The sequence below is a fragment of the Frankia sp. CcI49 genome (genome assembly GCF_001983215.1).
GTDB classification, from domain to species: domain Bacteria; phylum Actinomycetota; class Actinomycetes; order Frankiales; family Frankiaceae; genus Parafrankia; species Parafrankia irregularis.
The window spans coordinates 518,439-564,974 of sequence record NZ_MOWP01000004.1; the positions used below are offsets into that span (position 1 = coordinate 518,439).

Annotated in this window: 74 protein-coding genes (1 of these 74 cut by a window edge); 32 read left to right on the forward strand and 42 right to left on the reverse strand. The window is 71.8% G+C overall.

Annotated elements, in window-relative coordinates; all coding sequences use genetic code 11:
- The 3 genes from CcI49_RS03030 to CcI49_RS03045 all read left to right on the forward strand — a co-directional run.
- Positions 1 to 150 carry the 3' portion of a hypothetical protein gene (locus CcI49_RS03030; RefSeq protein ID WP_076824052.1) on the forward strand. It extends 204 nt beyond the left edge of the window, so 150 of the gene's 354 nt are visible here — the last part of the coding sequence; the start codon falls outside the window, past its left edge; its stop codon occupies positions 148 to 150.
- Entirely contained in the window at positions 147 to 419 is a 273-nt protein-coding gene (locus CcI49_RS03035; RefSeq protein WP_076824054.1) for a hypothetical protein, read from the forward strand. Before CcI49_RS03030 ends, CcI49_RS03035 begins: the two co-directional genes overlap by 4 nt.
- Positions 420 to 770: 351 nt before the next feature.
- Positions 771 to 2,060 (forward strand): hypothetical protein, encoded by a 1,290-nt coding sequence (locus tag CcI49_RS03045; protein ID WP_131830984.1) that lies wholly within the window; start codon positions 771 to 773, stop codon positions 2,058 to 2,060.
- A gap of 46 nt (positions 2,061 to 2,106) precedes the next feature.
- Here CcI49_RS03045 and CcI49_RS03050 read toward each other — a convergent pair whose 3' ends face one another.
- A complete protein-coding gene (locus CcI49_RS03050; RefSeq protein ID WP_241839865.1) occupies positions 2,107 to 4,155 on the reverse strand; it encodes an NACHT domain-containing protein in 2,049 nt (682 codons plus the stop codon).
- Positions 4,156 to 4,360: 205 nt separating this feature from the next.
- On the opposite strand from CcI49_RS03050, the gene CcI49_RS03055 reads away from it, so the two are divergent.
- The gene (locus tag CcI49_RS03055) at positions 4,361 to 4,813 is read left to right on the forward strand and encodes a hypothetical protein (RefSeq protein WP_076824061.1); all 453 of its coding nucleotides are present in this window, start codon (positions 4,361 to 4,363) and stop codon (positions 4,811 to 4,813) included.
- Here the strand turns inward: CcI49_RS03055 and CcI49_RS03060 are convergent.
- From CcI49_RS03060 to CcI49_RS41920, 8 genes are all read right to left on the reverse strand, one after another.
- Positions 4,778 to 5,362 carry a hypothetical protein gene (locus tag CcI49_RS03060; RefSeq protein WP_083749266.1) on the reverse strand — a complete coding sequence of 195 codons (585 nt, stop codon included), beginning with the start codon at positions 5,360 to 5,362 and terminating at the stop codon, positions 4,778 to 4,780. The genes CcI49_RS03055 and CcI49_RS03060 overlap by 36 nt on opposite strands.
- Positions 5,359 to 5,745 carry an RNase adapter RapZ gene (locus CcI49_RS03065; RefSeq protein ID WP_054565925.1) on the reverse strand — a complete coding sequence of 129 codons (387 nt, stop codon included), beginning with the start codon at positions 5,743 to 5,745 and terminating at the stop codon, positions 5,359 to 5,361. Before CcI49_RS03065 ends, CcI49_RS03060 begins: the two co-directional genes overlap by 4 nt.
- Before the next feature lie 27 nt (positions 5,746 to 5,772).
- Positions 5,773 to 5,970: a hypothetical protein gene (locus tag CcI49_RS03070; RefSeq protein ID WP_076824063.1), complete on the reverse strand. Its 198-nt coding sequence runs from the start codon at positions 5,968 to 5,970 to the stop codon at positions 5,773 to 5,775.
- 22 nt (positions 5,971 to 5,992) lie between these two features.
- Positions 5,993 to 6,460, reverse strand: a complete 468-nt coding sequence (locus CcI49_RS03075; RefSeq protein ID WP_076824065.1) for a hypothetical protein — start codon at positions 6,458 to 6,460, stop codon at positions 5,993 to 5,995.
- A 10-nt stretch (positions 6,461 to 6,470) separates the two neighbouring features.
- A complete protein-coding gene (locus CcI49_RS03080; RefSeq protein WP_076824066.1) occupies positions 6,471 to 7,136 on the reverse strand; it encodes an NUDIX domain-containing protein in 666 nt (221 codons plus the stop codon).
- 38 nt (positions 7,137 to 7,174) lie between these two features.
- On the reverse strand, positions 7,175 to 7,396 hold the full coding sequence (locus tag CcI49_RS03085; protein ID WP_076824068.1) for a hypothetical protein: 222 nt from the start codon (positions 7,394 to 7,396) through the stop codon (positions 7,175 to 7,177).
- A gap of 2 nt (positions 7,397 to 7,398) precedes the next feature.
- Entirely contained in the window at positions 7,399 to 7,560 is a 162-nt protein-coding gene (locus tag CcI49_RS41915) for a hypothetical protein (protein ID WP_158230697.1), read from the reverse strand.
- A 66-nt stretch (positions 7,561 to 7,626) separates the two neighbouring features.
- Entirely contained in the window at positions 7,627 to 8,265 is a 639-nt protein-coding gene (locus tag CcI49_RS41920; RefSeq protein WP_158230698.1) for a hypothetical protein, read from the reverse strand.
- Between the two features lie 136 nt (positions 8,266 to 8,401).
- Between CcI49_RS41920 and CcI49_RS03100 the strand changes: the two genes are divergently transcribed.
- Positions 8,402 to 8,665 carry a hypothetical protein gene (locus CcI49_RS03100; protein ID WP_076824074.1) on the forward strand — a complete coding sequence of 88 codons (264 nt, stop codon included), beginning with the start codon at positions 8,402 to 8,404 and terminating at the stop codon, positions 8,663 to 8,665.
- A 38-nt stretch (positions 8,666 to 8,703) separates the two neighbouring features.
- On the opposite strand, the gene CcI49_RS03105 is transcribed toward CcI49_RS03100, so the two are convergent.
- From CcI49_RS03105 to CcI49_RS03125, 7 genes are all read right to left on the reverse strand, one after another.
- On the reverse strand, positions 8,704 to 8,940 hold the full coding sequence (locus CcI49_RS03105) for a hypothetical protein (protein WP_076824076.1): 237 nt from the start codon (positions 8,938 to 8,940) through the stop codon (positions 8,704 to 8,706).
- A complete protein-coding gene (locus tag CcI49_RS03110) occupies positions 8,940 to 9,155 on the reverse strand; it encodes a hypothetical protein (RefSeq protein ID WP_076824077.1) in 216 nt (71 codons plus the stop codon). Before CcI49_RS03110 ends, CcI49_RS03105 begins: the two co-directional genes overlap by 1 nt.
- Positions 9,152 to 10,105 (reverse strand): ImmA/IrrE family metallo-endopeptidase, encoded by a 954-nt coding sequence (locus CcI49_RS03115; RefSeq protein ID WP_198955440.1) that lies wholly within the window; start codon positions 10,103 to 10,105, stop codon positions 9,152 to 9,154. The genes CcI49_RS03110 and CcI49_RS03115 overlap by 4 nt, the downstream gene beginning before the upstream one ends.
- 98 nt (positions 10,106 to 10,203) lie before the next feature.
- Positions 10,204 to 10,365 (reverse strand): hypothetical protein, encoded by a 162-nt coding sequence (locus tag CcI49_RS41925; RefSeq protein ID WP_158230699.1) that lies wholly within the window; start codon positions 10,363 to 10,365, stop codon positions 10,204 to 10,206.
- A gap of 46 nt (positions 10,366 to 10,411) precedes the next feature.
- The gene (locus tag CcI49_RS03120) at positions 10,412 to 10,603 is read right to left on the reverse strand and encodes a hypothetical protein (RefSeq protein WP_054565935.1); all 192 of its coding nucleotides are present in this window, start codon (positions 10,601 to 10,603) and stop codon (positions 10,412 to 10,414) included.
- Between the two features lie 2 nt (positions 10,604 to 10,605).
- Positions 10,606 to 10,743, reverse strand: a complete 138-nt coding sequence (locus tag CcI49_RS41930; RefSeq protein ID WP_158230700.1) for a hypothetical protein — start codon at positions 10,741 to 10,743, stop codon at positions 10,606 to 10,608.
- Positions 10,743 to 11,876, reverse strand: coding sequence for a hypothetical protein (locus CcI49_RS03125; protein ID WP_131830985.1), 1,134 nt, complete (start codon positions 11,874 to 11,876; stop codon positions 10,743 to 10,745). Before CcI49_RS03125 ends, CcI49_RS41930 begins: the two co-directional genes overlap by 1 nt.
- Before the next feature lie 141 nt (positions 11,877 to 12,017).
- Here CcI49_RS03125 and CcI49_RS03130 point away from each other — a divergent pair, with 141 nt between their 5' ends.
- From CcI49_RS03130 to CcI49_RS03220, 22 genes are all read left to right on the forward strand, one after another.
- Positions 12,018 to 14,291, forward strand: coding sequence for a hypothetical protein (locus CcI49_RS03130; protein WP_131830986.1), 2,274 nt, complete (start codon positions 12,018 to 12,020; stop codon positions 14,289 to 14,291).
- Positions 14,292 to 14,294: 3 nt separating this feature from the next.
- The gene (locus tag CcI49_RS03135; RefSeq protein ID WP_083749267.1) at positions 14,295 to 14,585 is read left to right on the forward strand and encodes a YggT family protein; all 291 of its coding nucleotides are present in this window, start codon (positions 14,295 to 14,297) and stop codon (positions 14,583 to 14,585) included.
- A 21-nt stretch (positions 14,586 to 14,606) separates the two neighbouring features.
- Positions 14,607 to 15,146, forward strand: coding sequence for a hypothetical protein (locus tag CcI49_RS03140; RefSeq protein ID WP_076824083.1), 540 nt, complete (start codon positions 14,607 to 14,609; stop codon positions 15,144 to 15,146).
- A gap of 40 nt (positions 15,147 to 15,186) precedes the next feature.
- Entirely contained in the window at positions 15,187 to 15,417 is a 231-nt protein-coding gene (locus CcI49_RS03145; RefSeq protein ID WP_076824085.1) for a hypothetical protein, read from the forward strand.
- On the forward strand, positions 15,414 to 15,743 hold the full coding sequence (locus CcI49_RS03150) for a hypothetical protein (RefSeq protein ID WP_076824087.1): 330 nt from the start codon (positions 15,414 to 15,416) through the stop codon (positions 15,741 to 15,743). The genes CcI49_RS03145 and CcI49_RS03150 overlap by 4 nt, the downstream gene beginning before the upstream one ends.
- Positions 15,740 to 15,994, forward strand: a complete 255-nt coding sequence (locus tag CcI49_RS03155) for a hypothetical protein (protein ID WP_054565942.1) — start codon at positions 15,740 to 15,742, stop codon at positions 15,992 to 15,994. The genes CcI49_RS03150 and CcI49_RS03155 overlap by 4 nt, the downstream gene beginning before the upstream one ends.
- Complete coding sequence (locus CcI49_RS41935; RefSeq protein WP_158230701.1) at positions 15,979 to 16,155, forward strand: hypothetical protein; 177 nt, start codon at positions 15,979 to 15,981, stop codon at positions 16,153 to 16,155. Before CcI49_RS03155 ends, CcI49_RS41935 begins: the two co-directional genes overlap by 16 nt.
- 1 nt (position 16,156) lies before the next feature.
- Entirely contained in the window at positions 16,157 to 16,360 is a 204-nt protein-coding gene (locus CcI49_RS03160) for a hypothetical protein (protein WP_076824089.1), read from the forward strand.
- A 75-nt stretch (positions 16,361 to 16,435) separates the two neighbouring features.
- Positions 16,436 to 16,987, forward strand: a complete 552-nt coding sequence (locus tag CcI49_RS03165; protein ID WP_131830987.1) for a hypothetical protein — start codon at positions 16,436 to 16,438, stop codon at positions 16,985 to 16,987.
- A 37-nt stretch (positions 16,988 to 17,024) separates the two neighbouring features.
- The gene (locus CcI49_RS03170) at positions 17,025 to 17,360 is read left to right on the forward strand and encodes a hypothetical protein (protein ID WP_076824093.1); all 336 of its coding nucleotides are present in this window, start codon (positions 17,025 to 17,027) and stop codon (positions 17,358 to 17,360) included.
- Between the two features lie 88 nt (positions 17,361 to 17,448).
- A complete protein-coding gene (locus tag CcI49_RS03175) occupies positions 17,449 to 17,766 on the forward strand; it encodes a hypothetical protein (protein ID WP_076824095.1) in 318 nt (105 codons plus the stop codon).
- A 160-nt stretch (positions 17,767 to 17,926) separates the two neighbouring features.
- Positions 17,927 to 18,184, forward strand: coding sequence for a hypothetical protein (locus CcI49_RS03180; protein WP_076824097.1), 258 nt, complete (start codon positions 17,927 to 17,929; stop codon positions 18,182 to 18,184).
- On the forward strand, positions 18,181 to 18,375 hold the full coding sequence (locus CcI49_RS03185; protein WP_131830988.1) for a hypothetical protein: 195 nt from the start codon (positions 18,181 to 18,183) through the stop codon (positions 18,373 to 18,375). Before CcI49_RS03180 ends, CcI49_RS03185 begins: the two co-directional genes overlap by 4 nt.
- The gene (locus tag CcI49_RS41395) at positions 18,372 to 18,668 is read left to right on the forward strand and encodes a hypothetical protein (protein ID WP_131830989.1); all 297 of its coding nucleotides are present in this window, start codon (positions 18,372 to 18,374) and stop codon (positions 18,666 to 18,668) included. Before CcI49_RS03185 ends, CcI49_RS41395 begins: the two co-directional genes overlap by 4 nt.
- Positions 18,665 to 18,982 carry a hypothetical protein gene (locus CcI49_RS03190; RefSeq protein WP_076824100.1) on the forward strand — a complete coding sequence of 106 codons (318 nt, stop codon included), beginning with the start codon at positions 18,665 to 18,667 and terminating at the stop codon, positions 18,980 to 18,982. The genes CcI49_RS41395 and CcI49_RS03190 overlap by 4 nt, the downstream gene beginning before the upstream one ends.
- 96 nt (positions 18,983 to 19,078) lie before the next feature.
- Positions 19,079 to 19,204, forward strand: a complete 126-nt coding sequence (locus tag CcI49_RS44060; protein ID WP_277872661.1) for a hypothetical protein — start codon at positions 19,079 to 19,081, stop codon at positions 19,202 to 19,204.
- Positions 19,201 to 19,518 carry a hypothetical protein gene (locus CcI49_RS03195; RefSeq protein WP_076824102.1) on the forward strand — a complete coding sequence of 106 codons (318 nt, stop codon included), beginning with the start codon at positions 19,201 to 19,203 and terminating at the stop codon, positions 19,516 to 19,518. The genes CcI49_RS44060 and CcI49_RS03195 overlap by 4 nt, the downstream gene beginning before the upstream one ends.
- A 65-nt stretch (positions 19,519 to 19,583) precedes the next feature.
- The gene (locus tag CcI49_RS03200) at positions 19,584 to 20,123 is read left to right on the forward strand and encodes a hypothetical protein (RefSeq protein WP_076824104.1); all 540 of its coding nucleotides are present in this window, start codon (positions 19,584 to 19,586) and stop codon (positions 20,121 to 20,123) included.
- Positions 20,123 to 20,620 carry a hypothetical protein gene (locus CcI49_RS03205; protein ID WP_131830990.1) on the forward strand — a complete coding sequence of 166 codons (498 nt, stop codon included), beginning with the start codon at positions 20,123 to 20,125 and terminating at the stop codon, positions 20,618 to 20,620. The genes CcI49_RS03200 and CcI49_RS03205 overlap by 1 nt, the downstream gene beginning before the upstream one ends.
- 66 nt (positions 20,621 to 20,686) lie before the next feature.
- Positions 20,687 to 21,664 (forward strand): glycosyltransferase, encoded by a 978-nt coding sequence (locus tag CcI49_RS03210; protein ID WP_131830991.1) that lies wholly within the window; start codon positions 20,687 to 20,689, stop codon positions 21,662 to 21,664.
- Positions 21,648 to 22,175, forward strand: coding sequence for a class I SAM-dependent methyltransferase (locus CcI49_RS03215; protein WP_076824109.1), 528 nt, complete (start codon positions 21,648 to 21,650; stop codon positions 22,173 to 22,175). Before CcI49_RS03210 ends, CcI49_RS03215 begins: the two co-directional genes overlap by 17 nt.
- Complete coding sequence (locus CcI49_RS03220; protein WP_076824111.1) at positions 22,166 to 22,447, forward strand: hypothetical protein; 282 nt, start codon at positions 22,166 to 22,168, stop codon at positions 22,445 to 22,447. The genes CcI49_RS03215 and CcI49_RS03220 overlap by 10 nt, the downstream gene beginning before the upstream one ends.
- Here the strand turns inward: CcI49_RS03220 and CcI49_RS03225 are convergent.
- The 3 genes from CcI49_RS03225 to CcI49_RS40335 form a co-directional block, all read right to left on the reverse strand.
- Positions 22,406 to 22,840 (reverse strand): hypothetical protein, encoded by a 435-nt coding sequence (locus CcI49_RS03225; protein ID WP_076824113.1) that lies wholly within the window; start codon positions 22,838 to 22,840, stop codon positions 22,406 to 22,408. The genes CcI49_RS03220 and CcI49_RS03225 overlap by 42 nt on opposite strands.
- A gap of 124 nt (positions 22,841 to 22,964) precedes the next feature.
- The gene (locus tag CcI49_RS40330; protein ID WP_076824114.1) at positions 22,965 to 23,681 is read right to left on the reverse strand and encodes a hypothetical protein; all 717 of its coding nucleotides are present in this window, start codon (positions 23,679 to 23,681) and stop codon (positions 22,965 to 22,967) included.
- A 27-nt stretch (positions 23,682 to 23,708) separates the two neighbouring features.
- Positions 23,709 to 24,080: a DUF6011 domain-containing protein gene (locus CcI49_RS40335; RefSeq protein ID WP_076824116.1), complete on the reverse strand. Its 372-nt coding sequence runs from the start codon at positions 24,078 to 24,080 to the stop codon at positions 23,709 to 23,711.
- Positions 24,081 to 24,193: 113 nt separating this feature from the next.
- Between CcI49_RS40335 and CcI49_RS03240 the strand changes: the two genes are divergently transcribed.
- From CcI49_RS03240 to CcI49_RS03250, 3 genes are read left to right on the forward strand one after another with little or no spacing between them, the layout of a single operon-like run.
- Positions 24,194 to 24,493: a hypothetical protein gene (locus CcI49_RS03240; RefSeq protein ID WP_076824118.1), complete on the forward strand. Its 300-nt coding sequence runs from the start codon at positions 24,194 to 24,196 to the stop codon at positions 24,491 to 24,493.
- Between the two features lie 31 nt (positions 24,494 to 24,524).
- A complete protein-coding gene (locus CcI49_RS03245; protein ID WP_076824120.1) occupies positions 24,525 to 24,893 on the forward strand; it encodes a hypothetical protein in 369 nt (122 codons plus the stop codon).
- A gap of 3 nt (positions 24,894 to 24,896) precedes the next feature.
- Positions 24,897 to 25,271 (forward strand): hypothetical protein, encoded by a 375-nt coding sequence (locus tag CcI49_RS03250; protein ID WP_131830992.1) that lies wholly within the window; start codon positions 24,897 to 24,899, stop codon positions 25,269 to 25,271.
- A 12-nt stretch (positions 25,272 to 25,283) separates the two neighbouring features.
- Here CcI49_RS03250 and CcI49_RS03255 read toward each other — a convergent pair whose 3' ends face one another.
- The 20 genes from CcI49_RS03255 to CcI49_RS03350 form a co-directional block, all read right to left on the reverse strand.
- Positions 25,284 to 25,865, reverse strand: coding sequence for a hypothetical protein (locus CcI49_RS03255; RefSeq protein WP_076824124.1), 582 nt, complete (start codon positions 25,863 to 25,865; stop codon positions 25,284 to 25,286).
- Positions 25,862 to 27,028 carry a hypothetical protein gene (locus CcI49_RS03260; RefSeq protein ID WP_131830993.1) on the reverse strand — a complete coding sequence of 389 codons (1,167 nt, stop codon included), beginning with the start codon at positions 27,026 to 27,028 and terminating at the stop codon, positions 25,862 to 25,864. Before CcI49_RS03260 ends, CcI49_RS03255 begins: the two co-directional genes overlap by 4 nt.
- The gene (locus tag CcI49_RS03265; RefSeq protein ID WP_076824128.1) at positions 27,010 to 28,044 is read right to left on the reverse strand and encodes a hypothetical protein; all 1,035 of its coding nucleotides are present in this window, start codon (positions 28,042 to 28,044) and stop codon (positions 27,010 to 27,012) included. Before CcI49_RS03265 ends, CcI49_RS03260 begins: the two co-directional genes overlap by 19 nt.
- A 10-nt stretch (positions 28,045 to 28,054) precedes the next feature.
- Positions 28,055 to 28,906, reverse strand: coding sequence for a phage tail domain-containing protein (locus CcI49_RS03270; protein ID WP_076824130.1), 852 nt, complete (start codon positions 28,904 to 28,906; stop codon positions 28,055 to 28,057).
- A gap of 1 nt (position 28,907) precedes the next feature.
- Positions 28,908 to 32,144 (reverse strand): phage tail tape measure protein, encoded by a 3,237-nt coding sequence (locus CcI49_RS03275; protein ID WP_076824132.1) that lies wholly within the window; start codon positions 32,142 to 32,144, stop codon positions 28,908 to 28,910.
- 3 nt (positions 32,145 to 32,147) lie between these two features.
- Positions 32,148 to 32,450, reverse strand: a complete 303-nt coding sequence (locus CcI49_RS03280) for a hypothetical protein (RefSeq protein ID WP_076824134.1) — start codon at positions 32,448 to 32,450, stop codon at positions 32,148 to 32,150.
- Positions 32,451 to 32,479: 29 nt separating this feature from the next.
- Positions 32,480 to 32,971 (reverse strand): hypothetical protein, encoded by a 492-nt coding sequence (locus tag CcI49_RS03285; protein WP_054565974.1) that lies wholly within the window; start codon positions 32,969 to 32,971, stop codon positions 32,480 to 32,482.
- Positions 32,968 to 33,531: a hypothetical protein gene (locus CcI49_RS03290; protein ID WP_076824135.1), complete on the reverse strand. Its 564-nt coding sequence runs from the start codon at positions 33,529 to 33,531 to the stop codon at positions 32,968 to 32,970. The genes CcI49_RS03285 and CcI49_RS03290 overlap by 4 nt, the downstream gene beginning before the upstream one ends.
- Positions 33,531 to 33,695: a hypothetical protein gene (locus CcI49_RS41940; protein ID WP_158230702.1), complete on the reverse strand. Its 165-nt coding sequence runs from the start codon at positions 33,693 to 33,695 to the stop codon at positions 33,531 to 33,533. Before CcI49_RS41940 ends, CcI49_RS03290 begins: the two co-directional genes overlap by 1 nt.
- Positions 33,692 to 33,913, reverse strand: coding sequence for a hypothetical protein (locus CcI49_RS03295; protein WP_076824137.1), 222 nt, complete (start codon positions 33,911 to 33,913; stop codon positions 33,692 to 33,694). The genes CcI49_RS41940 and CcI49_RS03295 overlap by 4 nt, the downstream gene beginning before the upstream one ends.
- A complete protein-coding gene (locus CcI49_RS03300; RefSeq protein ID WP_076824139.1) occupies positions 33,910 to 34,374 on the reverse strand; it encodes a hypothetical protein in 465 nt (154 codons plus the stop codon). The genes CcI49_RS03295 and CcI49_RS03300 overlap by 4 nt, the downstream gene beginning before the upstream one ends.
- A complete protein-coding gene (locus tag CcI49_RS03305; protein ID WP_131830994.1) occupies positions 34,371 to 34,667 on the reverse strand; it encodes a hypothetical protein in 297 nt (98 codons plus the stop codon). The genes CcI49_RS03300 and CcI49_RS03305 overlap by 4 nt, the downstream gene beginning before the upstream one ends.
- A gap of 385 nt (positions 34,668 to 35,052) precedes the next feature.
- Positions 35,053 to 35,505, reverse strand: a complete 453-nt coding sequence (locus tag CcI49_RS03315) for a hypothetical protein (protein WP_076824145.1) — start codon at positions 35,503 to 35,505, stop codon at positions 35,053 to 35,055.
- Between the two features lies 1 nt (position 35,506).
- Positions 35,507 to 35,854, reverse strand: a complete 348-nt coding sequence (locus CcI49_RS03320; RefSeq protein WP_131830995.1) for a hypothetical protein — start codon at positions 35,852 to 35,854, stop codon at positions 35,507 to 35,509.
- Positions 35,845 to 37,659: a hypothetical protein gene (locus CcI49_RS03325; RefSeq protein ID WP_076824149.1), complete on the reverse strand. Its 1,815-nt coding sequence runs from the start codon at positions 37,657 to 37,659 to the stop codon at positions 35,845 to 35,847. The genes CcI49_RS03320 and CcI49_RS03325 overlap by 10 nt, the downstream gene beginning before the upstream one ends.
- Positions 37,660 to 37,668: 9 nt before the next feature.
- A complete protein-coding gene (locus CcI49_RS03330) occupies positions 37,669 to 39,147 on the reverse strand; it encodes a ubiquitin-activating E1 FCCH domain-containing protein (protein ID WP_076824151.1) in 1,479 nt (492 codons plus the stop codon).
- Between the two features lies 1 nt (position 39,148).
- Entirely contained in the window at positions 39,149 to 39,589 is a 441-nt protein-coding gene (locus CcI49_RS03335; RefSeq protein WP_054565984.1) for a hypothetical protein, read from the reverse strand.
- Positions 39,590 to 39,599: 10 nt separating this feature from the next.
- The gene (locus CcI49_RS03340) at positions 39,600 to 40,250 is read right to left on the reverse strand and encodes a hypothetical protein (protein WP_076824152.1); all 651 of its coding nucleotides are present in this window, start codon (positions 40,248 to 40,250) and stop codon (positions 39,600 to 39,602) included.
- Complete coding sequence (locus tag CcI49_RS03345; RefSeq protein WP_054565986.1) at positions 40,247 to 40,591, reverse strand: hypothetical protein; 345 nt, start codon at positions 40,589 to 40,591, stop codon at positions 40,247 to 40,249. The genes CcI49_RS03340 and CcI49_RS03345 overlap by 4 nt, the downstream gene beginning before the upstream one ends.
- Complete coding sequence (locus tag CcI49_RS03350; protein ID WP_241839866.1) at positions 40,591 to 41,547, reverse strand: phage major capsid protein; 957 nt, start codon at positions 41,545 to 41,547, stop codon at positions 40,591 to 40,593. The genes CcI49_RS03345 and CcI49_RS03350 overlap by 1 nt, the downstream gene beginning before the upstream one ends.
- 214 nt (positions 41,548 to 41,761) lie before the next feature.
- On the opposite strand from CcI49_RS03350, the gene CcI49_RS41400 reads away from it, so the two are divergent.
- Together CcI49_RS41400 and CcI49_RS03355 are read left to right on the forward strand one after the other, a co-directional pair.
- A complete protein-coding gene (locus tag CcI49_RS41400) occupies positions 41,762 to 42,901 on the forward strand; it encodes an effector-associated domain EAD1-containing protein (RefSeq protein WP_131830996.1) in 1,140 nt (379 codons plus the stop codon).
- Positions 42,898 to 43,386, forward strand: coding sequence for a hypothetical protein (locus tag CcI49_RS03355; protein ID WP_054565987.1), 489 nt, complete (start codon positions 42,898 to 42,900; stop codon positions 43,384 to 43,386). The genes CcI49_RS41400 and CcI49_RS03355 overlap by 4 nt, the downstream gene beginning before the upstream one ends.
- 18 nt (positions 43,387 to 43,404) lie before the next feature.
- Here the strand turns inward: CcI49_RS03355 and CcI49_RS03360 are convergent, their stop codons facing one another.
- From CcI49_RS03360 to CcI49_RS03370, 3 genes are all read right to left on the reverse strand, one after another.
- Positions 43,405 to 44,112 carry a hypothetical protein gene (locus CcI49_RS03360; RefSeq protein ID WP_076824156.1) on the reverse strand — a complete coding sequence of 236 codons (708 nt, stop codon included), beginning with the start codon at positions 44,110 to 44,112 and terminating at the stop codon, positions 43,405 to 43,407.
- A gap of 42 nt (positions 44,113 to 44,154) precedes the next feature.
- Positions 44,155 to 45,159 (reverse strand): hypothetical protein, encoded by a 1,005-nt coding sequence (locus tag CcI49_RS03365; RefSeq protein WP_054565989.1) that lies wholly within the window; start codon positions 45,157 to 45,159, stop codon positions 44,155 to 44,157.
- Positions 45,152 to 46,536, reverse strand: a 1,385-nt coding sequence (locus CcI49_RS03370) for a phage portal protein (protein WP_158230703.1), incomplete at its 5' end; no start/stop codon positions are given. The genes CcI49_RS03365 and CcI49_RS03370, both read right to left, overlap by 8 nt.

Sequence of the window (46,536 nt, forward strand, 5' to 3'; positions counted from 1 at the left end):
CGGAAGGTCTGGACGTCCATCGAGCACGTCACCCGCTACGAGAAGGCCGCCCTGGCCGTCTTCGGCGAGGTGCTGCGCCGGCGCCGGCTGGCCGCGGCGGTCGAGCAGGTGCAGGCGGCCCTGGCCGAGGACGGAGGACAGGCGGCATGACGGCCCAGCTCGGTGACCGATCCCTGGCGAAGGGTGACCGGGTGCGCCTGGTCACGGAGACGGCCCCGCTCGCCGTCCGGTACGGCACGGCGACGGTGGAGGAGCGAGACCAGCTCGGTGGCCGGATGTGGTGGTGCAAGGTCGAGCTGGACACCGGTGGTGGGCCGGACGGAAGCGAGTCGCTGGGGAAGTGGATCCTCGAGCGTCAGCTCGCGCTCGTCCGGCGGGCGGGGGAGCGGGTGGTCGTGAGCCGGCGTGGTCAGGCGTGAGGGCGCCGTGTCCGCTTCTTCCTCCTTGCTGCCGCTTGTGAGGTTGGTCCGGGGTCGCGTGAGGCGCCCGCGGGTCCGAGGTGTCTCGGGCTTCGCGGGCGCTGTCGTGTGCGGGGGCGCGCGTGATCTCCCCGCGCGCCGCGTGACCGTGTGGGCCAGCGTGGGGGTCGCGAGCTGGGCGGGCGTGTGGACGTGCCGCGCGGGGCGTGTGCTCGAGGTGCGTGTGAGGCCGTCGGACGATGGCCGCGCGTGCGTGTGGCGTGTGGACCGTGGGGTTCCCGGGCGGGAGGTGCTGATGGGGTGGCGTGACGTCGACGCGCTGGCGCACCCGATGGCCGGCGGGGCGTGACCGTGGCGGTGTCGAAGGCGCTGGCCGCGTGGACCGAGCTGAACGACCGCCAGCAGGGAACGCTCGCGATCATCTTCGGTCTCGACCAGGCCGCCGAGGAGGCACACCGCGCGGCCGGCGCCAGCGGTGAGTTCGACAAGCGGCCCGCCTCGGTCTGGCGGGCGATCGACTTCGCGCAGGAGCCGTCGGGGCTGGGCCTGACGCGGATGCAGGAGCGRCTGGACTTCCGGGGCTGGCACAGCCAGGGCAACGGGGCGACGGTGGCCGCGCTGGTCGACCGGGGACTGATCACGCGCGGGCAGCGGGTGACGGCGTTCGGCTGGATGATCACGGTCACCCTCACCCGGGCGGGCCGGGCCGCCGCACGCGCCGGCACCTCGACGATGCCGACCCGGACACCGAAGCCAGCGCTGTCCGAGCGGTCGTGGGAGGCGCTGGCCCTGTTGTGGATGGCCAACCAGCGCGGCGGCCTGCTGCGCTGGGGGCGCTCCGCGACCATCGACCGGCGCCTGATCGAGGCGCACGTCCCGCCGCTGGCGGAGCGGAGCACCGGCGCGCTCGGCTACCGGATCACCGAGCGGGGCCGGGAGTTCTTCCGGGAGCACTACGCCGTGCACGTCGCCACCTACCCGGACGTCCGCGCCCCGCACCCGGACGGCGAGGCCGCGGAGCCCTGGCCGGCGGCGGCTGACGCGATCCTGCTGCGGCACCGGGCGTACTACCGGGCCCTGTGTGCGCAGTGGCAGGCGGCCCGTGACGCCCAGCAGGCTGCGGAGGCCGAGGCCACGGTGACCGCGCCCGATCTTCCGGAGGTCCTGCCCGCCTCGGTGCGGGCGCAGTCCGCCGAGCGTCACGAGCTGTGGTGCGAGACGGCCCGTCGCCGAGCCGAGCTCGCGGGGGCGCACGTCACCGATCTGGCCCGCCGGGCCGAGGTGGCGGCCCGGGCCTACGCCGTCGCGACGCTGGCCGCGTTCCGCGCGGCGACCGCGGGCACCAACCCGCTCGCCGTGCTCGAGCCGCCCGGTGAGACCGACAGCTGGGACGGGCGGCCCCTGGCGCCGCCGCCCGAGACCGGTATCCACGCGATCGACGCCGCGGCGAAGAAGCTGCATACGGCGGCCGTGGGCACCCCGCTGCGTCGCCGCGGTCCCGCTCCGAAGCGTCGCGCCCGTCACGCTTCAGCCGATGCCGGCCCGCCGCCCGGTGACGCGCTCGACACCCTGGCCGAGTTCCTGCGCGGGTACGTCGAGGGTGGGGCACTGACCCGCCGGATGTATCCCGCCGGCGGCTGACGCCGGACTTCCGCCCGCGGCCGTCAGGACCAGGGATGTGCCGATCTCACGGCGGCCCAGCGAGGTAGCGCTGGAGGCTGGCGTGGCGGAACTCCCAGACCGCGCCGGCCTGGCGCAGGACGCCGCGGGCGTGGGCGTCTTCGAGGAAGGCGATGAGCTGGAGGGGCTGCTGCCGGCTGGCGGCGAGCCAGGGGCGGGCCAGGACGAGGTGCCCCCACGCTGTGCGGAGTCCGAACGCGATTCCGACCGCGATCCCGAACACGGGTCCGGCCGTGAGCCCGAACACGAGTCCGTACCTGATCCCGTACGTGAGCCCGGACGCGAGCCCGACCGTGAGCCCGAGCGCGAGTGCGCCCGCGATCCCGTACGTGAGCGCGCTCGTGAGTGCGCTTGTTCGGTCTTGGGCCAATGTGGTGGTGGGCGCTGCCGCAAGCTGTGTATCTGTAGGGCTGTCTAACCCGAGCCCGAAGGTGATTCCGAGCGTGAACCCGACCGCAAGCCCGACCGCAAGCCCGTACCTGACCCCGGCCGCGATCCCGCCCGTGAGCCCAACCGCGAGCCCGAGCGCGAAGCCGAGCGCGAACCCGACTGCGAACCCGCCCGCGAGATTGGTGGGTCGGGGACGCCGCAGGGCCACTCGACGGGGGGAGAGGGATCTGAGCCCGAACGTGAGTCCGAGCGCGGTCCCAAGCGCGATCCCGGCCGCGAACCCGTACATGAACCCAACCGCGAGCCCGACCGCGAGCGCGATTGCGAGAACAGGCAATGCGCGTGGCGTGGCGAGGGGGATCTCCCACCAGGCGAGGCTGGTGGTGTTGAGCCGGTGTTCGAGGTGGTGGGCGAGAAATGCGAGGTAGCGGGTGGCCTGCTCTGCGTTCCGGCGGGCGGGCTGGTCGCGGTGGGGCCGGTAGGCAGCCGGGATGAATTGGGCGAGCAGGTGCTGTTCCACGGCTTCGGCGGTGGGCAGGGCAGTCAGGTCAGTGGAGCTGGGTAGGCCGATGCTGGATTCGCGGGGGCGTGGATTGTAGATCGTGTTGGCGAGGTTGGCGGTCAGCGGCGTGGTCAGGGCCTGGGCGACGGGCGCGGTCGGATCGTTCAATGCGGCGAGCACCTGAGCCCACCGGCCGGGACCGTCATTGCCGGCCCCTGCGAGTAGGTAGCCCCTGACCGCCTCCGGGCCGAGGTGCTTGAGCTGGATGCCGGCTGCGCCATCAAGGTGGATCGGTCGCAGGCCTGGGTCTGGGTGGACGGCCTCGCGAAACTCGTCGGCACGGCAACTCAGGACGAGCCCGACGTTGCCGCGTAGGCCCTCGTTGATGGCGGCCAGCGCCTGGTCCCTGCCTCCGGCGCGGATCTCGTCTAGTCCATCCAGTACGGGCAAGATTAGCCCGGCATCGAGGAGCGCTCCGGCGCGCTTGCGCCCGGTGGCGGCGTCGACGGCGGTCAGGTGGGGGTACTCGCGCAGGATCTGGCCTTCCAGCCAGGCGTAGAGGCTCTGACTGTCGGGGTTCCAGGAGGCGAGCGGGACCAAGAGCGGCACCGGCTGTCCGGGCTGACGGCGACCGAGCAGGTCCAGCACAAGCCGCAGCAGCAGCACCGTCTTGCCGGCCCCGGGCTCGCCGAGCACGACTAGCCTGCCGCACGGGCTGAGGTCGTAGGCCGCGAGGAGCGCGCCATGGCCCGCGAGGTCGTCCGGTCCGCCGCCCGGGGTGGCGGACGCTGGACCGCTTCGTCCGGTCGCCGCCTGCTGGAGCAGCTCAGGCCAGGTGTGAACGAGGTCTGCGTCGGCAGCCTGCCAGAAGACCTCCAGCGGCGGCCGGCCGACGCCACGGCGGGTGGCTTCGATGTCCCACTGGTCGCGGACCAGGTCGGCGAGACGGTCGGCGACCTTCTCGATGTCGAGGTCGCCGGCGCGGGTGGCCGCGCGGTCGAGGAGGATCGGGAGCACCGCGAGCAGGACCCCGGCCGAGACCAACACGGCCGCCCAGCCGCCCTGCCCGCCGAGCCAGGCCACCGCGCCAGCAAGCACGGCTGCGCCGCCGGCCATCGGCCAGATCGGGCGCGGCGTCCTGCGGCGCCCCCCGTTGACGCTCATAGCGAGCAATCATGCACATTGGGCGCATTGGCTATGAAGCGGGTCCGCAGGTAGGTGCTGGAGACACAGGGTTGATCGCCGACAGGCGACATCCTGCGGCGCGGGACCGCAGAAACTACACAGCTGTGACTTCCCGGTCGCGGTGACAGGGCGTAGTCCCTACGATCTAGGAGATACCGCCGCCTCCCCCGGAGGGTGACCTGCCATGCCGAAGACCGTCGCCCCGCCTCGGAGCACCCTTCGGCGCGTGGACCGGATGCGGGCCCAGCTTCGCCGCGCGCAGCTGGTTCGAGACGCCCTGGAGGACGCGCGGGACTGCGCCGCGTTCGACCGCTACGTGTACGCGCTGCTGTTCGCCCCGCTCGAGGATCTGTCGGCGCCGCAGCGGCGCCAGCGTGCCGAGATCGAGCGGGTGACGCTGTCCGAACCGGAGGCCGAGGCGGCGCTCGAGCGGCAGCGTGCTGCCGGAGGGACAGCGGCCCCGGCGTGGCCTTCGCGGGTGGTGCTCGCGCACCTGGCGGCCTGGCTGCGGGAGATGGCGCTGGAGGTGGCGGTTCCCGAGCCGGCGCCATCGCGCCGGCCGCCTACCTCCCGGAGGGTGGATCGAAGTGCTGGTCGGCGTTCACTCGCTGCGGCGCCGATCGCTCGCACGCCCTGAGAGGCTCCAGCGCACCACCTCGGCGGTGAAGGCGAGGGTGAAGCCGCTCTCGGCGACCGCGAGCACGGTGAGTGCGCCGATCGGAGCGAGGGTCCAGTAGGCCGCCAGGGCGGCGACACTGGCGGCCGAGAAGGCGATCAGGTCGACGGCAACGTGGCCAATCTTGCCGAGCCAGCGCTCGATGCCGGTCCGGCGCGTGGACTCCCACCCAAAGGCGGTGGCCCCGTCGGGCAGGCGCTGGCCGATGCGCGCGCCGAGGTCCCGGCGCAGGTACTCCCGAATCTGCACGATCTTCTTGTCGTTGGCGAGGTAGGTCCAGCCGAGGACGGCTGCCACGGCGGGCAGCGCCAGCATGATGTGTACGGGTCCGCCGCCGCCGAGCACGCCTGCGACGATGGCGGCGTAGGCGGCCAGCGTGGCGTAGAGCAGGTTGTCCCGGGTGCCGATGCGGGCGAGCTGCTCGGCCTTGAGGGCCTGGTACTCGGCGAGCATCAGCTCGACGTCGAGGTCGGCGGCCTCCCGGTGGCCTCTGCTGGCGACGCTCGTCACCGATCCACCTCGCGCACCGCCCGCTCGACGACGGCCTTGCCGAGGTCGCGGTGGAACAGGTCCACTTCGCCGCCAGCGGCGCGCAGTCCGTCGGCGATCATTTCGCCGGCAACCGGTCCACGGTGCCGGCCGCCGGCGCAGAAGCTGGTGATCGTCACCTCGTCCTCGTCCAGCGCGAGCGCGCGGGCGACGGTCTCGTCGACGAGGTCGGTCACGCCCGGTGTGCCGCGGACGGCGTCCTGCACCTCCTGGTCATGCGCGGTCAGGTACCGCAGGTTCGCGGCGGCGTGCGGGTCTCGGTAGGGGCGCAGGTCGACCTCGATATCGGTCTCGCCGGGGTCGCCGTGCAGGTAGCCGCCGGAGGTGATCTGGTAGCGGGTCATGGGGTGCTCCTTCGCGCGGTGGCGGGTTCAGGCCTCGTCGACGGAGGCGAACGCGGAGATGACGACGTTCGCCAGGTCGCAGCCCTGGGCGCGGGCGATGACGATGGGGTCGAACCCGGGGTGTTGGCGGGTGATCAACCACTCGACCTCGCGGACGAGGCCGCGCTCGGCCTGGACGCCGGCGTAGGTGGTGCCGTCCTTGCTGGTCTTCGGAGGGACGAGCATCGGGCTCTCCTTCTGGGGCGGACTACTGGTGGTCGAGCGGGAGGACGGACAGCTCTGCGTTCTCCCAGGCGTATTCGCTGGCCGGGTCGCGCCACGGGCGGATCACCGAGACCTCGCGACCGGGGGAGTCCTCGTAGGGCTGGCCCGGGTACTCGTGGGACTCGGGATCGGCGTCCCAGTCCTCGCGACTGAGCCAGGGGGACTCGCCGCGGCGGACGTACCAGCCGACGGCGCGTGCCGCATGGTCGGGATCGCGCAGGGAAAGGGGCTCGGTGCTGGTCTCCCAGACCAGGTCACCGACCCGCGGGGTACTCATCCGCTCCCGCAGGCGCTGGATGTATCCGGCCTCGGGGTTGCCGAAGGACGCGGTGGTGCGCACCAGCCTTCCCGCGGCGATGAGCCGCTGCGCTTCGGTCATCTCCGCGGCCGGGGTCGGCTCCTGGCCGACGTTCCAGTTGTTCGGCTCGGGCGTGGGTCGGTGCTCGATCATCGGTCCTCCGTCAGGTGTTGGCCGCGAGCGCCAGCAGCGGCTCGTGGGCGAGGTAGAGCTGCTCGCCGGCGGCGGTCAGCGCGGCGTGCAGGGCGTCCAGATCGACATACGGCCACCAGCGGGCGTCGGTTGCGTCGTCCTCGCCGGTCACCTCGGCGGGCTCGGCCAGCTCGAACCGGCCGAGCGTGGACGAGATCCAGGCCCAGTCGGTGTTGCGCGGGTCGTCGACTACGCCGGACCACAGCACCTCGACCGGCACGCCAGTGAGGTTGAGCCCGGTCTCCTCGGTCAGTTCACGCCGCATGGCCTGCTCGGCGTGCTCGCTGGCATCGGTCATCCCGCCTGGGATGGCCCACTGGCCGGCGTCGCCCCGGCGGATGAGCAGCACCTGGCGGTCCGCGCCAGCTCCGGCGGTGACCAGCGCGTCGGCGGCGGCGTTCTCGCCCCACGCGCCCAGGTCGCGGCCGATGCGCCTGGTGGGGCCGGCGGGGTTGTCCGGGCGGCCGTCCACGACCTCGAAGGGGACAACAGCGCGTGCCTGGCGGGCGGGCCAGTCAGTGATCTCGCGCGGGTCGAGCTGGGTGTCGCGCACCCAGCCCTCGCGGACGCTGGCCGCGATGCCTTCGGCGCGCAGCTCGGGCGGGGTGATGTCGGCGGTAATGCGGGTGTCGGCCACGGCGCCTCTTCTCGTGGAGTCCTGAACGGCGGTGCGTCTCAGAACGGCGGCTCGTCGGCGTAGCCATCAGCCGGCGGCGTGTACTTGATCAGAGACACCGGCGGGTCGGGGTACGGGTCGCAGGCCGGGGTGCCGCCGCAGACGCAGTCCCGGTCATGGCCCGGGTCAACCGGGCCGGTCGGCTGGAGCGCCGCCTCGTAGTCGGCGGCCGGATGTCCGATCAGGTAGTCGAACAGGAACTCGGCGCTGCTCCTGGTCACGATCAGGCCTCCTGCGGCACGTGGACGTAGGCGGCAGTCCCGCCGTCGTGGTGGGTGTCGTCGTGCGCTCCGGCCAGGTCGAGACCGGCGAACAGGTCGGTGGCCTCGACCTCAAGGTCGGGGCAGATCTGGCAGCGGACGGCGAGGACCTGGGTGGTGTCCATCGGACCTCCTGGGTGCGGAAGCGGGGTGCCCCGCCCGGCCACCACGGCCGGGCGGGGCGAGGTGGATCAGGCGGTCTTGCGGGCGGCGATCAGCTCGGCGACGTAGCCGCCCTTGTCGGCCTCGGCCTCCATCGCGGCGATGGCACGGTGGTCGCGGGCCGTCCAGGCGGCCTGGTAGGCGGCGATGATCTCGGCCCGCTCGTCGCGCTGGCCGTTGTCGACGATCTCGACGTCGGCGTTCCAGCCGCCGTCGGTACGGACCGGGATGGCTCGGATGGCCAGGATGTTGTTGCCGGCGAGTTCCGCCTTGGCCGCGGCGATCACGCGGCCGACGTAGTAGCCCTTCTTGGCGTTGTTGCGAACCCGGGCGGGCCGGTCCATCGCCTCCGAGGGGTTGAACCACCCGGCGGTGCGGCCGTTGGCGTCCAGCAGGCGCCACACCTTGCGGGTCCCGCCGAAGCGGGCCTCCTTGAACTCCAGCCGGGCCGGGACCAGGTTGCCGTCCAGGCCGAACAGGGCCGGGAAGTCCCAGACCCCGCCGCGCTCGATGATCGCGGCCTCCAGGCGCCGCTCGTCGGCGCTGAGGCCGGCCGCGCGCTGGGTGAGCATGCCGTCCGCGCCGCACCGCTGGCGGGACTCGGCGGCACGGGCCTGGAGCTTGTCGGCCTCGGCGCGGAGCTGGGCGGCGGTGGTGTTGGTGCGCATCTGGGTCTCCTCCCGTGCCCCCCGCGGGGGCATGACTCAATACTACAACGCTGCGTTGGCGTTTTAGGTCGGATCGCGAGATCTATGTGACCCAGATCACCAATCCAGCGTTGGGGATTTCTGAAACGATCGGGTGATGACCGAGAACTCCGACCCGCTGCTGACGGTGGCGGAGGTGGCCGCGCTGCTGGAGATCAGCCCGGCCACCTGGCGCAGCTACGTCTCCCGCGCGGCCTCCACCGGCGTCCCGCCCCCGGATGACCCGGACCTGGACCGCCCGCCGTCGCGGCGCTCCCCGCGGTGGCGGCGCTCCACGATCGAGACCTGGGCGGCCACCCGGCGCCCGCCGGGCCGTCCCCGCAAGGTTCCCGAGGCTGATCCGGCGGCCGAGGCCGACTGACCCGCGCCTCGTCCGCACGTCGGTGTGAGACACGAGCGTCAGGCGGCGGGGCTGTAGGGGAGGATCCCGTCGGCCGGGCCGAGCAGGACAGCGGCCAGGGCTCCGACGAGCGCGGTCAGCTCGTTCAGGCTCCCCTCGACCACCAGGGCGGTGGCGCCCGGGTCGCCGATCACCACGGCGTGGTCGGCGATGACGTTGTCACCGAGTTCCGCGCCGGGGCCGAGTAGCTCAACCTCCGCCCCGGCAGCCTCGATGTGTTCGTAGCGGTCGCTCATCAGCCCTCGACTTCCTGGGTGAGGTCGGCGTCGACCCAGCGGTGCCCGCGGCCGGACAGCGGTTCGATCAGGAGCTGGGTGCGTCCGTAGCTGACACGGGCGTCGCGCACGGTTACCCCGACGAGCACCTTGCCGGTGGTGATGGAGGTGGCCGGGGCGAGCCACAGCAGCTCAGCCCTGGTGCGGGCGAGCTCGCGGGCCTCGTCGAGCGTCACGCCGCTTCCTCCGCCCGTTCGGCGCCGCGCCGGGGCCGCTCGACCCCGAGCTCGGCGAGGATCCGCTCGGCGGTGTCGGCCACCCGCTGGGCGGAGGCCTTGACCGCCTCGGGCTGCTCCGCGGACCAGGCCGTGACGTACGGCACCGAGTAGGCCAGCGTGTCCAGCCCGCAGAGGTCCGCGACGATGCAGGCCACGGACTCGGCCTCGACCTCCCGGACGTGGCCGGGCATGTCCGCGGTGTGGCCGAGCAGGGCGTGCGCCAGCTCGTGGCACAGGGTCTTCGCGGCCTGCGCCGGGTCGACGCCCTCGCGGATCCGCACGACCCGTGTCTCGTGGTTGACGTGGCCGTAGGCCCGGCCGTCACCGCCTGCGGATCCCCGCTCGATCGCGTACCCGGCGGCGGCCACCTGCCTGGACAGGCCATCCCAGAGCCCAGCGGGGGCGTCCCCGCGCAGCTCGACCGGCAGCTCAGGATCRACTCGCGCGGGCGGCTCGACGAGCTGGGAGACGTCCACGACGGGTACGAGGATGAAGCCGCGCTGGACGAGCGTGGCCGTCTTCGGGTCCGCGCCGGGCTCGCTCGCGGTTCCTTCGGCCGGGGTGTCCTGCTGCTGGAGCTGGACCCGGCTGCTGGTGGGCTTCCAGATCCGGATCTGCGTCTCGCCCTTGCGCATGCGGCACCCGGCGTCGTTCCAGGCCTTCAGCGGACGGACGTCCGTGGCCTCCGGGCACTGCATCAGGATCATGATCTGGTTGCCCACGGAGTAGTTCAGCCACCGGCGGGAGACGAGGAACTGGCGCCAGCCGGCCTCGGTGGTCAGCCGCTCGACTCCGGCGGCGAGCTGGGCGCGGGCGGTCTCGATCCGCTCGGCGCGCTGCTCCGGGGTGAGGGCGTAGCGGCTCTTGCTGGACGAGCGGCTGGTGCGCTTGCGGGTGTCCGTTGACACGTGCGCTCCTTGGTGCGGCGAGAGGGTGAAACGAGAGAGGGAGAGAGGGCCCGGGGCATGGCTGTGCATGGGTGCCGGCTGGCACCGGGCCCCGGTGGCTAGCGGGCGGTCTTGTCGGGGGTGTCGTCTCCGGGTTGCGCGTCGTCGTTCTGGCACTCGATCACGAAGCGGGCCATGCTCCCGGCCTCGATGTACTGGGCACCGAAGCAGGCGCCCGCCCCGATCAGGGTGAACAGGACGGCGCTGAGGACGCTGGCCATGGTCAGAACTCCTTGCGGTTGCTGTGGTGGGTGGCGGTGAGCGAGGTCAGCGGGGGCCCAGCTTGCGCGGCGGGACGAACCCGCGGGGGTGGCGGTGCTGCGGCAGTCCCCGGCGGCGCGCTCCGGCCCGGCGCGGCGGGCGGGTGCACCACTCCGCGACGTCGGCTTGCGCGTCGGGGTCGACGGAGGCGCTCAGGGCGAGGCGGGCCAGGCGGCTCGGGTCAGCGGCGGTGGTCATGGTCAGCTCTCCGATCCGGAGTCGGGGTGGCGGCGCTTGCGAAGCAAGCGCATGAGGGCGTCGAGTGCGCCGATGCTGTCCAGCACCGGCAGGAAAAGCAGGGCGGCCACGAGCGGGCCGAGCGCGAGTAGCCAGGCCATCACGCACCCGCCCCGGCCAGCCGGTACCGGACGGCCTTGCCGCGCGAGCCCTTGCCGTCAGCGACCATGCGACCATCGGTCACAAGGCCGTCCAGCTCGCGGCGCACGCGCTCGATGTCAGCCGCGCTCGCGTCCTTGCCGATCCAGGCGGCGGCGACTTCGGGGGCGGTGAGGCCTTCGGGCTGGCCGCTCGCGACTACGTCCACCACGTCCCGCGGGTCAAGCGCGAGCTTGACGTCGGCCTCCTTGACCGTGATGCCGCGACCGAGCAGCCACAGCCGGGCGTCGAAGGCATCGCGGCTGCCGACCCGCTCGAAGGCCAGGCGCAGCGCGTCAACGCCGGTCATGGTGCGCAGCAGGGTGACCTCGCGGACCCGGGCAATGGCCTCGTCCACGTCGGTGATGCCCTCGCGCTGGGCCAGCTTCCAGGCGGCCCAGGTCTCGCGGGTGGCCACCGACGGCAGCCACCGCTTGCCGAAGTCTCCGATCTTGACGCCCTGGAACCGCAGGCCCTCGTCGATCCGCTTCCACCGGCGCGCGAACGCGAGCGTGATCTCCAGCAGTGCCGGGCCGGTCAGGCTCATGACCGGGAAGAACCACTCGTCCCACTCGGCGGTCGTGCTGGTGCCGAAGCCGTAGTTGATCCCGGCGCTGATCAGCGCGATGGACCAGGAGACCAGGTGGAAGGCCCCGCCGTGCTCGCCGCGCAGGGCGGCGATGGTGACCATGGTTATGCCGACGATGGCGGTGCCATCCAGGGCGAGCAGCGGCAGCCACACCAGCCAGGTGTCCAGGTCCAGGCCGTGGATCGGCTCGCCGGCCCACTTGATCAGGTGGGCGCCGGACAGGGCGGTCGGGGCGATGATCACGGCGGCAAGCGCGACGACCGCTACGCGCCACAGCTTCTCGGTGGCGGTCAGCTTCGCCTTCGGCTCGCCCTTCTTCTCGCTTGGGGCCTCGGCGCGCTCGGGCTTCGGCGCCTTCCTCGTCTTCCACTCGCCCCCCCGCGGTGGCACGGAGGCCACGTCCGGGTCCTGTAGGCCGTAGTCCATCGTGTCGCCCTCCGGATCTCCGGCGGGCGGTGTGTCGTACGTCTCAGTCGGGGGCGGAACGGTCCCGTTCCTGCTGCTCACAGCACTCTCCTTGGCGTGTGGGGCCGTCCCGCTCGGCTGGGTGACGGCGACTTTCACATCACCATCTTACAGGATCTGTAGTCAATGTGTAGGCTGTAGTCATGTTCGAAACCGGCACCGGCCACGAGGAGGGCGGCTTCCATGGCATCGGTTAAGCAGCGCCCGACCAAGCGGAAGCCCCTCTCGACGTACGACCTCAGCGACCCGCGTTTCTGGATCGTCGGGGGGTGGCGTCTTGGCCTCGGGTCAGCTCGCGTAAGCGTCGTTGGGCGCGACCGCTGGCGGACCTGGGGCGACATCGCAACACCCGTGGCCGGTGCCGGCTCTCTCTACCTGCTGTCCGCTCTGGGTGCGGACCCGCTCGGCCCGCTGGGGCCGACGCTGCTGGAGTCCGACCTGTTCGACCTGACCGACCCCTACCGTCTGACCGCCGCCGCCCTCGGCGGCACTGCCGCCCTGCTGCACCAGCGTTCCGACACCGCACGCGGCCATCGAGAGCGGCGCGCCGTGCTCAGGGCCTTCGCTGAGCTGAACGCGGGCGAGGGCCCGACGCTGCTGCACCCGTCCGGCCGCCCGGTGCAGGTGAAGCTGCCTGAGCCGACCCTGGCCGGTGCCCGATTCGTGATGAAGATTCCCGACGGCGTCACCGAGGCAGAGCTGCTCCAGGCCGCCCAGCGCCTGGCCCCGATGCTCAAAGGCCGTGTGTCGATGCGCCCCACGGTCGCCCCGGCCTCCGGCCGCAAGGTCCTGGCCGCCCTGGCCAGCGGTGCCGCGACCAAGACGGTCACCGTGGCTCGCAGGGCCCGGACCGTCGAGGCAACTGAGCCGAAGCCGGCGCGCAACCCCCTTGAGGAATTCCTCGCCTGCTCGCACGTCGAGGTCAACATCCGCCGGCGCGAGACGCTGAACACGACCGTGCCCTGGGAGGGCCTGGAGGAGATCCGCCGCGCGGGCGCGAACTACAAGGGCCGCTACGTGCAGGATCCGTGGCACATCGGTCGTGACGAGGACGGTAAGTCCGTCTACGACACGATCTTCGCCCGCAACAAGTTGTCCGGAGGCGAGGCCGGAAGCGGAAAGTCCACCGGTGAGCACGTCGACATCTGCGCGGTGAGTCAGGACCCCCGCGCTCGGAACTTCTTCATCGATCCGTCCGGTGGTGCGGAGTTCGGCTTCTGGGAGCCGCTGGCCGCCCCGATCAAGGGTCGCTGCGGTGTGGCCTACACGGTGGAGGATGCGTACGCGCTCCTGCGTGACCTGCACGCCGAGGGGGTGGCCGCGCTCCAGCGGATGGCCGACACCGCGAACGAGCGCGAGGCCGCCGGACTGCCGCGGACCAACGTCGCCCGTGGCGAAACGACCACGTGGATCTGGATAGACGAGCTGCTGGCGCTGACCCGCCATCCGGACAAGAAGCTGGCGGACGCTGTCTCCTTCCTGCTGTTCGACATCATCGGGCGGCTCCGCAAGGTCGGCTACCACGTCGTCTGTTCGACACTGAAGCCGACTGGCGATGTCATCCCGACCTTCGTGCGGGACTTGATCACCATCAAGCAGGTGTTCCGCTGCACGACGGCGGACGCCTCGACGGCCGTGCTGGGCGACAAGATCTGGGCGCTGCTCGGCTACGGCGGCCACAAGATCGAAATGAAGTCCCCCAAGGGCATCAACTACCTGCTCGGCACCGAGGGCTACCCGTTGCGGATGCGGTCCGCGTTCGTGGACAACGAGGTCCGCGAGGGTCAGGAGATCAGCGAGCGGCACGAGGTGCTCAACGCGGCGCTGCGCCTGCGCGGCTTGCCGGAGGTGCCTCCGCTGGTCATGAACGTGGATCCGGAGCGCGCCGCGCTGCTGGACCCATCCCGTCCGCCGGCCCGGGAGTCCGTCATCCTCACGCCCCCGGCTTCGGACGGCGTGGACATCACCCCGGTGCCCGCGCAGCGGGTCTCGACCGCGAAGGTGGCCGCTCCGACCCCAGCTCCCGCTCCTGTCGAGGTGGAGCCCGAGCCCTCCCCCAACGTCGCCGAGACCGAGGAGGTCGACAGTCTCGCCGAGGTGCTGCGGGTGGCTGCGGAGATGGCCGTGGAGGCCGGGCACCTCACGCCTCGGATGCTCCAGGTCCGGCTCGGGTTGGACTTCGACGCCTGCGCCTGGGTGCTGGGCCAGCTGACCGGCCGCAAGGTCATCGGGTCCGCCTCCGGTGACTCCGGGGCACGCAAGGCCCTGGCTTCGGCCGCGGACCTGGACCGCCTGCTCGCTGACAAGGACGAGGACAACCCCCCGCCTCCCGCCGACCCGACCGAGACCGCCCGCGCCGGCTACGCGCAGCGCCAGCACCGCCGCCGTCCCGACAAGCGCACCCGCAGCGCCGCCCGCCAGACCGCGGGCGCCGGCTCCAGCTCAAAGGAGGGCTGATCCATGGAGATCGCCGCGATCGCCGCCGAGGCGATCCTGACCATCTACTTCTTCCTGCTGGTCATCCGCTGGGGCGTGGACCTGCTGACCCGGGTGGGCTTGCTCCGCGAACCGAGCCGGGGCGTGGCGCTGGCCCTGGAGGGCCTGCGCACCACCACCGATCCGCTGCTGCTCCCGATCGGCAAGCGCGTGCCGCCGTTGCGGTTCGGGTCGGTCGCCTTCGATCTCTCGTTCCCGCTGCTGCTGATCCTGCTTCCCATCGTCAACGCCTTCATCACCGCGCTCGCCGGCTGAGACCCGGCAGGGAGGAGAGCCATGGCCAAGCACGTGCAGTGCACCCGCAAGGGCTGCGGAAAGGAGTTCAAGGTCGGCCTGGTCGGCAGCGTCGTCGGCCACCGCAAGCTGTGCAAGACCTGCCGGGTCGACCTGGTGGACCCGGGCGTCCGGATCAAGGGCGGTGTCGGTGAGATGCGATTCGCGCCCTGGCACAGGCCGGACCGCCGCCATGTCAGCAACGCCATGCTGGGAGAGCGCCCGCAGGGCGCCGCCGAGCGCAAGCGCGCCGCCGTGATGCACGGCCTGGCCAACAACCCGAATTTCCAGGTGCGGCCGGACGACTTCGGTAAGCCGCACATGACCGTCCACCTCGACGAGACCTCGGGCACCGCCGAGGTCAACTTCGATCCCGACTTCGGGTTCCTGGACGCCCACCGCGGCCGTGTGGGCCGCACGCATTTCGCCGCCACCCGCGGCCTCGCCCCCGCTCCCGAGGTCCTCGAGACCGAGGAGCCGAGCTTCTACGACTTCGACGGCGGCGTCGTCGCCGGCGAGGTCGTCAACTCCACCTACCTCTGACGCCCATACCCGCCGAACGCCACCCAGAAGGGAGGCCGCCATGCCCCACCCATACCGCTGGCCCGGCACCGTCCTGGTGCACGACCAGCAGGTCCCGCTCCCCGGGCTGGGGGAGCAGAGCGACCCCTATTGGACGCTGGAGAGCGTCCAGGCCGACAACGCAGACGAGCACGAGGCGGGCCGCCACGGCCCCAACTGCCCCGGCACCTGCGCCGAGCGCACCTACGCCCGCTGGTCGGGCCTGCTGAACACAGAGCTGGTGGCGGCATGAGATGGGGCAGGCGCACACCCGCCCCGGTCAACTCGACCGAGCTGGTTCCCACCGAGGCGCCGGCCCTGGTGACCTGGCAGAAGACGTGCGCTCTGGAGAGCACTGACCGCCGCTACCTGGCCGGTGAGGCGTTGCTGCACGCGGAGTTCGCCGCGCAGGCCACCGACAGCGCCGGCTTCGGGGCCCTGAACGACTTCCCCACGGAGGAGGTGGCCTCCTACGCCGACGTCGCCCTCGCCCACAGCGCCACCTCGCAGGCCTACTCCGCCATGCTGGCCGCCCTGAGGCCCGGTGATCTTCCGCTCGACGACGAGGACGACCAGTGATCGCGGACGGCGTGGCCTCGGCGCTGGCCAATGGCAGCCTGTCCGCGGACCCGGCCAGGGCGGGCTTGGCTGGCTATGCGCTGCTTCGCCTCTCCCTCGTCGCGCACCGACTGCGCGACGGAGGAGACCTTCTGACTCCATACGACGCCACCCGGGCCAGCGTGCCGGATCGAGACGACCGTCCCAGCCTGACCTCCGGCCGCTTGGAGCTGGCCGCCAACACCGCCGAACCGGCATGGCCGACCTTCTGAACCCCTTCAGTGACCTGCCTGTGCCGGTGTCCACGCCGCGCCCGGCCGGGAGGGCCGCACTCCGAGTGATCTTCCGGATCGAGGCGCCCGTCCGGTCCGACACGGCACTGGGCGAGGTCCGCCCGATCTCGGCGCCGGGCGCCACCGAGACGGAGGACTGACATGCGCGAGATCACCGCCGACGACATCTACGAGCACCTGATGAGCAGCGTGTCCGACGAGCAGTTGCGGGACCAGGAGACCGACGAGGTTCTCGGCATCTTTGACCTCCGTCCCGACGACACGATCCACGTCAACGAGCCGGACGTGCACCCGGCGCGAACCCTCGGCAAGTTCCGCGTGCACGTCGAGCGCGTCGAGGACTGACCCCAGGTCGCCTGCCAGGCACCCCGATCCCATGCACGCCAACCACAAACCGCAGGCGACCCAAGGAGAATGATCATGACCCCTGGCACCGCGACCAGACCGACGATCGACGACGTCCTCAACCATGCGCACGAGGCGTTCGGCGAGGCGGACCTCGTCTCGGCCGACACCGGCGAGGCGGTCGGGAGCATGCGCCTCGACCCCGAGGCCGGGCTGCTGAGCGTCCACGACCCGGACGGCTGCCCTGGCCGGCCACGGGCCTACTTCCGCGTGACCGTGGAGGAGATTCCCCTCGTCGAGGGACCGCAGGTCCTCGACGAGGACGGCGATCCGCCGCACGGGCAGGCGGACACCGAGCCGGGTGCCGAGGTCTCCCGCTACGGCCGGACCGGACTGGTGCTCGGGTCGGGCTGGCGCTACCAGCTGGAGCGTGGCGACGCCGAACTGATCGAGATCGCGCCCGCTCCCGCGTCGATGTCCGACGCCGAGCACAGCGCGCTCTGGTTCGCCGTCGCATGGGGCGCCCCCGCCGGCAGCGACCCGGACGGGCTGGACGACACCTACGAGCGTGCCTGGATGCCGGCCGCGGGCACGGTCGCGACGCGGACCTGGTTCCCGGCCACCTAGTCAACCGGTCGCATGGCGGCCACAGGAAGGGACGGACATGGACATCGAGACGAACGAGATCAACGACCCCGACGCCTTCTGGGGTGCGCTGAACCTGACCGAAGGTCTGCGCGGCGTCCGGGAATTCGGGCCGAACGAGGCCGGCGCCCGTGCGCACATCGAGAGCACGCCCGACGCCCGGTCGGCACTGCTGAGCCAGGGCCCGGACGATACGCACTGGACCCAGTCCGACCAGTTCGCCGGCGGCGAGTGGATCGGCCCGGTCTCCCCGCTGGAGTCGGACGCGGTGCGTGACCTGCGTGCGGCGGCGGCGAAGCCGAGGCGGACCACCAAGTCGCGCACCTCGCGTCGCACCCCGGCGGCCACGCGGTGAACCGGATCCGGGTGGCCGTCTCGCGCCTGATGACCGAGGTGGTTCTGGTGGTTCCGGTGCTGATCGCGGGCCTGCTGGTGGCCGCGTCATGACCACCGTGCTGGACCGGATGACTCTCGCGTCGACCTGGCCGGAGGTGCTGCCGGCGTCCGGTGATGCCGCTCTGGCGGGCGTGGAGCGGATCGCCCATGCGCTGCTCCACGAGAACGGCCGCGGGCCCGAGGTGGGTGCCCTCGCGGAGCGGCGGGGCGACGCGGTGCGCGCGATCAGCTCCGGCCTGACCTCGGGCGTGCGCGGTCTGGCCCAGCGACTGAACCCGCCGGTTCCGATCGACCTGGAGCCGATGCCCGAGGACATCTTCGGCCGGGGCTGGTTCCCCGGCGCCAACAACGCCGTGGAGGACTGATGTTTCGCACCAGCCATGAGGAGTCCGACGACCACGTGGAGCGGACGTTTCGCACCCGTCGCGAGGTTCTCGCGGACCATCCCGAGTGGGACCCATACGCCGAGTCGGCCGACTCGGCTGCGGGACTTCCGGAAGCCGTGACTTGCTCGGGGTGGCAGTCATGACCGACCCGATCGGCGACATCGTCACCCGGCCGGGTGATTGGAGCCAGGCCAGCACCCCGAGCACCACTCCGCTACGCCGCCGCGAGTTCGTGATCTCTGTACCTGACATCCCGGAATTCGAGCGGGTACTGGACACCCCGCTTCATGTCGTCGAGACCTTGGAGTTCGCGTCCGGCATGTACGGCTCGGTGCTCGCGCGGCCGGCGGACGACGCTGGCGGCGAGTGGACGGCGTCGAAGTGGGCGACGTCATGAGCCCACACCTCGACCCGCTGCCGCCCGCGCAGCAGGGCGATCCGGACACGCTGCTCGAGTTCCGGGTACTCCTGCCGGAGCGGGACGTCGAGGGAGCGCAGCTCCTGGAGGACGCGCTGAGGGCGAGGCCGCAGGACTGGAAGATGTGGTCCCGGCGGGTTCCGGGCTCCGGCTCGGCGGAGCGGTCATGAGCTTTCATCCGATCGCCGGACTGTTCTCGCCGGGCGAGGGTCCCGGCCTGAGCGAAGAGGCAGGCGATGCCTGCGCGTTCGAGGATCACGGCCGGTGGCGGACTACTCGATGCCGCTCGGCCGATGTCACCTCTGCTGTGGAGGGGTTTTCCCTCTGCGGTGAGCCGTACCTGTGCACTCCGCACGCCAAGGAATGGGCGCAGACCCCTGGCGTGCAGACGGGTTGCCAAGCCATCTATCCGCTGAACCAACACGGAGGGCCGCCGATCGACCTGGCGGGGAGCCGATCATGAGCCGCAGCCCAGGCTGGGCCGATCTGGACCCGGACGCCCCCGACACCGAGGACGCCCGCGGCGCCGTCTTCGGCATGCACCCGACGCCCGGCCTGATCGCTTACGACCTCCAGGGCGGCGGCTCCGACGGCGAGCCGCTCTCCCTGGTCGTGGGAAATGAGGGCCCCGGCGAGGGCTACGAGGGCCTGCCCGGTTTCGACCAGACCTGGACCGTCACCCCGCAGAAGCGCGCGGAGGAGGGCGGGCCGCACGAGCCGGACTCCGAGGCTGACGACTGGGCGCCGGCCTCCCACTACTACCGGTACCTCCTCTGACGAGAAGGGCGGCCAGCCAAGCGCCTGGCCGCCCGCTCGCAGTCCACCCCCACCCTCGCCCGCACTCGGGGCGGACCCCACCATCAAGGACACGTCATGATCAACGCATTCGCGGCGGCCGTGGTCGCCATGCTCGCCACCGATGTCTCACCCGCCGCTGGAATGATCGCCGCCGGACTGGCCCTCGTGGCCGTCCCGCTGCTGCGCGGGCGGTTCCGGTGACCCCCGACTGGAGGAGCACCGCCACTCGCGTCGGCCTCGGCGCGCTCGCCCCGTTTGTCTCTCCGGTTCTGCCGGAGGGGAACGACAGCGAGGTGCGCGAGCAGATCAGCTCCATCGCCCGCGACGGCGACAACCGCCTGCTGCCGGTGGTGGCCGGCGCCGCCGCGCTCGGCGCCCTGCGGACCCGGCGCGATCAACTCGCCCTGGAAGCCGGACCAGAACGCCTTGCGCTCGAAGCCGGCCCCACGCCCCTGGAGCTGGAGTCCAGCGACGGGTGGACCCCTGACATGGACCCCGATCTGGGCTGGGCCTGATGACCTCGCCCGAGGAGCTGCCCAGAGAGTGGGACCTCGTCGCCCGCGAAGGCGACGACCTTTAGATGGACACGACCTTTGCCGTCCTGGGCGCGCTCCTCGGAACCGTCCAGGATCTGGCCCACCTGGACGTGACCGTCGGGTCCGTCCTGCTGGCTGCGGCTCTGGTGGCGGTGCCCGCTGGGCACGTTGACCGCTGGGTTGAGCGCAAGCGGTTCCGGGTGACCATGTGGCGCCACGGCTACAGCCGGCACCGCGAGTACGTGCGCGGGAGCGAGTGGAAGGATCGGCGGCGCCGGTACCTGCGCGAGCACGACCCGGCCGAGTGCCGGCTGTGCGCGCGATCCTGGGAGCCGAAGTGGCCGCTGCACCACAAGAGCTACGAGCGCGCCGGTGGAGGCCAGGAGTTGGACCGCGACCTGATCCCGGTGTGCGAGCGGTGCCACAGCTTCATTCACAGCCTCGACCACAAGCGTGGGCCGCTGCGCCGGCTCGGATTCTCGCTGCGGCTGACCACCTGGTTGGCGATCGGACTGTGGCTGCCGGTGCGCCTGGCGCGCCGCACGGCCTCGCCGTCCGCGCCCACGGGGCAGGGCGAGCGCTGATGCCCGCGGAGGTGACGCCGACCGGCGCCTGGGGCTTGCGCGTCGCCTCGGGCCCGGTACCGATAGCGTCGAAGCGTGACCTACACAGTGACTACAGCCGCAAGGGGGGCGAGGCGATGACACCCGGCTCCATCGCCTCCGGCCCAGGAGAGCCCACCGAGCGGCCCGGAGTCACACCCACGGCCCGCGTACACCGCGGCCAGTTCGTCGAGCCTGTGGACGCCTGGGTCACGGCCGGGCCTGACCAGTGGTGGCGCATCCCCCTGGTGGATGTTCCCCCGCCGGCCCCCTCCGGGACGAAGAACAGCCCGGAGCGTAAGAGGGCCCTTACCCGCATCCGCAACGCTTGGGCGCGTGAGGTCAAGCGCCGCGTCGAGGCCGGGCAGATCACCGGCGAGTTCGTCTCGATGACCGTGATGGCCGAGGGCCAGGAGTGGTTCTACTGGGGCCCGGCCGCCCCGGGCGAGCAGGTCCCCATCGGCGATCCCGAGGAATAGCTCCACACCTGCATCTCGGGCGCGCCTGACGGAGTGTGACGAGATCTCTCGCTAGCCTCGCTGTCCGTGAGGGTGTTCGGGTGGGCGGCAGACGCCAGTGCGTGCGGCTACTACCGGCTCGGCCTGCCGCTCGACGCGCTCCGCTCCCGCGGCCACGAGGCACTGGTATCCACGGTGCTGCCCGAGGAGTGGGCGGACGCGGACATCATCGTCGGCCAGCGGGTGTGCCTCCCGGGCCCGTCGGCAACCTGGCAGCGCCTGGCCAGCGAGGGGCGGGCGCTGGTCTACGAGATCGACGACGACCTGTTCCACCTGCACGCGACCAACCCGGCCCGCGCGGTGTTCGACGACCCGGACGTTCGCCGCCGCATCCGCGAGAACGCCGCGGTGGCCGCGCTGGTCACCGTGACCACCGAGGCGCTGGCCGCGGTGATGCGTGAAATCAACCCGCGTGTGGCCGTATTGCCCAACGCCATACCCGGCTGGCTGCTGGAGCGAGCCCGCCCGCATCGCGAGCGGCTCACGATCGGCTGGGCCGGCTCGGCCACCCACCACGCGGATGTCGCCGAGGCCGCCGGTCACCTGCGCCGCTTCCTGGCTCGCCACCCTGAGGCCGACGTCCACCTGATGGGTACGGACTATACCGCCGTGCTCGGCCTGCCGACGGACCGCGTCCGCTACACCCCGTGGGCGATCTCCGTCGCGGCCTACCTGCGGATGGTGGACTTCGACATCGGCCTGGCCCCGCTGGCGCCGCATGCGTTCAACCGCTCGAAGTCAGCGCTGCGCCCGCTCGAGCTGGGCGCCCTCGGCATCCCCGTGGTGGCAAKCGAGTACGGCCCGTACGAGCGGTTCGTGCGCCACGGCGAGACCGGCTTCCTGGTGCGCCGTGACCACGAGTGGTCCACCCACCTGCGGACCCTCGCGGCCGACGCCGAACTGCGCGAACAGATGGGCGCCAAGGCTCGAGCCCTGGCCGCCGAGCACGCGATCGAGGCCACCGTCGGTGCGTGGGAGGAGGCCTACCGTGCCCTACTCGTCTGACCAGGGCAAGCGCTGGATCTCCTCCTGGCTGGCCGAGCTGGCCCCGGCCAGCGTGCTGGACATCGGCGCCGGCGCCGGCGGCTACGCGCGGATCTGCCGGCAGGCCTGCCCGGCCGTGCACCTGACCGCGGTGGAGATCTGGGAGCCCTACGTGCCCAGGTTCGGCCTGCGCGATCTGTACGACGAGGTGCTCGTCGGCGACGCGCGCGCGCTGGCTCTGCCGGCGGCCGACGTGGTGATCCTCGGAGACGTGCTCGAGCACATGGCCCGCGCCGAGGCGGTGGAACTGTGGACCAGGGCCCGCGCGGCGGCCCGGCGTGGGGTGCTGGCCTCCCTTCCCGTGCAGCCCTACCCACAGGGACCGGTGGACGGCAACCCGCACGAGGCCCATGTGGAGACCTGGAGCCACGCCCGCGTGCTGTCCGCGCTGGCCGGGATGGTGGCCAGCGATGTGGACGGCGACATCGGGGTGTACCTGGCCAGCCCGGCGGGGGAGACCCTGTGCGCCTAGGACCGATCGGCCGCCAGATCGACCCGATTCCCTCGAGCGTGCGGTTCACCCTCTCGCCGACCGCGGACCGGGACGCTTACCGCGCGGCGCTGCACATTGGCAGCGCCGTCGTCGGCCTCGGTGCGAGCCGTGAGGAGCTCGCCGAGATGATCGAGGCGCTCGGCCTGGAGCGGAGCGCGCTGGTGCACGGCCGGGGCGAGGAACGTGCCGCGCGGGCAGGCTCTGGCCCGCTACCGCCGGCCGGCGACCACCGGCGCAGCGGCGGCCAGTAGGCGCAGCGCCTGCACCGCGGGCTGGCCGTAGCCGGCAACCCGGGCGTACCAGTAGTACGTCTCCTCTGTGCTCATCCCCGCGATGCCCTGGGCGATCCGCTCGGCCTGCGCGGCGCCGGTGACCTGGGTGGCCAGTACCAGCGCGAGCCGCACCCCGGCCTCCTTCTCCAGCGGGATAGGGGTGGGGGTGGGCGAGCCCAGCACACTGGCCGGGTGCCCGCTGGCCCGCACGGCGGTGTGGATCGCCTCTCGGGCGCCCCGCGCCAGCGCCTTGCTGTCGGCGGCCAGGCGCAGACCCCTCCAGCCCGGCCCGTCCGCGCCGCGCAGCTCGGCGCTGGACAGCGCGCCGCCGATCCAGCAGGCGGCCAGAGTGAAGGTGCGCGTGGTGGTCACGTCAGGTCCCCGTTCTCGGCGGTGTCGGCGGGTAGGTCAGGCGGGGAGGGTCCAGCAGGCGGGCGAGTGTCGAGATCGGCGGGGGTGCCGCTGGCTGCCCCTGCGGGGCGGCCAGCGGGCGGATTCAGGGCCGGCTGATGCCGTAGTCCCGGCGGCACCGGGCGGCGATCTTCGTGGCGCGCTGGGCGCGTTCGATGTCCGGCGTCGTGCCGTTCCGGTGCGAGATGGCCGCCAGGAACTGGCCCACGTACCAAGTCGCCTCGTCGACCAGGCCGGTGCCGCGGTAGCCGTATTCGCAGGCCATCAGGTACGCGGCTTGGTCGACGTAGTAGGCCTCCGCAGTCCGCACGGTGCGGACCACGGAGCCTCGGGGCTCCTCAAGGAGCGGCTCGCCCGACGGGGTCGTGATCGCGTTGGCCTCCGCCTTGGCCCTTCGTGCCTTCGCGGCGTCTGCCCGAGCGGCGCGAGCGCCCTCCTCGGCCCGCTCGTCGTCGGTCTTGATCTGCGTCGGCCTCTGGCGGGCCTCGACGGGGGCGTCCGGGAAGCAGGCCGTGCAGGCTCGCTCCCCAGCCAGTTCGACGACCTCGCGCCGGGCCTTGCCGGACAGGGCGGGGAGGAAAACGAACCGAGTGGTGGGGTAGCAGGTGTGGCAGGCGGTGCTGCTGTGGACGTGGCCACCGGGGACCACCCAGTAGCGGGTCCACAGGTCGCGCCGGTACTGGTCGGCGATGGCCTGCTCGCGGCGCTCGATCCGCTCCAGCTCGGCCCGGAGGCGGGTGGCTGCGCTCTGAATCTTGACCAGCTCGGTGTCGAGCTCGGTCGGCGTGGCGAGAGCGTTCACGCTTCGGCCCCTTTCCGGGAGCGAGGGTCAGGCGGCGGTGGTGACGGTGCGGAGGGCCTCGCGGGTCGAGGTGGTGACCAGCCGCACGGCGGCGGCGTGGTGGCACCGGCGGCCGTGCTGGCCGGCGGGGCAGTCGCACCGCCCGTGGGCGTCCGTGTGGTAGTTGGCACCGCGGCTGCCGACGGTGGCGAAGGTGGCGTCGTTCCCGGCGCCTGAGAGGTGGACGACCCCGCCCAGCTCCACCAGCTCAAGAGCCTTCTCCACCTGGCTGGCGGAGTAGCCCTCGGCGATCAGGGCCGCCTGGCAGGCGCAGGTCCGGCCGTAGCCGGCGGTGCGCGAGGCCTCGGCGTGGAGCGGGCGGTTGCACCCCTTGCAGCGGATGGACTCCTGGGTGATCACGCGACCTCCAGCCTCTGTGACCTGCGGTGACCTCTCAATTGTAAGTTACGATGTGAAAATCTGGCAAATGAACATATGAAAGTTAGTCACATGGCTGTGTTAAGATCGCGTGCATGGCAGGAGACGAGAAGGAGCTGACCGCCCTGGTTGCGGCTGTCGACACCGCGCGCAGGCGCGAAGACGAGGTCAGGCAGGCGGCCCACCTGGACTACTGCCGGGCGATCAAGGCCCTGGTCGAGTACGAGGCGCGGACGCACGGCAGCCACGGAGCACAGTCCCGCGCGGGTCGACACCTGGGAATGACCGCCCAGAACGTCGGGGCGATGCTGGATCAGCTCCACCTCGCCGAGACTGGACGGCCACGGCCCAAGCAGGCGCGTCCGTCGCGCAGTGAGTCATCGACTACTCTCTGATCCCTCTGAAGGATCATCTGAGGGATCGCTCATGCCCGAGCAGGCGACCACCAGCGCGGCTACGACGCGAGCTGATGCGAGGGCGCTGTCCCGGATACTCGCGATCGAGACCGGCCGGGGTGTCCGGATCGGCTACCTGCACTCGGATGCCGGCTGGATCGCCGCGGTGGAGTCTGGTTACGACGATCATCCGATCGTGGTTGACCCCGCTCCGCTGGGCGGCTTCTTCGCCTATGTGTGGGGTGCGGACCAGCCGGCGGAGCGGTACACCGCGGACATGCCAGGTGTGCGTGCAGTCGTGGATGAACTGGCGCACTGGGTGGCATGGCGGATGGAGCGGATGGGCGGCTTTGAGGGCCCGGCGGAGTGGACGCACGCTCCAGGGGATCCCGGCACCTGACGAGTGATTCTGATCCCGCCGCGACGGGTGTGGACGGATCATGGCGTCATGGGCGCCCTTTATCCCGACTGCGGTCCACACTGCGAGACCGGCCCCGGCGGCCCCGACCGCCACCACCACTGCCCCGAGTGTCATCCCGAGCAGGCAGAAGTCGCGGCCGGGGACTACTTCACCGCTTCGCCATCGAGATCAGACGAGGTATCGCAGGTCCTGCCCGCGATCGGTGTCGCACTGATTGCCGTCTGCGCGGTGCTGCTGACCTTGGCCGCCACGGGCGTGATCGACCTGGACGAGACGACGTTTATCCGGCTAAACCTGGTGACGGCCGCACTGGCCGTCGCCGTGATCGCCCGGGTCATGCGGTCTAACCGGCGCTGATCGGCTTGCGGGTCAGGTCACTGCAAGCCACCAGAACGTCCGCGCCCCTGCGGACACATTGGCGCCATCGCGGCGCTGCACCACGAACGCGAAGTCCATGGTGGTCGGTGCGCCCACCGAGAACGTCGGCGCGGCCAGGTCCAGCAGTGGTCCGGACACGAATGCTGCGCTCGGCGCCACGGGGAGCGCAGCCGGGAAGGACACCGTCACGGTCAGGCTGTTCGTGCCGCCCGGGAACGTGCCCACCACGCTGCCGCGCTGGCCGGTCAGGGCCGGCACCCCGATCGCGGTGGGATCGGTGACCGCGCCGGTGACCACGTAGGACTCACCGGCCGGCGCCAGMACCACCCGGTCACCCGCCACCGGGGCGTACGGGCGCAGGTACGGATACGGCCCGCTCGCCGTCGCGTCCCCGCCCACCAGCACCAGCGGGTCACCGCCCGCGTAGCCGGGGTCCACCGTGCCGTACCGGGGGTACAGCGTCTGCCCGGACTGCACCCGCGCGGTGCGCAGCTCCAGCGCGGCCACCCGGCGCTTCAGGTCGGCCACCGTGGCCGCGAACCGAACCTCCAGCGACGGCAGGTAGCGGCTCACAGGGTCAGCCCCAGGTTGAGGTCGCCGAGCTTGAGGGAGACCTCAGCCGCCCGGTCCGCACCGGGCGGGGTGGCCGTCCACCCCACCAGCCGCACCAGCGCGACCAGTCCGGGCCGCCCGCCGCCGGGGGAGGGGTGCAGCTCGGAGGTGACCGACAGCCACAGCGTGGAGCCCAGGTCCAGGTCGGACAGCGCGGGCATCGCGTCCCCGGCCAGCTTGACCTCCGGGATCACCGTGCAGCCGCATCGGGAGGCCACCGTGGTGTCCGCGTAGGCGTCCACCTCGGCCTGGCCGGTGACGGTGCCGGCCAGGGACACGGTCTCCTCCAGCAGTGGGTAGCCGGCCGCGAGGTCCTCCGTACTCACCCCGTGCCCGGCCGCCGAGATCCAGGCCTCCTGGCTGCCGGAGTCCGACGACGCCGTGGCGGTGGCCCGCACGTCGTTGACGGACTCGCCCCCGGTACGCGGGTATGCGTAGTCCGCCACGTTGCCCGGGTAGGTCAGCGTCAGCCCGCTCTCCTGCGCGTCGCGGCCCACCCGCGGCTGCCCCAGCACCAGGCGCACCGAGCCGCCCGTGGTGGGGTGATAGGTGGGTGCGAAGTCGAACTCGAGGTCCGCGGTCCCCGCGAGTTCCTGGAGCGCGGTCAGTACCTTCTTGCTGTCGGCCCCGGCGTACTGCACGGAGGCGGTGGCCGTGGAGGTCTCGGTGGTCAGCTCGAGCGCGGCCACCCGCCCGCTCGGCCCCTTGCCGGTGATGGCGCTGGTGACCAGCGCGCGGGCGATGTCGAACGGGTCAACGCCGGTGTACGCGAGGTCCTCGCGGATCTCCCGGCGGGCGAACAGGGAGTGCAGCGTCTTGGCCTGGATCGGCAGCTGCCCGGAGCCGATGGAGTTGTGCGGCCAGTCCCACACCACCCCGGCCCACACCGGCTCGGCRCCCTCACTCACCCACAGCAGCGTGCGCCGCGGCTCCAGCGCGGCGAGYAGCGGCCCGTTGGCCGCCGGGTCGCGGCGCAGGTCCAGCGTGGCGGWCAGGTCCCCGGCCTCGCCCAGCGTGCGGGAGAAGCTGTCCACGTCCAGCGGCAGCCAGTCCGCCAGCACCTCCCCGGTGAGCAGGTGCGTGGACCAGTAGCGCAGCTCCCGCATCAGAACTCGATCGTCCACACGTCGCTGGTGAACCGCGAGAAGATCACGTTACCGCCCGAGCTGGCGCCGTTGCCCGCGGTGATCCGCACGGGGATGTTGCCGGCAGGCGCCCCCCAGATCGCCAGCACGTCGATCGGCGCCGCGCCGGAGGTCGACACCCCCTCGTTCTGCGCGATCCGCCGCACGGTTCCCACCGGGTTCTCGATCTGGAGTGCCGCGAAGGCGGTGGAGCCCAGCCAGCGCGTCCACACCCGCGCCTTGACGATCACCAGGCACGGCCGGGTGGGGTTGACGGTGGCGAAGTCGATGTAGGTCCCGCTGGCGCCCGGCGCCCTGGTGACGTCCGCGGCGAAGTCATACGGATAGTTGGTCACCCCCGGCGCGCGGGCCAGCATCTCCCAGGCCGCCCCGGTGTAGGCCCGCAGCGCCCGGGTGTCGGTGTCGTACCGCATCAGGCCGGCGAACGCGGCGAGGGTGTCCGTGGACAGCGCAGGCACCACCCCGCCAGCCGGCACCGCGAACACCCGCAGGTCCGTGATGTTGCCGGCCACGATGGAGGAGGTCCCGGCGTTGACCCGCACCCGGGCCAGCCGCAGAGCATTGGCCGGCACGCTCGGGTCCACCGGCGATGAGGCCGCCGTCCCCTGGATCACCTCGATGCGCCCGTACGAGCTCGCCGACCCCACATCGGAGACGTAGGCCACCACCAGGTCGTTGCGCGGCAGCGAGGCGTGCGCGGCGTTGGTGTTGACGCCCGCCGCCGCGGACAGCCCGAGCCGGTACACCCCCTGATCCGCGGACTGCGTGCCCTGCACCGAGGCGAAGCCGGCCGCGACGGTGAGGTTCAGCCCGCCGGCCGCGGAGACCTTCAGCGGGTCACCGGTCCCGGGCGTCACCCCGGAGCGGACCACGATCGGCCCGGAGCCGCCCGCCAGCGGCAGCGAGCCCGCGCCGTCGAGCTGCCGCAGCTCCTTGGCGTCGAAGGCGACCCCGTCCAGCCAGGTGGGGTTGATGGTGGTCACGAAGGTGGCCACGGCTCTCCTCTCAGATCCACGCGTCGCGCCAGGTCACGGTCATCACCGCTGAGTCGACACTGGCCCCGTCAAGGCGCAGTGAGTTCTCGCCCGGCTCCATCACCCACCAGCCCGAGGTGGGGCTGGCCGCGCGGAACGCCCCGTTGTAGGTGGCCTGGCGCAGGTCCAGGTCCAGCACCAGCACGTCTCCGGCCACCAGCTCCAGCCCCGGGAAGCTCACCTGCGCCCCGCTGCCCAGGTGTGTGATGGCTGGCGAGGCGATGGCGCCGGTCAGCGTGACCAGCGGGCGGCTCTCGAACGTGCCGGCGTTGACCACCGTCACCGACCCGCCTGGCGGAGCCTCGGCGAAGGTGAACGGTGGCGTGATCGGCAGCGAGATGCCCGCCGCGGAGACGGTGTTGACCGCGGGGATGGACACCTCGTGCGGCTCGGCGCCGTACCAGCGTGGGTCCGGCGCCACCAGGCCGACCTCGAAGTCCGCCGAGGTCAGCGTCGGGCAGGCCTCGGTCAGCGAGCCCGAGCGGCGCACCGAGCACTGCTTGGGGGTCGGCTCGTCGTACCGCAGGACGGTCAGCGCGTTGACCGGCGCCGCCGCGCGCAGCCGGGCTCGCGCGTCATCCCGCGCCGCCTGCGACGGGGCGTCCGCGCTCACCCGCAGCGTCAGCGTGCGCGGGGCGTAGTACTGCGGCCCGGCCCACCCACCGTGGTCCCCGGAGCGCTGCGCCACCGTGCCCGCGGTGGCCGGCCCGTCCCAGGCGTCCAGCCCGCGCCAGGTCCAGGCCACCCCTGCCTCGTCGACGACACCGAACTCGAGCGCGCCCAGCGCTCCGGTCCAGAACCCGCACCCCGCCTGCGCCGGCATCTCAGGCCACCGCCAGGGCGAGCTTGCGCTGCATCTCCGCCAGCGTCTCCGGCGTGGACAGCGAGCGGTCCAGGTAGAAGTTGTTCACGATGCGCTTCCCGTCGCCGGTCTCGTCGTTGGGGGTCACCCGGGCGCGGGGCGCCCCGCGGCCCAGCAGCATCAGCTCCGGCCCTTCCTCGCCCACCCAGAACGGAACCCCGTGCGGGGGCAGGCCGCCCTCCGCGTACCCGCCGGGCCGCGCCCATGCAGACAGGGAGCCGTACCGAGCCAACGTGTAGCGCGTGGCGGCGTAAATGTTCGCGTAGGGATCGTAAATGCCACGGGAAATGTATTTCCCGGCATAGGCGTTAAAGGTGCTTCCTATTGTCTGCATCAATCCGCGGCTGGGATCTCCGTGCCTTGCATTGATGTCGGTCTTGTTTATGGCGAACTGGTTTCCGCCGCTTTCCTGGTTCATTCTCCGCAGTAGCAGCGGGAGCCAGGACAGTGACYGCCCCAGCTCGTTCAGCACCGAGGAGGCCACCCCGGACCACCGCTGCACCCTACTGCCGACCCMCGGAGCGCTGCTCTCGCCCTCCTTGCCGCGGACCCAGTCCAGYAGCTTGTCGAAGGGGGACTGCGCCAGTCGGCCCAGCGCGCCCTTCAGGTCCGTGCCGGTGCCCAGCGTCGCGTTGATCGCCGCGCGTAGCGGGGACAGTGCGAGCTCGAACCCGCGGGCGATGCCCTCCCGGGCCAGGTCCTCGACCTTGTCCACCACCCGGCCGCCGGTGGCGTCCCAGGCTGCGCCCAGCCCACCGGTGATGGCCCCGCCGATGCCCATGGCCGTCCCGCGGGCCTGCCCGCCGCCGCCGAACAGGCGCCGCAAAGCGAACATCGCCCGGTGGCCGCCGGCGTTCGCCACCTCCTTGGCGGTCCAGACGTGCTCGTTGAACATCAGGCGCCGCAGCACGCTGTCCTTGCCTGGAGTCCCCTCCAGGATCGGGCCGCCGCGGGCCAGCCCCGGCACCTTGAGTTCGGGCATGTCCGGCACCCCGGGTATCCGCCCGACGATGTTGTTCCACGCCTTGCGGATGCCCGAGTTGTAGACCGTGTTGACCACGAACCGCACCGGCGCGGCGGCCACCTCGCGCAGCCCGTCCCAGATCGTGCGGATGCTGCCCACTGTCGTCGAGAAGATCGTCTTGATGCCGCCGAGAGCCGTGCCCACCGCACCGGAGACCAGACCGAAGATCCGCGTTGTCGTGCTCTTGATCGCATCGAGGGCGCCGGACCAGTCGCCGCGGAAGATCGCCGACCAGAACGAGAACAGGCCGCGGATCACCTCGAATCCGACCCGGAAGGGCAGGGTGAACCACGTCCACCAGATCTTGACGCCCGTCAAGATCGCGCCGAGCCCGATGTCGATCGCGCCACGCCAGATGGCCAGGCCGCCCCGCACGATCGACGAGACGAAGTCGAAGCTGCCCCGCCAGATCCCGACGAAGAAGCCGCCGAACGCAGCCGCCGCCGAGCCGACGGCGCGGAACACGCCCATGGCGTCCGACCCGAAGCCGACGAACCAGCGGCCCACGGCCTGCGCGGTATTACCCACCCAGCGCAAGGCGCCGTCGACGATCCGGCGGAAGGACTCGCTGTGGGTATAGGCGTACGCGAACGCGGCGGCCAGGGCGATGATCGTCGTGATGACGATGCCGATGACGTTGGCACGCATCGCCGCGTTCACGCCCATGATCCCGCCGCGCATCAGCGCCAGCCCGCCGGTCACCGCCCGGGTGGCCGCGCCCATCAGCAGGGTGCGGGTCTGCCAGATCCACTGCGCGGTCGTCACCGCGGTGACCGCCCCGCGGTAGGCGTACCAGGCCGCGGTCCCGGCCAGCACCGCCACCACGAGCGTGTTGATCAGGGTTCGGTTGCGCTCGTAGATGCCGAGCGCCCCGCTCACCACCGCGACCACCGCGGCGATCGCCACCTTGATCGGCGCCATCGCGTGTGAGGCGCCCGCGAACACCGGCGAGATCCCGTTGCCGAAGCGGATCAGCGCAGGCACCGCCGTGCCGCCCAGGTAGTCGATCAGGTCGGCCTTGATCGTCCGGATGAAGCCGGACAGCCGCTGCTGCGGAGTGGAGTAAAGAGCCTCCCCGGCCCGCGCGGTCGAGCCGGCGAGGTTGGCCACCCCGGCCGAGCTCTCGGACATCGCGGCCATCACCTTCGGCCCGAGGTCCTCGGCCTGCGTTCCGAAGAGGTCCACCAGCGCGGTGTTGTAGGCCACCGGATCCTTGATCCCGCCCAGGGCCTTCGCCGTCTCGGAGAAGGCGTCCCGCGCGGAGGCGCCCCCGGCCGCGATGCGCCGCGCCATCGTGTCCGCGTCCAGCCCGGCCAGCCGGAACCCCTCGGCGGTGCTCTCCGACCCGTCGATGGCCCGGATGCTGAATTCCTTCAGCGCGTCCGCGGCGATGTCGGAGTTGTGAGCCCCGGCGGCCATCGCCGCGTCGATGAGCGAGAGTGACTGCGGGCCGGTCAGCCCGAGCTTGACGAACTGCCCGCTGTACTCGTTGAGCGTGTCGATCCAGTCGTCGCCGAGGTTCAGGCCGCTCTGGAAGCCCGTGGTGATCACGTCGAAAGCGCTGGTCATGTCCGGGACCAGGCCAGATTTGACCATGGTCGAGGCGGCCCGCATGGTCTCGGGCACCTCGACCCCGAAGACGTCCCGGATGGTCAGCGCGCCCTCGGTGGCCTTGCCGAGCTCGGCCTGGGAGACCGCTCCGAACCCGCCCATGGACTGGGCGATCTGGCCGACCGTGTTCTGGACGTCGGCCAGGGACTCACCGAAGTTGTTCCTGAAGACCTGCTGGGCCACGGACCCGGCGGCCTGAGCCTCCTTGGCGGTGGCGCCGAAGGCGGCCTGAAGCTGGGCCTGGCCGGTGGTGGCCGAGTCGAAGGCGCTCTTGAGGGTGGCGCCCACCACGCCGGCGACCACCGTGCCCATGCCGACCAGGCCGACCTTCAGCCCGGCGGTGAGCCGCTGGCCGATCCGCCGTCCACCGCCCTCGCCCTCGGCCTCACCCTGGCGGCCGGCGTCGCGGACCTGGCGCCGCACCTCTCCTGGGTCCACCTGCACCGGAATGCGCACCGGCTCCATGCGCCCGAGCTGGGACGACAGCTCCCGGGCGAAGCCGCCTGTCTCGGGCAGGACCGTGACGTACCCACGGGCGATCTCGAAGCCGGCGGCAGTGGACACGCGCTACCCCCGCCCCCACTCGATCAGCCCGGCGAACCGCGCCGAGTGGCGCAGCTCCTCGTCGCCGACCCGCTCCGGCGCCCCGGCACTCGAGTCCGACCGGCCCGCCACCCGCGGGTCGCACGGGGAAGAGGAGTGCCGCTGGTGCTCCAGCGCGAGCTCCTCGGCGCGCATCCTCATCACTCCTCGGTAGGCCGCGAGCCGCCAGGCCAGGCGGAAGAACCGCGGCCCGGACAGCGCGTACATGTCCTCGATGCGGTGGATGGCGGAGAGATCGGACTCGATGTCGGCCAGGTGGTCCAGCACCCAGATCACCTGCTCGATGCGGGGCCGGGTCAGCCTTTTCCCTGCTCCAGGCTTCCGAGGACGACCTTCTGCGCGGTGCTCAGGATCCGGTCGAGCTGCTCCTGCTTGAGCGGGTCGTGCTCCATCAGCGCGCGGTAGCCGTCCTCGCCGACCATCCGCTCCAGCAGCATCTGGTCGGCCACCCCCTCGCCGTGGTGGCGGGCCTCCCACAGGTACAGCAGGGCGACGTTGACCTTGGGCGCATCCGGGATGGTGTAGACCTTGCCGTGTAGCCGAAACAGCTCCACCACCCCTGGCGGCGTGGTGGGCGGGGGCTCGGCGTCAAAGTCGACCACCACCCCGTTGACCGCGGCCGTCGTGGCGTTGCTCGGGCCGACCAGCGGTGCCGGGGGAGCGGACGCCGTGGCCGGCGCGGGCTGCGGCCACGGCGCCACCGGGCCCTGCGGCGGGTACGGACTGTGCGGCGCCGCGGGCACGTGCAGGGCGTAAGGGTTCGCGCCGAGCTCGGCGGGCGCGGTCATGCGGTCGCGTCCACGATGCGGAAGGGCGGCACCGACGCCGACACGTAGTGGGCCGCGAAGGTGACCGGCAGCAGGGTCTGGTCACCTCTCTTGTACGCCATGCCGACGTCCTCCACGGACAGCGTGCGGCGTACGAACACCCGACGCCGGTACCCCTTCGGTGCGATCCCGTCGAAGATCAGTGCCGTGTAGCTCGGCTGAGTGGCGCTGGTGTCGTTCGGCGGAGACCAGGCCGCGAAGCCGGCGCCCGTACTGGTGGCCGTGGCGTTGTTCAGCGAGGTGGCGAGGTTCTCCAGAGTGGCCTCGGCGAGGTTGGTCTTGATCRTGGCCTCGCGCTTGGTCAGCCGGCGGCCCGGGATGTCGACGACCTGGTCCACCTCCAGCTCCGAGTAGGTCTGGGAGATCGTCATCGTGACGCCGTCCTGAGTGCCGCCGACGTCCGTCCAGCCCGACGGCGCGGGGGTGGCATTGACCTGGGTGTCGGACGGCTCGGCGGTACCGAACGCGCCTCGATAGAGGGTCCCCGGACCCTGGATCAGGTTGGAAACATCGACCGGCACTACTCCGCCCTCCCGCTGTCCGACCCACGCCGGGCCGTCTTCGGTGCCTGCTCCTCGCGTCCGTCCTCCACGAGCAGCCCCTCGTGCCGCAGCAGGCTGTACTCGGTGTCATCCACCTCGATCTCCTCGTCCGGGCGGATAGTCGTGCGCACGGTGTGGGTCACCGGTAGTCCTCCTTGCGCAGGGGAAAGCGGACGGACGCCATGCCGGGATGGGTTGCCAGCGGCATCGACGTCGACACCAGGTCGGTCGGGCAGGGCACCACCCGGTTGGCGGGGAACAGGAACTCCAGCTCGCCGCGGTCGCCGTGGACCAGCGCTCGGCCGCCGTAGGACAGCACCTCGCCGCTACGCGCTCCCACCAACGCCCACAGCGCGGTCACGGCCGCACCCCCGACGCATCCGTCCAGGGCAACGCGAGGTCCAGGTCGTACCGGGCGTAACCGGCCTCGTCGTCGGGCACCCGGCGCGGCTCGGTGAGTACGTAGGCCTCCAGTACCCGGGCCCGCAGCCCGCCGACGGGCAGTTCCACCACGCGCCCGGCCGCGCCCCAGGTGCCGGCCCGCACCGCCTCGGCCAGGCTGCTGGCCTTGCCCCACGGTGGTTTGCCGCTCTGTCGCGGCGCGCACGCCCAGCAGCTCACCGCCACCACCGGCGCGCGCACGGGAAGGTGCGGGTTGGGGGAGCCGCCCACCACGGCCACCTGCACGAACCCGGTGGCAGCCCAGTTGGCTGCGTCCGCCGGCAGGGTGGTGGCCACCTGCTGCGCAGGCACTCCCGGCACGGTGCGCAGCCAGGCCACGGCCACCAGGTCGGTGGTGGCGACGACGGCCGGCGCGGTCACGGGGTGCGCCGCCGCATCAACGCTGGGCGCAGGTAGGGCTGCGCGCGCGTCCGGGAGGTGCCCCGCTCCACCAGCTCGCCGTAGTCCGTGGCCCCGCGCGGGCCGACACGCAGCTCCAGGCCGTGGGCCTCGGCGCCCAGGTCGCGGTACAGGTCCCCGGTGTCCACGGGCACCGCGCGGCGCGCGTCAGCCAGGATCGCCGGGCCCAGGGTCTGGCGGTGGAAGCGCTCGACGTTCGGGGTGAGGTCGCGCAGCCAGGTCGGGGACATCTCCACCCGCACCACGTCTGCCATCGTCCCCACCTCCTCGACGGAGGCGGCCCGCGGCGGGGGAGGCCGGTCTACCCGGCGGAAGTCATCCGGCGCAGGTCGCACACCACGTCAGCCACATGCACCAGGTCAGTGGATGTGACGACGTCAACGACTACATATCGTGTTCCGGACGCTACATCACGTATCCGATCGCCGCTAGAGAGTGAGACTCCCGCCCGAAACCTCCCTCGCACCCGGCGCACCGTGCGCGGGGTGCCGCTGGCCCGGTCCCAGGTGGTACGAGAGGTCTCCGTGATCACCGCCGGCAGCGCTCGGTACACCAGTACGTCCGCGTCCGCGGCGTCCCCGTAGGCGTCCGGCACCTCCCCGCGCAGCACGTCCACCAGGTGAGTGGCCGCGAACGCGCTCACATCGGCTCCCAGGTCTCGTCGTCGTGATCGCGCACCTCGGTGCGCCGGGCGAGTGCGTCCCGCACATCCGGCGGTACCTCCGGGGAGCCCGAGCCGGATGTGCGCACGGACCGCGTCCGCCGCCAGGACAGCCGGCGCAACGCCCGGTCCGCCAGCGGCGCCAGCAGCCAGGCGTCCGCGCTGGCCGGGGTGGCCCGCAGCCCGTCCTGGTCCAAGCTGGTCACGTCCGTGCGGGAGAACACATCCACCTGTGAGGGCATCCACGCGGCCTGGTAGGCCACCGCCATCCGCAGGTGTCGGAGGTCGCGCGGGCGGACGGCCAGATCCGCCGCAGCCTCCTCCGTGGTCCCGGAGTACAGGTCGATCACCGCCTGCGCTTGCGTGAGCTGGCCGTCCGTCACGGTCACCCCGGTGATCTGCTCCACGTAGCTCGCCTCGGCCCACGGCATCTCAGATCACCCGCACCCGTCCGCTCGAGCGGCGCACCGGCCGCTCCTGCATGCCTCCGTTGGCCCGCACCCACACGTCATAGGTGCCGCGGGGCAGGGTCACCGTCCCCTCCGGTCCGACCAGTACCCGCGCGTGCCACAGGCCCAGGGCGTACTCCCACTGCGCGCTCACCCATGCCCCGGAGGTCGGCAGCGTTCCTGGCCGGACGAACGCCATCTCCGCGGCTATCCCGCGCGCCACCGGGTCCACGTCCACCCCGTCCGCCGTCATCACCCACGGCACCAGCACGTACTCCCGGCTGTCCGCTGTCACCTCCAGCGGCTGCATGGCCCCTCCGGTCAGGTCCACGGCGCACCCACCTGGCAGTGCGTCCAGGGCCAGCCCACCCACAGCTCCACGTCGCCGGTGATCTCACCCTCGGCGGCCACCAGCACGGCAACGGCTCCGGCCTCCTCCGCCAGCGCCACCGCGCCCGCGCCGGACAGCGTGTCCGCGGCGCTGGCCGTGCCGGTCAGGTCCAGACGGACGTCCGGGTCCGCCAGCACCGCGGCGCCCTCGGCCGCGTAATCGAGCGCCGCTGTGGCGCCGGCGGCCTCGCCGAACTCGACCAGGCCAGCCTCGGCCAGTGCCGCGTCCACGGCCGCGCCGAGCTCCTGCCCGGCGACCCCGGCGTCGTCGAGCCCGGCGCTCGCGCCTGCGGCCAGTCCGGCATCACCACCGGCCAGGTCCTCCAGCCTCACGGCCACCCCGTATGTCAGCCCGTCCGCCCCGACGCCAGCGTCGACCAGGGCCCCGGACGTCACCACCGCGAGCAGGTCCGTCCCGACCCCAGCATCGAGCAGCGAGGGCTGCCCCGCCTCCGAGACCACCAGCCCGTCCGCCCCCACGGCCCCGTCGCCGAGGCTCGCCCCGACTGAGGCAGTGGCGCTGTCCGCCCCGCTACCCGAGGCGGGCAGCGGGGCGGACAGCGCCACGGTGAGCACCTGCGTGCCCGCGCCCCCGTCGGACAGTGCGCGGGGCTGGCCTGTCACCAGCGTGTCCGCGGCCGTCGCGGCGTCGGCGAGGCCGGGTGCCGCGGAGGCGGCGACCGTGTCCTCGGCGGCGCCCGCCTGGAACCCTGCGACCTCCGCCGCACCCAGGGCCAGGTCCGCGCCGGACCCCTGATCAGCCAGCGCCAGCTGCTGCCAGGCGCTGAGAACCTCGACCACGCCTGCCTGCTCGGCCAGCGACACCTGCGCGGAGGCGGCGAGCGCCTCACCGCCAGCACCGGAGTCGGGCAGGTCCGAGCCCACCTGCCGAGCAAGCGCGTCCGCAGCGGTGACCGCGTCCACGCTGTCGCCCTGGCCGGCGACCTCCACTGCCTCGACTGACTGCCCGGCCTCCGCGGCCGACGCGGTCCCCGCGGCGCCGAGGGTCTCGGCGGCCAGGGCGGCATCGACGGGGGTCACCTGCCCGGAGGCCGACAGTTCCTCACCAGCTGCCCCGGCGTCCGCGATTCCGATCGGTGTGCCCACGCGCAGCACGTCCACCGTGTCGCCGGAGTCGGAGACGCTGACAGTCTGACCGGCCGCCGTCAGTATCTCGGCGCCGGCGGCAGTCTCGGTCAGCGCCACGACGATTCCCGCCACGTCCTGACCGTCCGTGGCCACCGCCGCATCAGTCAGCGCGAGGAGCGCCCCCGGCGGCGCGAACGTCTCGGTGCCCGCGCCGGACTCGCCCAGCGCCGCCGTACCCGATGCGGTCAGCGCATCGGCACCTGCCGCGTTCTCCGTGGTACCGGACCCGGCCAGTGCGGTGAGCGCGTCGACGGCCATGCCGGCATCGGCCACGGCCGCGGGGGAGGGCTGAGCCGACAGCGCCTCCCCGCCCGCAGCGGCCTCGACCAGCCCGGCGCCGGCGGCAACGCCCGCTGCCTGGGTGCCGGTCCCGGCGTCGACGCTCGAGCAGTCCACCGCCGCGGTCAGGGCATTTCCCGCCGTCGCGGCGTCGGCCGCGCTGGCCGTGACGGCCGCGGTCAGGACCTCGCCAGCACTGGCCGACTGAGACAGGCCGGTGGCCGCGACCACGGCTGGGACATCCGAGCCGGCACCCGCGTCCACCAGGCTCACAGCCACCTGCTGGAACCGCCAGCGCGGCATCAGAGGGAAGGGCACAGCCGCCCCCTACCGCTGGTTGACCAGGATGCGCGAGACCCGGATCTGCCTGGCCGTGGCCGCCAGGGTGGTCACGCTCGCCTGGTAGCCGAGCTGGGTGAACGCGCTCGGGATGGTGGCGCTGTGGGTGGCGACGAGGGTGTCCCCGACCCAGAAGCGCACCACGCTGGCCGCCCAGTTCACCTCGGCGCGCAGCTCGTAGGTGGTCACCGCTGCGATGGCTGCGGTGGTGGCTGTGACGGTGGCGTTGGTGCCGTCGCAGGTAACCGTGCGCCAGAAGGCCCCGCTGTCGATCCCGGCGTCGTATCGGAAGTAGATCCCCGTGGCGGTCGACGCGCCGCTCGCGGCCGGGCCCGCGCCGCCTGAGCGGTCCGCGGCGACCAGGCCGACCACGTAACGGGTACTGGCCACGGAGGTGTTGTCCGTCTGGATCTTCGCGTAGAAGTACGGCAGCGAGCTGGTGCGCAGGTGGGTGTAGTTCGGGCTCGTGACCCCGCCGACACTGTTCGCGGTCGCGGCCGTCGTGAACATGGCGAAGTTGCTCTCGATGGTGTCGGCGCCGCCCGCGGTGGCCGCGGTCAGCGCCGGCGCCGGGCAGCCGATCGTCTGGAAGGTGGACGCGCTGCCGGAGGCATGGATGCCCCAGGTGATCCGCCTCGACGGCGCCCCGAGCTCCTCCTGGTGCCCCGACGAGGTGCGCAGCATGAGCCGCCCGGCCCGTGACCACAGCACCACGCCCGCGCGGGTCGCGAACGCGTTCTCGGCCGTATGTGAGCCGTCCGGATTCGAGCCCGGCGGGGTGTCGGCGTCCCCCAGGGCCAGCACGTCGATCCCGCCGCCCGGGTCGCCCTGGGCCATCCGCACACCGCCGTAGGGGTTCGCCGCGAACCTGCGGTCGAACACTCCGACGGCCGTGAACAGCAGATCGTTCGCATCGGCGGAGTACAGGCCCGCCCCGCCGAACTGCCCCACCCCGAAGATCGCCGCGCCTCGGAAGTCCCGCAGCAGCAGCAGTTGCTTGGTGGAGCCTTCGCGGCCCCGGATGACCACACCATCCCTGGAACCGTCCGGCAGCAGGAGGTTCCAGACACCCTCGTTGGAGCTCCCCGTGCCTCCCAGGACCCGCTGCACGGTGCCGCCGGAGACGTAGGTGCCCGACCCTGTGGCGGCTGAGAGGGTGAAGGCGGTGTTGCTGGTGATCGCAGCGATGGTGCGGACGCCGTTGACGCCGGAGATGCCGGTGACGCCCGAGATGGTCACCACGTCACCCGCGCCGTAGCCGTGACTGGCGGATGTGGTGATCGTGACGGTGGAGGTTCCGGCGACTCCGGAGATTGCCAGAGGCGCCTCGCCGGAGATGATCGTTCCGTCCGCGAGCACCCCGGCGCGGGCTGCGATGTCCCCGGGCAGGCGCGTGTCCCATACGCGGGCGGTGATCGCGGAGGCCACCCGGCCGGCGAACGCGGTTACCGCGCGGGTCAGCGGCATCTCAGGTCCACTCGGCGACTCGCGCCGCCCCGTCGGCCGCGGACCAGATCCCCGAGACGATCCCGGTGTACCGGGCGGGCAGCTCGTAGTAGTCCCCGGGGCCGAGCGCGACCGTGTAGGACGTGGCCGTCACGGTGCCGGCGCCCACCCGCAGGTAGAGCGTGGCGGTGGACTCGTTGGTGATCGCGGCCCCGATGCGGGCGGTGTTGGCCGCCAGGACGGTGACCGCACTGGCGGAGGCGGCGACGTTGGTGTGCGTGCCGGTGCTGGCGGCCCGCTCGCGCACCGCGAGGTTGCCCGCGGCGTCCACCCCGGCTACGCGCCCCGGGGTGATCCCGTCTCCGAGGGTGACGGTCTGCTGGAGCTCGCCGCCGACATCCTGGGCGTCGAGGGTCTTGGTGGTGTCGGCGGCGTCCTTCGCGCTGATGTTGGAGTCGGCCATGCCGCCCCCGCTACGTGAAGCTGAGAGTCGCGGTGGCGGTCCAGGTCTGCCCGGCGGCCTTGGTGCCCTGGGCGATCGACGTGGCGTGGTTGAGCAGCGGCGCGGTCACCGTCGCGCCGGACGCGGTGCCGGCATCCAGGCCCATCTCGTTCCACGCGAAGTTGCCGTCGGAGCCGCCGAACACGGCCACGTAGGTCAACGTCTTGGGCACGGTGCCGCCCACCGTCGGTCCGCCTGTGCTTGCGGTGACGAGCTGGAACCAGCGGTTGGCCGCGCCCGAGGCCGCCGCGAGGTCGGTGTCCGCGGCCACCGCCGGCACCGAGCCCCCGCCCGCCGTCACGGTGCCGTTGCCCACCCCGATGCGCGTGTGAGTGTTGTCGTAGGCCTGCCCGCCCAGGCCGCCAGCCAGGTTGAGCAGCCTGGTCCACCCGGCGGTGCACAACACGTTGCCCAGGTGCTCGGTCACCGCGTACGGCGCCACCCGCAGGCGCGCGAAGTCCCGGTCCGTCGGCGCCCGGTCCAGCCGGAGCGTCGCCCACCGGGTGGCGTCCGCGCCCCAGCGCTCGACCCGCCACAGCGTGGTGGCCCGCCCATCACCGGGGAGGGGGATGCCGGCACCGGCCRCCAGCGCGCCGCCGGCGTGACCGTGATCGAGGGTCACGACTGCTCCACTTCGGCCTGGGCGGCCTCGCGCGGGTCCGCGAGCTCCACCGGCACCGCGTAGGTGAGCACGGTGTGCCGGCCGTCCCGGTGCGGTTCCTCGCTGACCAGGCGGGCCTCCCCGGCCGGGCGCAGCCCGGCGAAAACGGCCTCATGCGTGGTGCCGGCCTGGTTGGGGCCGTGGTCGAAGCCCTCGCCGTAGGAGCGGGCGTCCACCACGAACTGCCGGCGGAACTCCCGAGCCTGCCCGGCCCGTTCGGGCTCGTCCCGTCCCCGGCGGGCGATCACCTGCTCGGCGCTCTCGCCGCGAGGGGTCTCGGCGCTGGCCTGCCGGGTGGCCATCAGCGGGTGTCTTCCATGATTGCGAAAGCGCCCGGGTGGCCGATCGTGAACCCGCGCCGTGAGCGCATCTTCAGGATCGACTCGTCGGACAGGAAGCCGATGCCGGTGTCGCCGGACACCATCCGGGACTCCGGCCCCGAGCGCATGCCCAGCTTGAGCATGGTCCGGTTGCCCACGATCATCAGCGGGTTGCCGCCAGGCCGGGCGGTGTTGATCGCCGAGGTCCGCGCGCCCATGCTCCAACGCACCGGCAGCTCGAACAGCGTGTCCGGGGTGCCCTCGCGGCCACTGATGAAGATCGGACGGCCGGAGTCGTCCTTGATGCCGCGGAAGTTCTTCCGAAAGGTCGGGTGCGCGAACACGAGGACCTCGTCCTCGGCCCAGTAGTCCGAGTTCTCCACCAGGTTGACCGTTTCGGACAGCGCGTCGTACGAGGGACCGCCGCTCCCGGTCGCGGTGTAGTTGCTGTTGGCCACGTAGCCGACGTCCGGGTCATCGGTGCGGATCGCCCGGTAGACGCTGGTGAACAGGACCGTGGTCCCGTTCTCCGCGCCGGTGCAGCCCAGGGTGGAGTTATCCAGGTACTTGGCGTACGAGGTCGCCCAGTCCCGCTGCTTGACCTGGATGATCGCCACGGGGGAGTCCGCGAGGTCCTCATCCGCGATGCGGATGGCCTTGCCCATCTTGCGGGCGGTCAGCAGCACCTCGTCGTTGAGCGAGACGTCCTCGCCGTAGGTCTGCCCCTTGCCGACGCCCTCGACCTCCACGCCGCCGGAGCGGGGGATGGTGCGGGTGTCGGTGCCCATCGGGACGCGCAGCGCCACGTCCTCGACCACGGACATCTGGCGGATGCGCTGGATGACATCGGAGTCCTGCTCCTCCGGAATCCAGTCGTCGAAGATCGTGCGAGCCACGGCGGGCGCCTTTCGGTGCGGATGGGTGAGTGATTCGCCCATCCGGGCGTCCTGCCGTGCGCTCCACCTGGAGCCGTGGTGCCGGTGCCTCCGCTCGCCGCGCTCATCCGGGCGCCAGCGAGACGTRCCGTCGATCCGTCACGGATCTGGCGGTGATGCTAACTCTCTGTTGCGGCCCTGTCGAGGTAGTGGAAGGTGTGCGGGGCGGGTGTGACCCAATGGTGACGACGTGCACCAAGTGTGGCAATCTGGGTGCATGGCGGATGTCGATCGGGGGACTCGGTTCCAGGGCGCGAACCGGTTCACCGGCGAGGAGGTGGCCGAGCTTGCCACCGCCTACCCGAATCTCGCTGACACTCGTCGCTTGCTCGATAGGGCTGGATTTCATTTCCCCGATCTCCCGCAAGTTTGGCAGATTTGGTTTGAAGTGATTGCCGGTGTCGAAGATGGCACATTGAGAGACGGGAGGGAAAAGATTCTTGGAGTGGCACATCAAGAATTTCCCGAAAATCCCGTCTTTCGGCGCGGAACCCTTTTGAGTAAACTTGGTACTCAAGGCGTAAACCTGGTTGATTCAAATGTTTTCATGGAGGTGGCGACCTCTCCTTTCGCGGAGCTGGCGAATCTTTGGAGTGCCTCCCATTTTGCGTGGCAAAATAGACCGCAGGAAACGGAAGCCCTGCTCCATCGGAGGCGTATCGAGGCGTTCGTGCTCAGGAATCCGGGTCTTGGCTCTGGGCCGGTTTCGGTCGTTATTTGGGGCGGAGATACGGGTGCACGGGAGAGTCCGCCGAGCGATCCGCCGCCCCCGCGAGGAAACGTGGGGGGGCGGCGCGCTAGGCGCGCTTCGTTTGAATTTGAAAGTGATTACCGCCATCGGCTACCGCTGGAATTGCAACTCCTGCGGGCTCAGGTCGCAAGGGAACGTGCGCTTCTCGGTAAGCTTTCTGAGGAACGCCAGAGGCTCGCAGCGCAGCTGGCCGGAGAGGGTGAGCTGCTCGCTGAGATATCCAGAGAGCGGCAGCGCATCCAGCTCCTATCTGCCGACGAGGCGGGGCGGTATTCACCTACCTCGAGTGTCGACGAAATTGGGTCGACTGATAATCCGTCGAATGCGGACGGTCAACGGGATTCGCTCGGGCCCGCATCGCCGCAAGGAGGCTTTTTCAAAAAGATCCTCGGTTCGGCGCTCCGTGCTTTGCGTTTCTCTCTCCCAGTCAGGCCACARCCTCCTACGCTGCCGCGCGAGCCTGATCAAGGCGAGGTTTCGGCTAACCTCCATGCAATTCTAACTAAGATCGAAAACGAACTTGACGGTCAGTTCCAACGCTTCGGTGAGCTCGTGGCCGAGGAGTCTTCCTACACTACTACGAGTCATGAGGATCCAAGACGGTGACCGCCTCCCATGAGACATCGACCGCCACCGTCCCGGGTCTGGATTCGCTCGATGTCGGAAGACTCTATGACGCCAGCCTTATTGAGAGGCTCAGTCGCAAGGACCCTGAGGTTCGCGCGTTCGTCATGGAGCGCATGAAGGCCGAGCACGACAGCCTCATCGAACAGCGCCGCGAGCGGACCCGCCGGGCAGGCAGTGAGGCGAGTCACCGGTACCGGCAAGCCTGGGCGGAGATAGGTGTTCGTGTAGCCGGGATCGGCTTAGGCTTCGCTGCCGTCATAAATCTCTCGGCGCTCGCCAAGCACTACAGCGACATCGGCCAAGCCGGCTACGGCGTCCTCATCGTCACGAGCGGCGCCGTGGCGATCGCCGGCATCTTCGTCCTCGGCAAGTTCGTCGGCCGCATGCCGCGAGTTCCGATCAACACACAGAGTCCGCCGCCGGTCGACCCCAGCGCCAACGGAGGCGGCCCGGCCGCACCCTGAGCGACCGGGCCGCCGCCCTCAGCCCAGCAGCGCGGCCAGTCGCTCGGCCGAGGTCTTGGCCTTGGCCGGCTCGGGCTTGCGGTCTGCGGCGTCGGCCTTCGGTCGCTTCGCCGGCTCCGGCTTGGGCCTGGGGAAGAACTCCGGGTAGTCGGCCTTGATCGCCTCCACCTGGTCAGCCAGGCCGGTCACCTCCCCGTCCACGTCCACCTCGATGCTGTCCTGGTCCAGCAGGCGGTACAGCCGCGCGAACTTGCCCTCCGACGGCTTGCCGTTCTCGTCGATCAGCGCGGCATTCGCGTCGTGGAACGCGGCCTTGGCCGCGGAGCGGACGATGATCGGCTTGTAGCGCCCCTCGGTCTCCTTCGCGGCCTCCTCCTGGGCCTCCCTCAGGGCCTTGTCGTGGTCACTCTCGCCCTTGCGCTTGTCCGCGGCCACCTGCTCCTTGAGCTTGCGCAGATCGGTGCGGTAGCGGCGTGCCTCCTCCCGAGTGCGGGCCAGGGAGTCCCGCAGGGTGCGCAGTTCGGACGCGCTCGGCCGGTCCTCGTCGCCGTTGTCGTCCGCGTCCTTGCTGGCGTTCTCGTCGGCGTCCGCGTCGCGGTCGTCGTCCCCGCCGCCGGACTTCGGGTCGGTCCTGCTCTCCTCCTTGCTGCCGACCTTGCCCTCCTCAGCGCCGGCGTCGTCGGTGTCGTCGTCCTCCGGCTCGGGCCGGGCGTCCTCGTCTGCCATCGCGTGCTCCTCTCATGTCGGTCGCGCCCAACGGGCGGGTGGTCAGCGGGTTGCTACGGGGACCTGCCGGCCCGGGAAGTGGCCCTCGCGTACGGCGCGGGCAGCCACCTGACGCACCGAGGCCGGGGCGCCGGCGGGGGAGATCGTGGCCAGCAGCCTGTCGGCCGCGCGCACCCGTGCGGCGCCTGACTCGCTCGGCAGGGACCAGCCGCGCAACACCGAGCGCACCGCCTCCCGGCGTAGTGCCGCCGCCCAGTCCGCGTCCCGGTCCGGCGCGTACGGGATGGTGTGGCACCGGCACCGGGGATGGCGAGGTGCTCCCTTGAGGGCGCCCGCCACCTTCGGTGCGGTGTCGCCGTAGGTGGCGGTCTTGCTCCAGGTGCCGTCCGCGTCGCACACCACTCCGGCCAGGCGCGTGCAGGCCAGGCAGGCGTCCCGCTCGGCCACCCACACCCGGCGCATCCCGGCGGCCTGGCTGACCTCGGCCACGGCATCGTCCACCGCGGAGACCACCACCACGGCGGTGTGCGTCTCCAGCCGGGTGACCGCGCGGCGGGCCTGCCCGAGTGCCATTTCCAGCGCGGAGTACCCGGAGGCCCGCACCAGCTCGGGCCGCAGCAGGGCCAGCGCGGCCACCTGCTGCTCGCCCACCATCGCGGCCACGGGAGCCAGCGCGGCCCGCGCGCCGGGGGTAGCACCCCCAGGCGCCGGCACGGGGGGATCAGCGCCTGGAGGTAGCTGCTCACGAGCCTGCCGCACCCCGAGCGCGCGAGCACGCACCAACGCGGCCGACAGTGCCCGTGTCGCGATATCGGCGGCACCGGCGAACGCTCCGGCCAGCGCGGTACGCAGCGAGGACAGCAGCCCGACCACCCCGGGGCCGGCCGGGGCCTCCAGCGCGCCGAACGCGCGCAGCCACCCGCGGGCCGCCACCGTGGCCCACCCAGCCAATCCCGCGGCCAGCTCACCGGCGACGGCCTCGGTGGTGGCGTCCACCAGCTTGCCCATCTCATGCGCCGCGGCGTCCAGCGCCTCCTGGTCAGGCACTGGCGTCCTCGTCCGGGGCGTCGATCAGGGCGCTTACCGCGCGCTCCACCTGCTCCGCGCTGATCACGTTGAGGGCCACCCCGGCCCCGAGGGACTGCACGGCCTGCCCGAGCTTGACCAGCAGGTCGACCTTCGGCTTGATCTCGTCGCCGCGGTGGTAGCCCCAGGCCTCCACCTGCTCCGCGGAGTAGCCGGACTCCAGCAGGGCCTGCCGGGTGGGAACCCCGGCGTCGATCTTGGCCTGGATTGCGTTCCAGCCCTCCAGGTCGTCAATGCTGCGCACCGGCGCCCACGCCGGCCGGATCTCCACCTCCTCGCCCAGGCCCGCCGCGCGGGCCGCGCAGCGCCAGGCCGCCTCGTGCGCGTCGCCGAAGGTGGCGAGGCGCTCCTCCACCTTCTTGTCCAGTGGGGCCTCGGCCGCGCGCAGGCTCTCCCCACTGGGCGCGTCGCCGCTGATCTCGAAGAAATGCGCCGGCGTGGCCGTGGTCGCCCCCATCCACTGCACCATCGCCGTGGCCGGGTCCAGGAAGGCTGCGACGTTCGCCGCCTGGAACTCGCCCACCTTGTCCACGTTGCGCAGCCACCACAGCTCCCCGGGCCCGGCACGCAGGGTGGAACGCTCTGCCGTCGGGGCGAGCGCCTCGTCCTCCTCGTCGAAGCCACCCGGGTCATCCGCGCCGCCGCCGGCCACCGCGTACCGCTGCGGGAAGCCCTGGAAGTCGATCGAAGACATCAGGGTCGCCACCAGCTTGGTGATCGCGTTCTGTGGACCAAAGGCGTTGGCGTGCTCCGGCACCCCGTACGGCCGGGCGGTGCGCAGGTGGAACACCGGCACCTCGCCGAGCTCGTGCCCCACCTCATGCTCGTCCTCGTCCCCGAAGGGCTCCCAGTCCGTGTCCACCTCGCCGCRCTGCTTCGGCTGCTCCACCAGTACCCACCGCTCCACTCGGTCCGTGTAGTAGAGCGTGGAGCGCAGCCGGCCCGAGGCGGGCAGCCACAGCTTCGCGGCGTAGCGGACCTTGCGCGGGTCCTCCTCGTCATAGAACGCCCGGGTGGTCAGCGGGGAGTTGTGGAACACGTCCACGTCCCCGTCCTTCTCCCCGGGCCACACCAGCAGGTAGGCGTCGCCGTACACCTCTGCGTCCCGGTGCGCGTCGGCCACCTCCGCCCGCATCCGGTTGCGACGCCACTGCGCGGCCAGCCAGTCGGCCGCCGCCTTGTCCGGGGAGGTCAGGCCCAGCAGGCGAAGCCGCTCCAGTACGGCGTCCACCGGACGGCAGGCAAGGTTGATCTTGTAGTGGGCGCCGGTGGCCTGGAGCTTTTTGCGAATGGCCGGCGAGGCGAACACCTCGTCCACCTGACCCCGGTAATAGGCCA

What these genes read in the sequence shown, in the direction of transcription:
- CcI49_RS03035 (WP_076824054.1), top strand. Translation starts at nt 147, where the DNA reads ATGACGGCCCAGCTCGGTGACCGATCCCTGGCGAAGGGTGACCGGGTG.
- CcI49_RS03050 (WP_241839865.1), bottom strand. Translation starts at nt 4,155, where the DNA reads ATGAGCGTCAACGGGGGGCGCCGCAGGACGCCGCGCCCGATCTGGCCG.
- CcI49_RS03055 (WP_076824061.1), top strand. Translation starts at nt 4,361, where the DNA reads ATGCCGAAGACCGTCGCCCCGCCTCGGAGCACCCTTCGGCGCGTGGAC.
- CcI49_RS03065 (WP_054565925.1), bottom strand. Translation starts at nt 5,745, where the DNA reads ATGACCCGCTACCAGATCACCTCCGGCGGCTACCTGCACGGCGACCCC.
- CcI49_RS03070 (WP_076824063.1), bottom strand. Translation starts at nt 5,970, where the DNA reads ATGCTCGTCCCTCCGAAGACCAGCAAGGACGGCACCACCTACGCCGGC.
- CcI49_RS03075 (WP_076824065.1), bottom strand. Translation starts at nt 6,460, where the DNA reads ATGATCGAGCACCGACCCACGCCCGAGCCGAACAACTGGAACGTCGGC.
- CcI49_RS41915 (WP_158230697.1), bottom strand. Translation starts at nt 7,560, where the DNA reads ATGGACACCACCCAGGTCCTCGCCGTCCGCTGCCAGATCTGCCCCGAC.
- CcI49_RS41920 (WP_158230698.1), bottom strand. Translation starts at nt 8,265, where the DNA reads ATGCGCACCAACACCACCGCCGCCCAGCTCCGCGCCGAGGCCGACAAG.
- CcI49_RS03100 (WP_076824074.1), top strand. Translation starts at nt 8,402, where the DNA reads ATGACCGAGAACTCCGACCCGCTGCTGACGGTGGCGGAGGTGGCCGCG.
- CcI49_RS03105 (WP_076824076.1), bottom strand. Translation starts at nt 8,940, where the DNA reads ATGAGCGACCGCTACGAACACATCGAGGCTGCCGGGGCGGAGGTTGAG.
- CcI49_RS41925 (WP_158230699.1), bottom strand. Translation starts at nt 10,365, where the DNA reads ATGGCCAGCGTCCTCAGCGCCGTCCTGTTCACCCTGATCGGGGCGGGC.
- CcI49_RS03120 (WP_054565935.1), bottom strand. Translation starts at nt 10,603, where the DNA reads ATGACCACCGCCGCTGACCCGAGCCGCCTGGCCCGCCTCGCCCTGAGC.
- CcI49_RS41930 (WP_158230700.1), bottom strand. Translation starts at nt 10,743, where the DNA reads ATGGCCTGGCTACTCGCGCTCGGCCCGCTCGTGGCCGCCCTGCTTTTC.
- CcI49_RS03130 (WP_131830986.1), top strand. Translation starts at nt 12,018, where the DNA reads ATGGCATCGGTTAAGCAGCGCCCGACCAAGCGGAAGCCCCTCTCGACG.
- CcI49_RS03135 (WP_083749267.1), top strand. Translation starts at nt 14,295, where the DNA reads ATGGAGATCGCCGCGATCGCCGCCGAGGCGATCCTGACCATCTACTTC.
- CcI49_RS03140 (WP_076824083.1), top strand. Translation starts at nt 14,607, where the DNA reads ATGGCCAAGCACGTGCAGTGCACCCGCAAGGGCTGCGGAAAGGAGTTC.
- CcI49_RS03145 (WP_076824085.1), top strand. Translation starts at nt 15,187, where the DNA reads ATGCCCCACCCATACCGCTGGCCCGGCACCGTCCTGGTGCACGACCAG.
- CcI49_RS03150 (WP_076824087.1), top strand. Translation starts at nt 15,414, where the DNA reads ATGAGATGGGGCAGGCGCACACCCGCCCCGGTCAACTCGACCGAGCTG.
- CcI49_RS41935 (WP_158230701.1), top strand. Translation starts at nt 15,979, where the DNA reads ATGGCCGACCTTCTGAACCCCTTCAGTGACCTGCCTGTGCCGGTGTCC.
- CcI49_RS03160 (WP_076824089.1), top strand. Translation starts at nt 16,157, where the DNA reads ATGCGCGAGATCACCGCCGACGACATCTACGAGCACCTGATGAGCAGC.
- CcI49_RS03165 (WP_131830987.1), top strand. Translation starts at nt 16,436, where the DNA reads ATGACCCCTGGCACCGCGACCAGACCGACGATCGACGACGTCCTCAAC.
- CcI49_RS03170 (WP_076824093.1), top strand. Translation starts at nt 17,025, where the DNA reads ATGGACATCGAGACGAACGAGATCAACGACCCCGACGCCTTCTGGGGT.
- CcI49_RS03175 (WP_076824095.1), top strand. Translation starts at nt 17,449, where the DNA reads ATGACCACCGTGCTGGACCGGATGACTCTCGCGTCGACCTGGCCGGAG.
- CcI49_RS03180 (WP_076824097.1), top strand. Translation starts at nt 17,927, where the DNA reads ATGACCGACCCGATCGGCGACATCGTCACCCGGCCGGGTGATTGGAGC.
- CcI49_RS03185 (WP_131830988.1), top strand. Translation starts at nt 18,181, where the DNA reads ATGAGCCCACACCTCGACCCGCTGCCGCCCGCGCAGCAGGGCGATCCG.
- CcI49_RS41395 (WP_131830989.1), top strand. Translation starts at nt 18,372, where the DNA reads ATGAGCTTTCATCCGATCGCCGGACTGTTCTCGCCGGGCGAGGGTCCC.
- CcI49_RS03190 (WP_076824100.1), top strand. Translation starts at nt 18,665, where the DNA reads ATGAGCCGCAGCCCAGGCTGGGCCGATCTGGACCCGGACGCCCCCGAC.
- CcI49_RS44060 (WP_277872661.1), top strand. Translation starts at nt 19,079, where the DNA reads ATGATCAACGCATTCGCGGCGGCCGTGGTCGCCATGCTCGCCACCGAT.
- CcI49_RS03200 (WP_076824104.1), top strand. Translation starts at nt 19,584, where the DNA reads ATGGACACGACCTTTGCCGTCCTGGGCGCGCTCCTCGGAACCGTCCAG.
- CcI49_RS03205 (WP_131830990.1), top strand. Translation starts at nt 20,123, where the DNA reads ATGCCCGCGGAGGTGACGCCGACCGGCGCCTGGGGCTTGCGCGTCGCC.
- CcI49_RS03240 (WP_076824118.1), top strand. Translation starts at nt 24,194, where the DNA reads ATGGCAGGAGACGAGAAGGAGCTGACCGCCCTGGTTGCGGCTGTCGAC.
- CcI49_RS03245 (WP_076824120.1), top strand. Translation starts at nt 24,525, where the DNA reads ATGCCCGAGCAGGCGACCACCAGCGCGGCTACGACGCGAGCTGATGCG.
- CcI49_RS03270 (WP_076824130.1), bottom strand. Translation starts at nt 28,906, where the DNA reads ATGCCGGCGCAGGCGGGGTGCGGGTTCTGGACCGGAGCGCTGGGCGCG.
- CcI49_RS03285 (WP_054565974.1), bottom strand. Translation starts at nt 32,971, where the DNA reads ATGACCGCGCCCGCCGAGCTCGGCGCGAACCCTTACGCCCTGCACGTG.
- CcI49_RS03305 (WP_131830994.1), bottom strand. Translation starts at nt 34,667, where the DNA reads ATGGCAGACGTGGTGCGGGTGGAGATGTCCCCGACCTGGCTGCGCGAC.
- CcI49_RS03315 (WP_076824145.1), bottom strand. Translation starts at nt 35,505, where the DNA reads ATGCCGTGGGCCGAGGCGAGCTACGTGGAGCAGATCACCGGGGTGACC.
- CcI49_RS03330 (WP_076824151.1), bottom strand. Translation starts at nt 39,147, where the DNA reads ATGCCGCTGACCCGCGCGGTAACCGCGTTCGCCGGCCGGGTGGCCTCC.
- CcI49_RS03335 (WP_054565984.1), bottom strand. Translation starts at nt 39,589, where the DNA reads ATGGCCGACTCCAACATCAGCGCGAAGGACGCCGCCGACACCACCAAG.
- CcI49_RS03345 (WP_054565986.1), bottom strand. Translation starts at nt 40,591, where the DNA reads ATGGCCACCCGGCAGGCCAGCGCCGAGACCCCTCGCGGCGAGAGCGCC.
- CcI49_RS03350 (WP_241839866.1), bottom strand. Translation starts at nt 41,547, where the DNA reads ATGGGCGAATCACTCACCCATCCGCACCGAAAGGCGCCCGCCGTGGCT.
- CcI49_RS03360 (WP_076824156.1), bottom strand. Translation starts at nt 44,112, where the DNA reads ATGGCAGACGAGGACGCCCGGCCCGAGCCGGAGGACGACGACACCGAC.